The sequence below is a fragment of the Caloramator quimbayensis genome (assembly GCF_900167605.1).
GTDB classification, from domain to species: domain Bacteria; phylum Bacillota; class Clostridia; order Clostridiales; family Caloramatoraceae; genus Caloramator_B; species Caloramator_B quimbayensis.
In genome coordinates this window covers 1-57,671 of sequence record NZ_FUYH01000015.1, presented here as the reverse complement: position 1 = coordinate 57,671, position 57,671 = coordinate 1, and the positions used below count along the sequence as shown (strand labels likewise).

Annotated in this window: 54 protein-coding genes (1 of these 54 running past the window's edge); 11 read left to right on the top strand and 43 right to left on the bottom strand. The window is 31.5% G+C overall.

The window, feature by feature from the left end; translation table 11 throughout:
- The 24 genes from B5D15_RS10325 to B5D15_RS10210 form a co-directional block, all read right to left on the bottom strand.
- Positions 1-889, bottom strand: the 5' portion of a protein-coding gene (locus tag B5D15_RS10325; protein ID WP_078697049.1) for a PTS mannitol transporter subunit IIBC. 521 nt of this gene lie to the left of the window's left edge; 889 of the gene's 1,410 nt are visible here — the first part of the coding sequence; it begins with the start codon at positions 887-889; the stop codon falls past the left edge of the window.
- 433 nt (positions 890-1,322) lie between these two features.
- A complete protein-coding gene (locus tag B5D15_RS10320) occupies positions 1,323-2,270 on the bottom strand; it encodes a sugar kinase (protein WP_078697048.1) in 948 nt (315 codons plus the stop codon).
- Positions 2,271-2,343: 73 nt separating this feature from the next.
- Positions 2,344-3,585, bottom strand: a complete 1,242-nt coding sequence (locus tag B5D15_RS10315; protein WP_078697047.1) for a glucuronate isomerase — start codon at positions 3,583-3,585, stop codon at positions 2,344-2,346.
- Between the two features lie 12 nt (positions 3,586-3,597).
- Complete coding sequence (locus B5D15_RS10310) at positions 3,598-5,079, bottom strand: UxaA family hydrolase (protein WP_078697046.1); 1,482 nt, start codon at positions 5,077-5,079, stop codon at positions 3,598-3,600.
- A 4-nt stretch (positions 5,080-5,083) separates the two neighbouring features.
- Positions 5,084-6,535, bottom strand: coding sequence for a tagaturonate reductase (locus tag B5D15_RS10305; RefSeq protein WP_078697045.1), 1,452 nt, complete (start codon positions 6,533-6,535; stop codon positions 5,084-5,086).
- Between the two features lie 66 nt (positions 6,536-6,601).
- Complete coding sequence (locus tag B5D15_RS10300) at positions 6,602-7,894, bottom strand: TRAP transporter large permease (protein WP_078697044.1); 1,293 nt, start codon at positions 7,892-7,894, stop codon at positions 6,602-6,604.
- A 4-nt stretch (positions 7,895-7,898) separates the two neighbouring features.
- Positions 7,899-8,387, bottom strand: a complete 489-nt coding sequence (locus B5D15_RS10295) for a TRAP transporter small permease (protein ID WP_078697043.1) — start codon at positions 8,385-8,387, stop codon at positions 7,899-7,901.
- A gap of 30 nt (positions 8,388-8,417) precedes the next feature.
- Positions 8,418-9,437: a TRAP transporter substrate-binding protein gene (locus B5D15_RS10290; RefSeq protein ID WP_078697042.1), complete on the bottom strand. Its 1,020-nt coding sequence runs from the start codon at positions 9,435-9,437 to the stop codon at positions 8,418-8,420.
- A gap of 136 nt (positions 9,438-9,573) precedes the next feature.
- Positions 9,574-11,094: a response regulator transcription factor gene (locus B5D15_RS10285; RefSeq protein WP_078697041.1), complete on the bottom strand. Its 1,521-nt coding sequence runs from the start codon at positions 11,092-11,094 to the stop codon at positions 9,574-9,576.
- Complete coding sequence (locus B5D15_RS10280; RefSeq protein ID WP_078697040.1) at positions 11,072-12,577, bottom strand: sensor histidine kinase; 1,506 nt, start codon at positions 12,575-12,577, stop codon at positions 11,072-11,074. The genes B5D15_RS10285 and B5D15_RS10280 overlap by 23 nt, the downstream gene beginning before the upstream one ends.
- 139 nt (positions 12,578-12,716) lie before the next feature.
- Positions 12,717-13,913, bottom strand: a complete 1,197-nt coding sequence (locus B5D15_RS10275) for a MalY/PatB family protein (RefSeq protein ID WP_078697039.1) — start codon at positions 13,911-13,913, stop codon at positions 12,717-12,719.
- A 4-nt stretch (positions 13,914-13,917) separates the two neighbouring features.
- Complete coding sequence (locus B5D15_RS10270; RefSeq protein WP_078697038.1) at positions 13,918-14,988, bottom strand: M24 family metallopeptidase; 1,071 nt, start codon at positions 14,986-14,988, stop codon at positions 13,918-13,920.
- A gap of 62 nt (positions 14,989-15,050) precedes the next feature.
- Positions 15,051-16,235 (bottom strand): PTS fructose transporter subunit IIC, encoded by a 1,185-nt coding sequence (locus B5D15_RS10265; RefSeq protein ID WP_078697037.1) that lies wholly within the window; start codon positions 16,233-16,235, stop codon positions 15,051-15,053.
- Between the two features lie 116 nt (positions 16,236-16,351).
- Entirely contained in the window at positions 16,352-16,666 is a 315-nt protein-coding gene (locus B5D15_RS10260; protein WP_078697036.1) for a PTS fructose transporter subunit IIB, read from the bottom strand.
- 17 nt (positions 16,667-16,683) lie between these two features.
- Positions 16,684-17,157, bottom strand: coding sequence for a PTS sugar transporter subunit IIA (locus tag B5D15_RS10255; RefSeq protein WP_078697035.1), 474 nt, complete (start codon positions 17,155-17,157; stop codon positions 16,684-16,686).
- 2 nt (positions 17,158-17,159) lie between these two features.
- On the bottom strand, positions 17,160-19,067 hold the full coding sequence (locus B5D15_RS10250; protein WP_179122264.1) for a BglG family transcription antiterminator: 1,908 nt from the start codon (positions 19,065-19,067) through the stop codon (positions 17,160-17,162).
- 80 nt (positions 19,068-19,147) lie between these two features.
- Positions 19,148-20,527 carry a Sapep family Mn(2+)-dependent dipeptidase gene (locus B5D15_RS10245; RefSeq protein ID WP_078697033.1) on the bottom strand — a complete coding sequence of 460 codons (1,380 nt, stop codon included), beginning with the start codon at positions 20,525-20,527 and terminating at the stop codon, positions 19,148-19,150.
- A 166-nt stretch (positions 20,528-20,693) separates the two neighbouring features.
- Positions 20,694-21,494, bottom strand: a complete 801-nt coding sequence (locus tag B5D15_RS10240) for an HAD family hydrolase (RefSeq protein ID WP_078697032.1) — start codon at positions 21,492-21,494, stop codon at positions 20,694-20,696.
- A 184-nt stretch (positions 21,495-21,678) separates the two neighbouring features.
- Positions 21,679-25,866, bottom strand: coding sequence for a CehA/McbA family metallohydrolase (locus B5D15_RS10235; protein WP_078697031.1), 4,188 nt, complete (start codon positions 25,864-25,866; stop codon positions 21,679-21,681).
- 660 nt (positions 25,867-26,526) lie between these two features.
- Positions 26,527-27,045: a TlpA family protein disulfide reductase gene (locus tag B5D15_RS10230; protein ID WP_179122263.1), complete on the bottom strand. Its 519-nt coding sequence runs from the start codon at positions 27,043-27,045 to the stop codon at positions 26,527-26,529.
- 2 nt (positions 27,046-27,047) lie between these two features.
- On the bottom strand, positions 27,048-27,722 hold the full coding sequence (locus B5D15_RS10225; protein ID WP_078697029.1) for a cytochrome c biogenesis CcdA family protein: 675 nt from the start codon (positions 27,720-27,722) through the stop codon (positions 27,048-27,050).
- Between the two features lie 312 nt (positions 27,723-28,034).
- A complete protein-coding gene (locus B5D15_RS10220; RefSeq protein WP_078697028.1) occupies positions 28,035-29,093 on the bottom strand; it encodes a tetratricopeptide repeat protein in 1,059 nt (352 codons plus the stop codon).
- 323 nt (positions 29,094-29,416) lie between these two features.
- The gene (locus B5D15_RS10215; protein WP_179122262.1) at positions 29,417-30,520 is read right to left on the bottom strand and encodes a DUF4932 domain-containing protein; all 1,104 of its coding nucleotides are present in this window, start codon (positions 30,518-30,520) and stop codon (positions 29,417-29,419) included.
- A gap of 106 nt (positions 30,521-30,626) precedes the next feature.
- Positions 30,627-31,235, bottom strand: coding sequence for a 50S ribosomal protein L25 (locus tag B5D15_RS10210; RefSeq protein ID WP_078697026.1), 609 nt, complete (start codon positions 31,233-31,235; stop codon positions 30,627-30,629).
- A 177-nt stretch (positions 31,236-31,412) separates the two neighbouring features.
- Between B5D15_RS10210 and sigZ the strand changes: the two genes are divergently transcribed.
- Positions 31,413-31,961: an RNA polymerase sigma factor SigZ gene (gene sigZ / locus B5D15_RS10205; RefSeq protein ID WP_423236573.1), complete on the top strand. Its 549-nt coding sequence runs from the start codon at positions 31,413-31,415 to the stop codon at positions 31,959-31,961.
- 77 nt (positions 31,962-32,038) lie between these two features.
- Complete coding sequence (locus B5D15_RS10200) at positions 32,039-32,578, top strand: DUF2703 domain-containing protein (protein WP_078697025.1); 540 nt, start codon at positions 32,039-32,041, stop codon at positions 32,576-32,578.
- 129 nt (positions 32,579-32,707) lie between these two features.
- Here B5D15_RS10200 and B5D15_RS15455 read toward each other — a convergent pair whose 3' ends face one another.
- From B5D15_RS15455 to B5D15_RS10160, 8 genes are all read right to left on the bottom strand, one after another.
- Positions 32,708-32,920, bottom strand: a complete 213-nt coding sequence (locus B5D15_RS15455; RefSeq protein WP_078697024.1) for a hypothetical protein — start codon at positions 32,918-32,920, stop codon at positions 32,708-32,710.
- Between the two features lie 284 nt (positions 32,921-33,204).
- Positions 33,205-33,666: a hypothetical protein gene (locus B5D15_RS10190; protein WP_143287284.1), complete on the bottom strand. Its 462-nt coding sequence runs from the start codon at positions 33,664-33,666 to the stop codon at positions 33,205-33,207.
- Positions 33,667-33,809: 143 nt separating this feature from the next.
- Complete coding sequence (locus tag B5D15_RS10185) at positions 33,810-34,493, bottom strand: Crp/Fnr family transcriptional regulator (RefSeq protein WP_078697022.1); 684 nt, start codon at positions 34,491-34,493, stop codon at positions 33,810-33,812.
- A 177-nt stretch (positions 34,494-34,670) separates the two neighbouring features.
- Positions 34,671-35,102 (bottom strand): gamma-glutamylcyclotransferase family protein, encoded by a 432-nt coding sequence (locus tag B5D15_RS10180; protein ID WP_078697021.1) that lies wholly within the window; start codon positions 35,100-35,102, stop codon positions 34,671-34,673.
- Positions 35,103-35,113: 11 nt separating this feature from the next.
- The gene (gene pcp / locus B5D15_RS10175; RefSeq protein WP_078697020.1) at positions 35,114-35,755 is read right to left on the bottom strand and encodes a pyroglutamyl-peptidase I; all 642 of its coding nucleotides are present in this window, start codon (positions 35,753-35,755) and stop codon (positions 35,114-35,116) included.
- Between the two features lie 44 nt (positions 35,756-35,799).
- Positions 35,800-36,756 (bottom strand): DUF979 domain-containing protein, encoded by a 957-nt coding sequence (locus tag B5D15_RS10170; RefSeq protein WP_078697019.1) that lies wholly within the window; start codon positions 36,754-36,756, stop codon positions 35,800-35,802.
- Between the two features lie 11 nt (positions 36,757-36,767).
- A complete protein-coding gene (locus tag B5D15_RS10165; RefSeq protein WP_423236575.1) occupies positions 36,768-37,463 on the bottom strand; it encodes a DUF969 domain-containing protein in 696 nt (231 codons plus the stop codon).
- A gap of 455 nt (positions 37,464-37,918) precedes the next feature.
- The gene (locus B5D15_RS10160; protein WP_078697017.1) at positions 37,919-39,142 is read right to left on the bottom strand and encodes an ATP-binding protein; all 1,224 of its coding nucleotides are present in this window, start codon (positions 39,140-39,142) and stop codon (positions 37,919-37,921) included.
- A 367-nt stretch (positions 39,143-39,509) separates the two neighbouring features.
- Here B5D15_RS10160 and B5D15_RS10155 point away from each other — a divergent pair, with 367 nt between their 5' ends.
- The 3 genes from B5D15_RS10155 (at position 39,510) to lpdA (ending at position 42,130) form a co-directional block, all read left to right on the top strand.
- Positions 39,510-39,938 carry a MarR family winged helix-turn-helix transcriptional regulator gene (locus B5D15_RS10155; RefSeq protein ID WP_078697016.1) on the top strand — a complete coding sequence of 143 codons (429 nt, stop codon included), beginning with the start codon at positions 39,510-39,512 and terminating at the stop codon, positions 39,936-39,938.
- An 87-nt stretch (positions 39,939-40,025) separates the two neighbouring features.
- Positions 40,026-40,382, top strand: coding sequence for a carboxymuconolactone decarboxylase family protein (locus B5D15_RS10150; protein WP_078697015.1), 357 nt, complete (start codon positions 40,026-40,028; stop codon positions 40,380-40,382).
- Between the two features lie 38 nt (positions 40,383-40,420).
- Positions 40,421-42,130 (top strand): dihydrolipoyl dehydrogenase, encoded by a 1,710-nt coding sequence (gene lpdA / locus B5D15_RS10145; RefSeq protein WP_242948733.1) that lies wholly within the window; start codon positions 40,421-40,423, stop codon positions 42,128-42,130.
- A 537-nt stretch (positions 42,131-42,667) separates the two neighbouring features.
- On the opposite strand, the gene B5D15_RS10140 is transcribed toward lpdA, so the two are convergent.
- The 6 genes from B5D15_RS10140 to B5D15_RS10120 form a co-directional block, all read right to left on the bottom strand.
- Entirely contained in the window at positions 42,668-43,048 is a 381-nt protein-coding gene (locus tag B5D15_RS10140) for a hypothetical protein (RefSeq protein ID WP_078697013.1), read from the bottom strand.
- Complete coding sequence (locus B5D15_RS10135; RefSeq protein ID WP_078697012.1) at positions 43,035-43,601, bottom strand: DUF6036 family nucleotidyltransferase; 567 nt, start codon at positions 43,599-43,601, stop codon at positions 43,035-43,037. The genes B5D15_RS10140 and B5D15_RS10135 overlap by 14 nt, the downstream gene beginning before the upstream one ends.
- A gap of 180 nt (positions 43,602-43,781) precedes the next feature.
- Complete coding sequence (locus B5D15_RS15790) at positions 43,782-43,904, bottom strand: hypothetical protein (protein WP_278305806.1); 123 nt, start codon at positions 43,902-43,904, stop codon at positions 43,782-43,784.
- A 266-nt stretch (positions 43,905-44,170) separates the two neighbouring features.
- Positions 44,171-45,433 (bottom strand): PTS ascorbate transporter subunit IIC, encoded by a 1,263-nt coding sequence (locus B5D15_RS10130; protein WP_078697011.1) that lies wholly within the window; start codon positions 45,431-45,433, stop codon positions 44,171-44,173.
- Positions 45,434-45,457: 24 nt separating this feature from the next.
- Complete coding sequence (locus tag B5D15_RS10125) at positions 45,458-45,739, bottom strand: PTS sugar transporter subunit IIB (RefSeq protein WP_078697010.1); 282 nt, start codon at positions 45,737-45,739, stop codon at positions 45,458-45,460.
- 20 nt (positions 45,740-45,759) lie between these two features.
- Positions 45,760-47,895 (bottom strand): BglG family transcription antiterminator, encoded by a 2,136-nt coding sequence (locus B5D15_RS10120; RefSeq protein WP_078697009.1) that lies wholly within the window; start codon positions 47,893-47,895, stop codon positions 45,760-45,762.
- Between the two features lie 260 nt (positions 47,896-48,155).
- Here B5D15_RS10120 and B5D15_RS10115 point away from each other — a divergent pair, with 260 nt between their 5' ends.
- Genes B5D15_RS10115 through B5D15_RS10100 form a run of 4 tightly spaced genes read left to right on the top strand, consistent with a single transcriptional unit; the run spans position 48,156 to position 52,196 of the window.
- Positions 48,156-49,499: a Wzz/FepE/Etk N-terminal domain-containing protein gene (locus tag B5D15_RS10115; RefSeq protein ID WP_078697008.1), complete on the top strand. Its 1,344-nt coding sequence runs from the start codon at positions 48,156-48,158 to the stop codon at positions 49,497-49,499.
- Positions 49,492-50,961, top strand: a complete 1,470-nt coding sequence (locus B5D15_RS10110) for a hypothetical protein (protein ID WP_078697007.1) — start codon at positions 49,492-49,494, stop codon at positions 50,959-50,961. Before B5D15_RS10115 ends, B5D15_RS10110 begins: the two co-directional genes overlap by 8 nt.
- A gap of 19 nt (positions 50,962-50,980) precedes the next feature.
- Entirely contained in the window at positions 50,981-51,595 is a 615-nt protein-coding gene (locus B5D15_RS10105) for a hypothetical protein (protein ID WP_078697006.1), read from the top strand.
- Positions 51,596-51,641: 46 nt separating this feature from the next.
- Complete coding sequence (locus tag B5D15_RS10100; protein WP_179122261.1) at positions 51,642-52,196, top strand: GGDEF domain-containing protein; 555 nt, start codon at positions 51,642-51,644, stop codon at positions 52,194-52,196.
- 290 nt (positions 52,197-52,486) lie between these two features.
- Here B5D15_RS10100 and B5D15_RS10095 read toward each other — a convergent pair whose 3' ends face one another.
- Positions 52,487-53,029: a sigma-70 family RNA polymerase sigma factor gene (locus B5D15_RS10095; protein ID WP_179122260.1), complete on the bottom strand. Its 543-nt coding sequence runs from the start codon at positions 53,027-53,029 to the stop codon at positions 52,487-52,489.
- 396 nt (positions 53,030-53,425) lie between these two features.
- Here B5D15_RS10095 and B5D15_RS10090 point away from each other — a divergent pair, with 396 nt between their 5' ends.
- Positions 53,426-53,770 carry a helix-turn-helix domain-containing protein gene (locus tag B5D15_RS10090; protein WP_078697003.1) on the top strand — a complete coding sequence of 115 codons (345 nt, stop codon included), beginning with the start codon at positions 53,426-53,428 and terminating at the stop codon, positions 53,768-53,770.
- A 96-nt stretch (positions 53,771-53,866) separates the two neighbouring features.
- Positions 53,867-54,499 carry an ImmA/IrrE family metallo-endopeptidase gene (locus B5D15_RS10085; RefSeq protein WP_179122259.1) on the top strand — a complete coding sequence of 211 codons (633 nt, stop codon included), beginning with the start codon at positions 53,867-53,869 and terminating at the stop codon, positions 54,497-54,499.
- Between the two features lie 66 nt (positions 54,500-54,565).
- Here B5D15_RS10085 and B5D15_RS10080 read toward each other — a convergent pair whose 3' ends face one another.
- The 4 genes from B5D15_RS10080 to B5D15_RS15870 all read right to left on the bottom strand — a co-directional run bounded on the left by B5D15_RS10080 (position 54,566) and on the right by B5D15_RS15870 (position 57,323).
- Positions 54,566-54,958, bottom strand: a complete 393-nt coding sequence (locus tag B5D15_RS10080; RefSeq protein ID WP_078697001.1) for a hypothetical protein — start codon at positions 54,956-54,958, stop codon at positions 54,566-54,568.
- Positions 54,959-55,319: 361 nt separating this feature from the next.
- Entirely contained in the window at positions 55,320-55,772 is a 453-nt protein-coding gene (locus B5D15_RS10075) for a hypothetical protein (protein ID WP_078697000.1), read from the bottom strand.
- A complete protein-coding gene (locus B5D15_RS10070; RefSeq protein ID WP_078696999.1) occupies positions 55,714-56,079 on the bottom strand; it encodes a hypothetical protein in 366 nt (121 codons plus the stop codon). Before B5D15_RS10070 ends, B5D15_RS10075 begins: the two co-directional genes overlap by 59 nt.
- Before the next feature lie 719 nt (positions 56,080-56,798).
- Positions 56,799-57,323, bottom strand: coding sequence for an acyltransferase family protein (locus B5D15_RS15870; RefSeq protein ID WP_423236574.1), 525 nt, complete (start codon positions 57,321-57,323; stop codon positions 56,799-56,801).
- Positions 57,324-57,671: the final 348 nt, after the last annotated feature.

The following is a 57,671-nucleotide window of genomic DNA, read 5'->3' as shown; positions in this document are numbered from 1 at the left end:
TAAGAACAAAGGTTAAGTCAGCCGCCATTCCTCCGCCGATTGCTGCAAGAATTAAAATTGGCTTCATTAGTATATATGGAAAATAAATTTCATGGATTCCGCCTAAAAAGTGAATTATTATAGCACCTGGAGCTGACTGTTTTGCTGTTCCCTTGCCATAAAGCCAGTAAGCAAGAAGAATTCCAAGTCCTGGACCTGGGTTTGTTTCAAGAAGGAAAAATATAGATTTACCAACTTCCTTAACCTGCTGAACACCAAGAGGTGCTAATATTCCATGATTTATTGCATTATTTAAAAATAATACCTTTCCAGGTTCAATAACTATTGATATTAATGGAAGAAGTTTTGCATTCGTTACTGCTGTTGCAAAGCTTCCAAGTGCCATTGAAAAGCCTTGAACAACTGGTTCAACTACTGTGTAAGCAAGGAGTGATAAAAGAGCTCCAAGGATTCCCGCTGAAAAGTTGTTAATAAGCATTTCAAAACCAGTTGGAACCTTACCTTCTATAAGCTCATCAAACTTTTTAATAACCCATCCTCCTAATGGTCCCATAATCATTGCACCAAGGAACATAGGAATTGAAGCACCAACTACAACACCAAAGGTTGCAATCGCTCCTACTACTCCACCCCTTACATCATATACAAGCTTACCGCCGGTATACCCAATAAGTACTGGAAGAAGGTAAGTTATCATAGGCCCTACAAGTTTTCCAAGATATTCATTAGGAACCCATCCTGTTGGGATAAAGAATGCTGTGATTAATCCCCAAGCAATAAATGCTCCTATATTTGGGATTACCATTCCCGCCAAAAATCCACCAAATTTTTGGATTTTGGCTTTGCTTTTAGAAGTTTTGCTTAAAGTTGTTGCATTTTGTGTATTCATAAATCCCCCTCCTTATTTCTTCTATTTTAATCATAAATCATCATACCTATTCAATTCAATTTAAAGAAACCCAAAGTTGTCACCAATGTTCAGTGCCAATTTTAATGAGGGGGACGGTTAGTGTGAAAATGTTGCATTCCCATATTTGGTTATATATGACAATACGCAGTGTTAGATACCGGAGAAAGGAGGTATACCGCAAAAAAAGTGCCACCCAGTTGACAAGTGACAAACTTTTTCATTCCGTCGTTGTGGCTATATATTAGTCATGCACTGTTAGCAACTTTTATCACTTTTTAGATACTTGCTTCATATTTGTTATTCAATAATTAATTAGATTAAATTTCTCAAAACCCTTTATTTAATAAGATAAAAATAAAAACAGTTAACAACAATTAAGTGTGAATTGTTGTTAACTGTCCCTCATTTTATTTTACCTATCGATTAGGCTGCATTTCATAAATTCATCAAGCTGTCTTAACGTTGGGAAACCCTCCATATCCCCCTTTACAGCTATCGCCATAGCACCAACAGCATTTGCTATTCTTCCGCACTCACTTAGTAAAAGGTTATTCAAATATCCATGCAAAAATCCAGCAGCAAATCCATCTCCTGCACCTACGGTATCCTCTATCCTGTCAACCCTAAATCCCTCTACATAACACTCTTCATCCCTGCTCTTTATGTAGCATCCCTTTTCCCCTAATTTAACTGCAGCAACTTTAGCTCCCAAGCTTAAAATTTCTTCTGCTATATCTCTTTCATTATCTTTTTTAAAGATAATCTTTCCTTCATCAATGCCAGGGAAAACTATATCACAAAGAGTTAGAGCCTCCTTAATTACCGATGCTGCCTCTTCCTTTTTACATAGTTTTAACCTTATATTAGGATCAAAAGAAACTAAAACTCCATTCTTCTTTGCAATCCTCATCGCCTTAAAAACGGCTTCTCTTGCTGATTTTGAAATATCGAGGGTTATTCCCGTTATATGTATAATCCTTGCCTCTTTTATATAATTTTCATCAATATCATTTTCAGATAAAAAACTCGCAGCAGAATTCGATCTATAGTAATAAACATTCGGATTGCTTTTTAAAAATCTTTCTTTAAATAATATTCCAGTTGGGTTTGCTCCTCCATCCACTACAACCCTTGAGACATCTATACCTTCTCCTCTTATGGTATTAATTATAAATCGTCCAAATTCATCATCTCCAATTCTTGAAAACCATCCAACGCTTCTCCCAAGTCTTGAAAGAGCAATTGCAACATTTGATTCTGCTCCGGCTAATCCTTTCGTAAATGTATCTACAAACCTAAGCGGGCCATTGCAAGTAGGACTAAAAAGAACCATCGATTCTCCAAAAGTAATTACATCCATTTATACTGCGCCCCCTGATTTTTCCATCATTCTACGGTGCCAGGCACCGTAGAATAGAGAGTTGTACTTATACTTAAGCATTTAAAAATTTAAAGAAATTATTTCCAAAAATGTTTTCAACGTCCCTTCTTACATCCTCCTCTGATATTGCAAAACCTGTATCAAATATATCTGAATACTTATCAAAGAGAACCTTAGAAATGATTTTTCTTGAATGCTCCCATTTATAAATTAGCTGGTCTAACACTCTCGCATCTGAATGCTGTGGCATAAATGAAAGCCCTAAAAGTTCAAATCTCATTCTTGTCATCTCTTCTATTAAAACTGGATTGTTAAGGAACCACCAGCATCCAAATACAAATAAATTTTTAAACTTTCTTGCTGTAACTAAGACTTCATGCTGATTTTCTCTCGAAAGATATGTAATCATAAACTTATTTTCAGGATAATTTCTGCAAAGATATTCTAATGCACTGTTATTTGCTCTTCCTACAGAATCTCCTGCAAGCCCAAGTTCATAATTTACATTCTTATTCACACCAATCATCAAAGCAAAAGGCATATTTCTTTCCTTGCATACTTTAAGTATGCATCTGTCAAGTATCGTCCATCTTGCTGAATCCTCTGGCACATTAAATGAAGGAGGCAATGATGCTGCCATATAAAGAGCCCCCATTCTTTCTGCCCAATCATCTAAAAATCTTTTAATTTCACATATAGTTTTTTCATTCAAATTCAGAGAAACATCATAACCCATCTTTATCATTTTTTCCATAGCCTTTGGATAATTCATCAAAAGCGCATCTATTCTAAGGGCTGCTTTAAATCTTTCGTCCTTGTTGCCGTCTTTTTCCCAAACAGGTCTTTCATCATCATCAAAGGGGTCATTCGTCATAACAACGCACTTAACATTTGATACTTCAAATACTTTGTCTATATACTCTTCTAAAGAAATATTTTTAAAATAGTTTCTGTAATATTCTAAATCTTTGTTTGCTGTGTCAAGCCCAAGCTTATTTAATATCGTTAAAACTCCTCTTTGTGCCTCGCTTATAGGAGTATTTTCAATAAATAGAGTTTTCCATACAAGCTCTGCCTGTTCCTTTTTAGACATTTTAAAGAACTTATCATAATCCATATTAGAATATCTAAAAAATTCAGCTATAAGATAGTGGTAAGTTAAAAGCTCATCAATTCCCCATAATAAAAGTTTATTAAAATCTTTTGAATAAATATGTGTATGTATATCCGTTATCTTAACGTTATTAACTTCTCTCTCAACAACTTTTTTTAATTCTTCATGATTTCTAATCATAATAACAGCCTCCTATAAAGTAACTCCATTTTTAAATATTGCAATTTCGCTGAATCCATTCTTTTCGTTATTTGTCTTTTTGCCATTTGCAACATCAAGAATAAAATCTATAAGCTCTTTAGTTTTATCCTCTAAGGTTTTCCCTTCAAGCAAATCTCCCGCATTAAAGTCTATCCAGTTGCTTTTTTTATTAAAAAGCTGGCTATTGGTTGAAATCTTAACTGTAGGTACAAATGTACCATAGGGGGTTCCCCGTCCTGTAGTAAAAAGAACAATCTGACACCCAGCTGCTGCAAGAGCAGTTGAAGATACTAAGTCATTTCCAGGTGCAAACAAAAGATTTAATCCTCTTTCAACTGCACATTCTCCATATCTTAGTACATCAACAACCTCGCTGTTTCCTCCCTTTTGAACATTGCCGAGGGACTTTTCCTCAAGAGTTGTAATTCCCCCTTCCTTATTCCCAGGCGAAGGATTTTCATATACTGGCTGGTTATATGAAATAAAATACTCTTTAAACCCGTTAATCATTTCAACTATTTTTTCAAATACTTTTTCATCCTTTGCTCTTTGCATTAGTATATTTTCCGCTCCAAACATCTCAGGAACTTCACTTAAAATACTTGTCCCTCCCTGAGCTACGATAAAATCGCTTATCCTTCCAACAAGTGGGTTTGCAGTTATTCCAGAAAAGGCATCTGAGCCTCCGCATTTCATTCCAATTTTAAGTTTTTCAGCAGGTACTTCAACCCTTTCATCCTTTAAGGCTCTTTCATAGAGTTCCTTTAATATCTTTGCCCCTTCATCAACTTCATCTAAAACATCCTGACATACTAAAAACTTAACTCTTTCTTCATCAAATTCTCCTAAAACCTTTTTAAAAGAATCCATTGTGTTGTTTTCACAGCCAAGACCCAATACTAATACTCCTGCTGCATTAGGATGTTTAACTATACTTGATAGTATTTTCTGTGTATACATCAAGTCGTCTCCAAGCTGAGAACACCCATAGGGATGTTTTAAAATTTTAATATCGTCGAGTTTAAAATCTGATATTCTTAAAAATTTTTCTTTTATTCTGTCAGCAACACCGTTTACACATCCAACCAAAGGAACAATAAATAAATCCTGCCTTATTCCTGCGTTTCCACCTTTTCTAATATAACCTTTAAATTTTAAATCCCTAAATTCATATATGTTTCCGCAGCTTTTCTTTTTAAATTCATATTCTAAAGTACCGCAAAGTTTAGTTTTTAAATTATGACTGTGAATATGGCATCCTTTTTTTATGTCTTCTTTTAAGATCCCAATTGGATATCCATACTTAATTACATCCTCACCATTTTTAATTTCACATAATGCTATTTTATGGCCCCTTTTAACAGGTTCCTTAATTTCAATTTTTTCTCCTAAAAAATCTACTACATCTCCCTCTTTCAAATCACAAAGGGCAACTGCTGCATTGTCTTTATCGTTTATTCTAAAAATATTCATTAAATCACCTCAAATTTGAAAGCGCTTCTCTAATTCCAAGCTTTAAAATGTTTTTCATGTTTTCAGCAACGAATTTAGTTAATCCTTCTATTTTAGTCAAATCCATTTTCCAAAAATCTTTATTCATAAGAACCTTTTTAGCAACATCTTCTAAAGATTTTTCATCTCCGCTATAATCTTTCCATACATCATTAAAAAAGTCCAAAACAAAATCAGAATCATTAAGCTTAATTTCACTTCCATCAAGACCTTTGCCTTTATAGAATAAAATTAAAGAAGCTAATGAAAAAACTATATTTTTAGGAAGAAATCCTTTATTATTCCTATACTCAATTAAAGTCGGTAAAACTCTTGTTTCAAACTTTGATATACTGTTTAAAGCAATACTTGATAGATAATGCTTGATAAATGGATTTTTAAATCTTTCTAAAACCGCATAGGAAAATTCCTTTAGCTCATTTTCCGGCAAGTCTATAACAGGAACTATCTCATCAAAAATTGTTTCCTTTACATATCTTCCTATAAGCTCATCTTCAACTGATTCTCTAACAGTCTCAAGCTTCGAAAGCATTGCAACAGGAACCATTAAAGTATGGGCGCCATTTAAAATTCTTACCTTTCTTGTCCTATATGGTGTTAAATCATCAACCACCAATACATTTAAATTGCATTTTTCAAAGGGAAGAACTTCCTTAATCTTCTTTGGCCCTTCAATAACCCAAAGATGGAAAGGTTCACATTCAACTATTAAGTCATCCTCGTATCCTAAATAATCGCACACTTCCTTATGATTATCCTTTGGAAAACCTGGAACTATTCTATCAACAAGGCTGTTATAAAATATGTTTGCATTTAAAAGCCAATTAATAAATTCATCTCCAAGATTCCAGTGATGTGCATATTTTAAAATTGTTTCTCTTAATTTTTCTCCATTTTTTTCTATAAGCTCACAGGGGATAATATAAAATCCTCTTTCTAAATCTCCATTAAAATGCTTAAATCTCTTATATAAAAGTGCAGTTAATTTTCCAACATAACTTTTTTGAGGTTTATCCTCTAATTTTTCAGTTTCATCAAAGTAAATTCCTGCTTCGGTAGTATTTGAGATGATTATTTTTAAGTTTTCACTAAAGCTCAACTTTTCATATTCATCGAAGTTTTTATATGGATTTACTCCCCTTGAAATGCTGCTAACAACTTCGCTATTATATACTTCATTTCCATTTTCAATTCCCTTTAAAATAACGGTATAAAGCCCGTTTTGCTCATTTAGTTTTTCCACCATTCCGTTTTCAAGCGGCTGAACTACAACAACAGAGCCGTCAAAACTTCCAGTTTCATTTAACCTATTTATCATCCAATCAACAAAAGCTCTTAAAAAATTTCCCTCTCCAAATTGTAGTATTTTTTCAGCGTTGTTGTTTTTTGTTTTAATATTGCTTATATTCACTTTTATCCCACCTTATATTTTTTTGCTAAATTTTAGAGTGCACCATTTTTTAAGTGCACTCTATGTTTAATATCATTTTCCTATCAATCTTGGTAAAAACAGTGTTACCTGTGGTACATAGGTTAGAATCATTAACACAATAAACATCATTGCATAAAATGGCATCAATGATTTTGCTACCTTCTCCATTGGTATTTTAGCTATTGAACATCCAACAAAAAGAGTTGAACCTACTGGAGGAGTTAAAAGTCCAATTCCTAAGTTGAGCATAAGCACTATTCCAAATTGAATAGGATCCATTCCAACCTTTGTAACAACCGGAAGTAAAATAGGCGTACATATTAAAATCAACGGGGCCATATCCATTATCATACCTAAAATAAGGAGCACAATATTAACTATTAGCAGAATAACATATTTGTTATTTGAAATTGAAATTAATGCATTTGTTACTAAAAATGGAATCTTTAAATAAGCCATCATCCATGCAAAAGCACTCGAAGTTGCAATAAGCGCAAGAACCATAGACAATGTTCTTAATGAATTCTTTAATATAGGTATCATCCTTGAAATTTTTATATCTTTATATACAAAGAAAGTAATTATGAATGCATAGACTGTTGCAATTGCTGCTGATTCAGTTGCTGTAAACACTCCTGTACTAACTCCGACTATTATAATTACTGCAGTAAATAATCCTAATAAACCATCCTTTATTATTTTTACTGCTTCCTTAAATGGAACTTTTTCACCGCGTGGATAATTTCTCTTAACTGCAATAATATAACTTAAAACCATCAGCATAACCCCAAGTAAAATACCAGGAATTACACCTCCTAAAAACATATTTCCAACCGAGATTCCGCCAGCAGCAAGCGAGTATATAATCATGTTATGGCTCGGTGGAATCAATATTCCTTGCGTTGAACCTGTAATTGTTACATCAACAGCATAATCCTTATCATAACCCTGCTTTTCCATCATTGGAATCATTATAGAACCAATTGAAGATGTATCAGCAACTGAAGAACCTGATATACCGCCAAAGAACATGCTTGCCAATACATTTACCATTGCAAGTCCTCCGCGCATTCTTCCAACCAACACATTAGAAAAATCTATCAGCCTTTTAGATATTCCTCCTTCTCCCATTATTTCTCCAGCTACTATAAAGAACGGTATAGCAACTAAAGAGAAGGAATTTATACCTTTTACCATTTGCTGTACAACTACCATGGAAGGTATTTTTAAGTAAATCGCTGTAACAAACGTTGATATTGCAAGGGAAAATGATATCGGAACTCTAATTATTAATAATCCAAAAAACACTATAAGTAAAAGACATATCGCAGTTGTATTAACCATATTTTCACCTCTGATTTTCCTCATTAACTGCCTTAAATCCTGCTAATCTATTGATTGAGAATAGTATTATAAGCAAGCCTGACAATGGAACCATTAAATAAAGCATTGATGAAGGCCATTGAGTTGCGGGCAAAGTTGAACCCTTTGCCTCTACAACCAATCTAAAGCCGTAAAACGCTGTAAATATTCCAAATATCAAAGTGATAAGCTCATCTATCTTATAAATTATCTTTTTTGTGTTTTTAGAAAATAAATTTACTATGGCTTCTATTGATAGATGAATATCATTTTTAACTCCGAGGGCAATTCCTATAAACCCGAACCACACCATAAGGAGCATTGTAATTTCTTCAGACCATCTTAAGGTAAAACTGAAAAAGAATCTGGTAAAAACCTGAAAACTAACGATTATAATCATCAATCCTAAAAATATAGATGCTAAATATTCGAAAAAGGTACTAATTTTATTAAGTAAATTTGAAAAACTCTTCAATATATAACCTCCTCCTTTAGAAAAGGCTTGTTATTTTGTATTAATAATTTCATTAATTAAATCCTTATATTCCTTACCGTATTCATCGTATAATACTTTTACCTTATCTTGGAATTCAGAATTGCTTTCAAGAGTTGTAATTTTTACACCCTTATCCTTTAATTGATTTTTAGCTGCTTCTTCATCCTTTTGCCATTCCTGTCTTTGATATAATCCAGCCTTTACAGCTGCATCCTTTATTATCTTCTGATCATCAGCAGAAAGCTTGTCCCAAGTAATCTTACTCATAATAATAACTTCTGGAACTCTTGTGTGTTCATCAGTTGTTATATATTTTGCAACTTCAAAGTGGTTTGAAGAAAGGTAACTTGCCCAGTTGTTTTCAGCTCCATCTATTACTCCTGTTTGAAGAGCGCTGTATACTTCGCTGTAAGCCATAGGTGTTGGTGAAGCTCCTAAAGCCTTAACAAGATCCATCATCATCTTGCTCTCTTGAACCCTAATCTTTAATCCCTTTAAATCATCTGGCTTCTTTACTTCTTTCTTAGTGTTGTAGAAGTTTCTTGAGCCTGCATCAAACCAGCATAATCCTTCAAATTTATAATTTTCAAGGTTTTTAAATATCTTTTCTCCTATTGCACCATCGAGTACTCTAAACATATGTTCAGTATCCCTATAAAGATATGGAAGCATCAAAGCGCTTAATTCTTTATCAAATTCTGCCAAAGGAGAAATACTTGTTCTTACTAAATCAATAGCTCCAAATTGAACCTGTTCAATTACGCTCTTTTCATCTCCAAGCTGTCCTCCTGGATAAACTTCAACTTTTATTCTTCCATTTGAATTTTCTTCAACAAGTCTTGCAAATTCCTTATCAGCTCTTACAGTTACAAACCCGTCTGGGTGAGTATCTGAAAGTCTTAAAACGATTTGTTTTTGTTCTTGATTTGAATTGCTTGTAGAATTGTTTGTTGATTTGCTTGAACATCCTAAAAATGAACTTATTAATGCTAAAGACATAATAATTGTGATTAGTTTTTTAAGTTTCATGTTAATCCCCCTTTAATTTTTATACCTTAATTCTAAGATAGAAGTTAATTTTAATATATGTATTATGTTGTTGTGTTTCTTTCTTTTTTTGCTAATTTTCAAAAGTTAGCAAAAATTAAAAAGGCTCAAAAGCCTTTTAATTAATTATCTTCTTAAAATATTCTGTTGGAGATGAATTCGTATATTTCTTAAATGCCCTGCTGAAATAATTTTGATCTGGGTACCCAACCTCCTGTGCTATTTCTTTTATAGTTTTCTTTTCCTTTAAAAGCATATTTATTGCTTTTTCCATCCTTATCTTAATTAAATAATCCTTAAAATTTATTCCCTCAGCGTCATAAAAAATCCTGCTGAAATGAAAACTGCTCATTGAAACATAATTAGCTACCTTCTCAAGAGTAATATCTTTCATATAATTTTCTTCAATATAGTTTTTAGCTTTTTCAATTACACCTAAACTTTCGCCTTCTTTAATACGCTTAAATAAAATCATAAGGTTTTTTATCTTTTCTTTAAGTAAAAGTGTAACATCTTCAATTTTATTTATTTTATTTATTTCTTCATTAAAAATTAAAATTTCGTCTTTATTTATATTCTTTTTAAAATAATTTGGTATATTAGTTATCAGATATTCATAAATTTCTGAAATAAAAATTTTATATTGATTTATTTCATAGCAATCCTTAGAATTAAATCTCAATAGAATCAATTCCTCAAAAATTATATTGAATTGGTTAATATCATTATCAATAAAGCTTCTAAGCAGCTTATAATATGCATTATTATTTTTTTCAAATATATTTTCCTCTTCTTCATTTAAAGCTTGATTTTCATATAAATCTTTTTTTGCTTTTTTATATGATAAATAAAAATTTTTCAAATCATCTTCAATAATTCCAACTCCAAAGGACAAAATAATATCTTTCTTATCAAACACTTTTTTTAAAATGGTTTTATTAAGCTTTTTACCTATGTTATCATCGAATATTAAAAAAACTGCTTCCTTTTTATTAACTCCTCCAATAACTTCAGTAAAAAAACATTTTAATTCATCTTTTATAATTTCAACATTTTCATCCTTTAAATCATCCTTTAGTAAACATATAAGACAGCAATATTTATTACTGTGTATATTTAATATTTTTTTGTACTCTTCAATCTGCACTCTCTCAGGCTTATGAGAATAAATTAAATTTAAAATTATTTCATTTTCCGCAAGGGATAATAGTTCAGTATATTTCTTTTCCATCTGCTCATTTTTATTTTTAAGAAGTTTTTTAATATAAAATTTGTTAAGCAAAGAATCTATTATATTGGCAAATTCTTCATTAGAATATGGCTTTAATAAATAATCTGCAACTCCAATTTTTATAGATTCCTTTGCATATTCAAAATAATTAAAAGCCGTAAGTATTACAATCTCTGTTTCAGGCAATTCGCTTTTTATTATCTTACCTGCTTCAAGTCCATCAAGTACAGGCATTTTAATGTCCATCAAAATTATATCCGGCTTTAATTCAATTGCAAAATCAGCAGCTTCCCTTCCATTTGAAGCTTCTGCCACAATTTCAAGATTGTTTTTATAGTATTTTTCTAATAAATATCTTAATGCTTTTCTTTCAAGAATCTCATCTTCAGCTATCATAATTTTCAGCAAAATAATCACCTCGAGCAATAGGCAGATTTATAGATATTTTTGTACCTTTGTTTAGTTTAGATTCTATTTTAAAAGAAAATCTATCTCTATAATATAGTTCTAAACGCTCTAAAATATTGGATATTCCTAATCCTGAAGATTTTTTTGAAATACCCTTAAACTGTTTTTTTAGTATTTTCTGTATAGTGTCTTCATTCATTCCCATCCCATTATCAGATATCGTTATTTTTATGCATTCATTATCTTTTTGGGCATGTACAAATATATCCCCTCCTTCTTCTTTTTCATCAATTCCATGGGAAATAGCGTTTTCTACTAAAGGCTGCAAAATCATTCTTGGTATTTTTATATTTTCAGCATCCTTTTCGATTTCAAAGCTAAAACTCATTCTGTCTTTAAATCTCGTTTCCTGAATCAGTGCATATGCTTTTAAAATATTTATCTCTTCCTTTAATTCAGCAAAATCATCAATACTGTTTAGGTTATATCTTAATATCTTTGATATAGCTTCAATTAGTTTAACCGTATTTTCACTTGGTTCAAAAAGGGCAGATCTTGATACTGTATTTAATGCATTAAATAGGAAGTGTGGATTAATCTGCGTTTTTAAAGCTCTTAATTGAGTATCTCTTAAAATTTTATCTTTTTCAATATTTTTGATTTTTTCTTGGTTATATTTGTTTTCAATTTCAGCTTTCTCATTTATTTCATTTATATATTTTTTTATGCTATGCTTCATTTTGTTAAAGGCCTCTGCTAATATATTTAATTCTTCATACTTTTGCTCCTTCATGTCCTCAATTTCCCAATCTGCATTTGAAAGCCTTTCAATATTTTTTAGTATTTGCCACATAGTGTTTTTTATATTTAAGCTGACTGCAATAACTATCATAATAGAAATGATTATAATTAAAAAAATAATCTTTTGTATCTGCTGCTCTACTTTTTTGTTATTTACAAGTATTTCGTTATATGTATTGTTGCTGTAAAACAAAAACGAAACTGCTGTTTTTTGAAGATGGTTATTTATATGAATGTACATGCTCTTTACTTCCATTATTTTGTTGTAATCAGATTTTTCGAGTATATCTTTTTTAGTCAGCAGTTTTATCTGCTCGTCATACCATTCAAGCATATTTTTTATGTTCCTAATATAAATTCCACACTCAGTATTTATATTGGGATTAGTTTCTATAGAATTTACATTATTCTTAACCTTTTCAATTGACATATTGTATTTATTAAGATAATCCTTATCCCTTGTTTTTATATATTTATCAAAATAGTTAAAGCTGTTATTAAGCTCTAATGAGGAGCTGCCTATAGTTATATTAATCCTCATTAGATTATCATAACGTTCTTTTGCCTTTTCCTTTAAATTTCCTAAAAATATATATCCGCTGCTCATTATTATAATAACAAGTAGAAAAGTAAAAATTATTGTTGAAACAATTGTCTTTTTGAATACTTTAGTTTTTCCCATAATCTACCCCTTAAATAAATTCATAACTTCATTCACAGATTTATTATAAATACTTATCAGTTGGTAAGCAAATATGAATTATTCATTATAATAATTTACCATAAAAAAGGACGGAATTATCCGGCCATCAAAATTTAATTTATGAAAAAATCTTATCTAAATTTTGAACACATTTTTCTATCCTTTCCATAGCCTTTTTAATATTTTCTCTTTGGGTTCCAAGGTTAATTCTTATCCAGCCTTCACCATCACAAACAAAATTATTCCCGTCCTCAACCAAAACACCATATTCTGATGATAAAAATTTAGTAAATTCAGTAGATGTAATTCCTGTTTTACTAATGTTTACCCATAAAAGATATGAAGACTCCATTTTCATATAGGAGAGTTTAGAAATTTTATTATCAATAAAATCTGCAGCGTATATATAATTATCATAAATATATTTTGTAACTTCCTTAAGATAGTCTTTGCAATCATTATAGGCTGATATTATTCCTATTATTCCAAATACGTTTGGTGAAGTTATCGAATTTTTAGAAAGCCTTTCTCTAAACCTTTCTCTTATATTTTTATTTGGAATAATTGAATATGAAGTTTTAAGCCCTCCCAAATTAAAAGCCTTATTTGGGGAAGAGAGCAATATTATATTATCCGTTAATTCCTCTTCCAAGGAAAGAATAGAATAAAATCTTCCAAAATGTATCTGCTCTCCATGTACTTCATCGACAACAAGAATAGTTTTATATTGTTTGCAAAGCATTGCAATTTTTCTTAATTCATCGATGCTCCATATCCTCCCTGAAGGATTGTGAGGTGAGCAAAGCAAATATAACTTTGGTTTAAATTCTCTAAGCTGAGATTCTATTTCTTCAAAATCTATGTAATATCTGTTATTAATAATATTTAATTTATTATAAATACATCTTACTCCCTGTTTTATTGCTGCACCATTAAAGGGTTCATATACAGGAGTATTCATTAATATAGAATCATTTTCATTGCAAAATGCCTGAACAATATAATGCAGAGTAGATACCGTTCCATAGCTTAAAGTTATCCAGTCTTTATAAATATCTACTCCATGCATATCCTTCTGCCAGCTTATTACTGCATCATAAAATTCATCGTAAACATAAGTATATCCAAACACTCCTATGTCGATTGCTCTTTTAAAAGAATTTAGTATATTGTCAGGGGCTTTAAAATCCATATCCGCAATCCACAAAGGAATAAAGTCATCTGATACATCTTCAAAATGTTCTTTTATTATTTTTTTGTCCCATTTTCTACATCTCTCATTTATTCTATCTGTTTTTATATCAAAATCATACATAACATCACCCCTTTACAGAAATAAGTTCTCTATCGCTGTTAGTTAAAACTTCAAAACCTTCCTCAGTTACAAGTACATCATCTTCTATTCTAACTCCTCCAAGCCCCTCTATGTAAATTCCAGGTTCGATGGTAATAATCATTCCTGCCTCCAAAAATATGTCATTTCCCTTTCCAATTATAGGATATTCATGAACCAAAATGCCTACTCCATGGCCAAGATTATGGCCAAAATTCTTTCCGTATCCTTCTTTTTCGATAATATTCCTTGCTATACTATCAAGATACGAAGCAGTTATACCTTCTTTAACGCTCTTTACAGCTTCCCACTGAGCTTTTTTTACAATCTCATAAATTTTTATCATTTCTTTATTATAAGCTTCTCCAAGCAAAAAGGTTCGAGTCATATCCGAACAATAGTTATTATAATTTACGCCAAAATCAATAGTTACAAATTCTCCTCTTTTTATAATTTTCTCCGATGCTTTTCCATGGGGAAGAGCACCCCTTTCTCCTGAAGCTACAATTATGTCAAAAGATTCCTTATCTCCATTGCATTCTTTAATATATCTTACAAGTTCTCTTTCAACCTGCTTTTCAGTCATTCCTTCTTTTACAAAAGACAGTATGTGTTTATACGCTTTATCAGCTATCTGAGCAGCTGTTCTAATTTTTTCAATTTCTTCCGAAGTTTTTATCGCTCTTAGGCTATCTAAAGAAATGCTTAAAAATACTACTTTAACATTCTCAGCCAACTTCATATAATTATCATAAGTAAGATTATCTCCTTCAATTCCTATTTTCTTTATACTCTCTTTTTTAATAACCTCATTTAAGAAATCAAAAATCGTTCTTTCCTTTGAAATTTCGATAACATTAAATTCCTTTGCATTTTCTTTTACCTGAACATAATATCGCGAATCTACGAGAGCATATTGATTGTTTCTTGTTATAAGAAGATATCCTGAGTTGCTATATAGATTTGCCAAATAGAATTTATTATAGGGAGAATTTATTAAAAACGCATCTAAAAAATTTTCTTTCATTATTTCCCTTATTTTATTTAATCTTTTCATAATATTACCTTCCTTATTAATATTAATGCAGGATTGATATTCAATCCTGCATTAACACTATATTATTCATCTCCATCAACAACAAGTTTTCCTTCATTTATAAGTTTATTTCTGTATAATACGTTTATAACTGCAATAAATACAGCACCTACTATTAAACCAAGTATATATATTCCAAGCTTAGATACCAATGGCCAAGCCCATATTGCAGATTCTGGGAACCACTGAACTGCTCCAAGAACAACTGCTACGAGGGCACCAAATACTGAACCTACTACATATAAAGGAATTACAAAGGCTGGTCTTTCAAGGGCAAAAGGTATAGAACCTTCAGAAATACCCATGAATGCAAGGAATATTGCTGTTTTTCCTGCTTCATAAAATTGTTTATCATAAACTCTTCTTCTCACAAGCTTTCTGTCTATTAAAGTTGATAAACCAAGTCCAAAGGATGGAGTAACTATCGCAATACATCTTGCTGTTATTGGAAGAATCTTTTCAGTAGTAAATCCAAGGGCCACAAATCCAGCTGCTTTATTAACTGGTCCTCCGAGGTCAAAGGCTGTTGCTGCTGCAAGAACTATCGAATAAACTATTTGTCCAGCCTTACCCGCCGCCTGAAGTCCTGATTTTATTAATGTATTTACCCATCCTCCAAATGGAGTTACAACAAATACCATTGCTACCATTGTAAATAATGCTGCAAGAAGAGGAATTAAAAATGTTGCCTTAAATGCAAGCCAGTTGTGTGGAAGCTGTATCTTTTTATTCAGCCATTTTACAAAATAACCAACCATAAAAGCTATAAGTATTGCTCCAAGGAACCCTGATGCAACTGGAGCCTTTGGAGCCCATTTCCCTTCAGTTAATGAAAGAAGAGCAATTGGCTTATTAGCAACATAACCTCCTATAAATCCTGCCGCAAGTGCAGTCTTTCCTCCAATAGAGTTTGCTGTAAAAGCTGCAAACATTGGTATAGCAAAGCTGAACAGCGTAAATCCAAAACTTTCCATTATATGTGAAAGCTTTAAGAAGGCAAGGCTTGCCCCTGAAAAATTCCCTGAATTAACCGCATCTACAATAGAAGTAGATGGATCAATCTTTAAAAATACATAAGGTATCATCTGAGAAAATGCCCCTATAAGTCCTCCCATGATAAGTACTGGAATCATATATGAAATGCCAGTCATTACATGCTTATTAAATTCTTTCCAAGCCTTTGAACCTTTTGATGTCTGCTTCTCCATATAATTTCCCCCTTTTTTTATTTAAATATTGTTAATTATTTAAAAATAAGTTATTATACTTAATGTGGTTATTTATTTTAGTACCTTCCAATAATTTTTTTGCGGAGGGTACTTTTTTATTTTATGCTCTCTTCTATTTCCTGAATTATGCTCTTTGCATTTTTAATTGCCTGCTGAAGTGTAATTTCATGAACGTCATACCCTTCAAATCTGTCAGGATCAAGGGGAGTTACAGCTACTGCATGGATAATAATATCTGCCTCCTTTATGTCCTTTAAAGTCAATTCGTTTTGGATTCCATCTGCCCCCTGAGTTTCAACCTTTACTTCATAGCCAAGCTCCTTTGCTGCCTTTTCTAATGACTGCGCAGCCATGAAAGTATGAGCTAACCCCATGGGGCATGCACATAATGCTACTAATTTTTTACTCATCTTAACACCTCCATTTATTAATTATTAAAAGCTGTTAAAGCTTCTTTAACCAAATCAAAAATTTCCTCTTTTTCATTTGTTTCTATTATTTTTTTCTTAAAGCTCTCATCAATTAGACTTCTTGAAAGGCTGGCAAGAAGTTTAAGATGAACATTACCGCTGTTATCATAAGGAGTTAATAATGCTATTATTATTGAAACTGGTTGTCCATCTAATGCATTCCATTCTATAGGAATCTTTGGTTTGATTATGATTACTCCTGCTTGCTTTATGCTTTCCCATTTCGCATGGGGTATTGCTATTCTATCCCCAAGGCCTGTAGAAAATTCGTTTTCTCTTTGTAAAAGTCCTTTTAAAGTTTCTTCTTCATCATCAGTAAGCTTAACCTCTTTTGCAACTTTTGAAACATACTTTAAAGCTTCAAGCTTATCTTTTATATCAGCATCCAATCTGATATTATCGATTTTAAATATTAAATCAGAATTTATCATAACTATCTCCCTTCACTTAAAAGCTGAATGAATTCATCAAAATCCTTTGATTTAATCATGGATTTAATAAAGTCAATATCGTCTATTAAACTGTATATATTTTTAAATATGTGAAGGTTCTTCCTATCTGCAAGATTAAAACATATCATAAAAATTATTTGAACCTCGTCCACATCCCATAGAATTGGTTTATCAAGAATTGCAACTCCAATTACCGATTTGTGAACCCCGTTTATTGCAGTATGTGGAATAGCAACTAAATTGCCAATATCAGTAGATGACATATTTTCCCTCTCTAATATTGATTTAACAACATTAGAATCAATTAAACCTTCCTTCTCCATCATACTTCCCATTAAATTAATAACTTCTTCTTTGGTTGAAGCTTTTAATCTATAAAAGGCTTTTCTGTTAAACATTTCAAACAAAAGTTTCTTTTTGCTAATGTCCAACGTTATGATGTCTCCAATTTTTTTAATAGAAGAATCTGATAGAACGTTATCAACGCTGATAATAGGTATGTTTGATTTGTAATCTTCAATCTCAACTGTTGAAACTATATAATCAACGTTTTGTTTTAATGCAACATCTAAATATCTTGCTGGATACACCCCTATTACTTCTACATATTTAATATGGTTTTTTATTTTTTCAGATAGAAGCTGCGCAGTACCGATTCCATATTGACATACTATGCATATCTTTTTTGTCATGTTTGTTTTAATTCTTTCCTGAGCAGCTCCAAAGTGCATCGCTATAAATCCTACTTCATCTTCATCAAGCTCTATGCCGTAATAATCATATATTTTCTTTGCTGCAAACATTGCAAAATTCATCTCAACTGGATAATTAGATTTTATCTGCTGCAGCAGAGGATTTTTAACCTGAGCTCCTGCCCTTGCTCTGTTAATTGCTATTTTAATATGTATTGTCATCGCTTTTATAAGTTTTGTATCCTGATCAAATTCATTGCCAGTTATTATTTTTATCTCTTCAAGGAGGGCTTTTACAAAGCTGAATATTTCTTCATCTAGCAAATCAGTATCCTGAAGATTTCTCATGCTGTAATTATATATCATAAAGCCTGAGTAAAAAGAAACATAATAATATTCAGTTTCACTAAACGCTACATCCAAAGCCTTTTCAACTTGACTCATAATACTGTGAATGGCTGAGTAATTGTGATGCCTGTAATTATTAATAAGTGATAAATTTTCAACAGTTTTATTCTTTCTCATCCTCGATAAAGATACAATAATCCTCGACAACAAATTATTAAAGTCTTTGTCAGCAACAACTATATTGTTTTCCTTAAGATAAATGGATATTATTTTTTCTATAGTTTCAATGTCTTCTTTATTTACATTAGAGAGATAAACCTTAAGGTTATTATTATTGTCTGCTTTTATACAATAATCGAGTATAAGAGCTCTAATATTTAACTCCTCTCCATCAATATAAGTTCCATAATGAGGCTTTGAGGCAATTGTAAGATTATATTTTTTTATACACTCTTTTATTTTAGAAGTCATTTTATTAAAACTTGAAGTACTTAAATTAAGTTTTTCTGCCATCTCATCAGCATTTAAAGTATCATTATTAATTAAAAGATTTATTGCATTTTCTACTCTGCCCTCAATTGAATCATCGATTTCAAATCCATCAATTACTCTTAATGCCTCTTTTAAAACCCCCTGTAAAACTTTAGGTGTACCGGTCAGCTTGTAACCTATACCCTTTAAGGCTATAATTTCAACCCCCATTTTTTTAAGTTCATAGTTAATATCATTTATATATCTTTTTACTGTTCTTGTTGACATTCCTATCTTTTGCGCCATCTCTGCCGAAGTTAGACAGGCATCCTTATCGCTGAGGTATTTTATTATTAGATAATGCTTTTTTGTTAACACCTCACTCACCATCCTATATATAGTATAATATTTATTTTCTGAAAATTGATTATAAACAATGTCATACTAAGTGACATCATCTACATATTGACCATTTCATAAAGTGCATGTGCATAAATTGCAGCAGACTGAAAAAGTCTTTTAACTTCCATATATTCATTAGCAGAATGCACATTTCCAGAGCTGCCATCCCCAAATTCTGCGCCAAAGGCTACAGAGTTTTTCATTTCACTTGCATAAGTGCCTGCACTTGTAACTCTTACTTTGCTTTTTAAATCTTCAGAATGATTTATATATATTTCATGAAGTTTTTTTACTAATATAAAGTCTGGCTCAATATAACATGGATTTTTTATATTTTTTAGTTTAATCTCATATTCTCCCTTTAAATTTTTACAAATATATTTAGTAATTTTATCTTTAATAGAATTCAAATCAGCATTTTCTGGATATCTTATGCTAAATATCAAACTTATCTTGTCCGTATTTATATTAAACATAGTTGGGACAATAGTGAGTTCTCCACATTTACCTGATGTATAAATACCAAATCCCACCCCTTTGTAATCATTATCAAATAAAATCTTGCCTAAATCCCAAAACAATGGAGTATTGATATTTGTACTTAGAAAGCTCACAAGTTTTGTTATTGGGTTAACAGTTTTTTCAGGCTTTGATGAGTGTCCCCCTACTCCTTGAACCTTTATTGAAATATAATAATTATTTACCTTAAAATCTCCATTTAAATTATTTTCATATAAATAACTCATAAATTTCTCTTTTAGATAAGCATAATTTGTATTAAGCTTTATTTGTATCGTTGAGGGTATTATATTATTAGCTGTTCCTGCTTTTATTTCTATTCTCTCTTTAATAGTTCCGCTAACTTCTAAAATCGCTACTCCCTTCTCTCCATGAATAACAGGGAACTTAGCATCAGGAGTAAATCCAAATTTAGGCTGAGGCTCTTTAGAAAAGTAATGTCTAATACATCTAAATCCGTTTTCTTCATTTCCTCCAACTATAATCCTAATAGAATTTTTTACAGGAAGATTCAATTCTTTTATTATTTTAAGCCCCATATAACATCCAAGTATCGGCCCTTTATCATCGACCACTCCTCTGCCATATGCTTTCCCATCGTTAACAGTAAGTTTAAAAGGATCTGTCCTCCAGTTATCATCTACTGGAACTACATCAGCATGTCCAAATGCACACACATAATCATTGCCCTGCCCATATTCTGCATGAACAGCATATCCATCATCATTTTTAACTCTAAATCCATCCTTTAAAGCTAAGTTTTCAAACCATTTTAAACTTCTACCGATTTCTTTGCCAAAGGGCATATATTTATTTGCTGTGTCTTCATCATAAATAGAGGGAATCTCTATCCATTCACCAAGATATTTAATATATTCATCCCCTCTTTTTAATACTTCTTTATAAAAATCAATCATGATTTAATCTCCTTTCTTTATTTAAAAATAAAAAAGCATAAGATGACCAATATGATAGATTATCAATAGAACATAAAAAATCATATTGGGGGTCATTCTTATGCCTGAGTTAATAATATAGCAATATTTGAGAATAGTCAAATGTAAGATTAAATTTAGGATCTTTTTAATCTTCTCCTGCAACCTTTTCTATAACTTTAATAACACCATTGTTATTATTATCAAGAGCTACAAATCTTGCCTTTGCTTTAACATCGTGGGGTGCATTTCCCATCGCATAGCTGTAATACGCTCTTTTAAACATTGAAATGTCGTTATAATAATCTCCAAAAACTAAGGTTTCTTCTTTTTTAATATCGAATATGTTTTGAAGAATTTTTATTGCATTTCCTTTGTTAACATCTTTGTTTGTTATATCAAGCCATACATTCCCTGATACTTCATATTCAAATCTATTGCCTGTTGCAATTTTAATTCTATCAACTTCTTCTTTTGTAAAGCCTGAAGTTTTAAATATTCCAATTTTAAATATATCCTCATTGATTTCATAATAGTTTTCTATAAAAGACATATCCGCATCCGAAATTGCAAATTTATGAATAAGCTCTTTATTCTCCCTTAAGAGATAGTTCATATTCTTACAAGTTATATATATTTCAAAATCCATATTTAAATCAATCAAAGCTTTTACGCTTTCAAAGCATATTTCTCTATCAATAGGATTTTCATAAATCACTTTTCCGTTATTGTTATATTGAACTACAGCTCCGTTAATTGCAACTATTATTAAATCAGAACCATAATCTTTAAAATTCCTGCAAAGAGTGCTGTAGAGCCTGCCGCTGGTTGGAACGAATTTAATATTTTTTGATTTTAAAACATTTAAAAGGCTTTTTAGTTTTTTATCTATTTCACCTTTATCATTTAAAAGAGTACCGTCAAGATCTGTTGCAATAAGTTTAATCATAACACTACCACTTCCATTTCATATAAATTTCAATGAACTTATCCTCCACCTTAATTTATATTACAAGCAATCAGTTAACATTGCAATATTAAAACTTTATTATATTAAATTTAAATATTGTAAATAATAATTAACCGTCCCTCTCTTTTCTCACTTTTAAAAAAGCAGGTATTTAACCTGCTTTTTATTTTATCTCATATACTTTTGATAATGGATTCATGCCGTCTAAAGAATCCCAGATAAAATATTTAATCTTTAAATTCTCTGAAGAATTGGGTATTCTCATCATAACAGTTAATACAGCATTGTCATTAGCTTTAATCTTTTGCTGAGATGCTCCATAAAGAATCATCTTGTCATTTTCATCAAATAATGCAACAATCAGCGCTACATTTTGTTCAGTATTTGTGTTATTTATTCCTTTTATGCTTATCTTTGCATCCTGCCCCTTTATTATCTTTTCTGGTGCTTCAACAGTTACTATTTCAAAATTATCCTTTTGTACAGGCTCCTCTATAAGAACAATTTCAGATGTATTTCTAACCCTAAGTCTTGGACCATTCGGATCAACTGAGGCTAATCCAATAGCGCTTATCTTGCTTCCAACATTAATTCTTTCATCCCACTTTCCTGCTTTAGATGAATCGCCACTTCCATCACCTATATATCCATCGACGAATATTCGTGCTTCTCCGCTTCCATCATCAACATAAATATTCTGGCTGTCCATCCTCGTTACATTTCCAATTACTTTTACCAAAAGTCCTCCATATTTGCTGTCCATAGAATCCTTTGTTGACAATAAAGTAGGTTCTACAGGATTTATAGAAGTATCTGTTACTGAATATTCGATAACTCTAAGTTCCAAATCTCCTTGATACTCATCTAATGTTCCTATTGCTTTTACTCTTTGCCCAACCATTATGTTAGTATCTGAAATTGGGAAAAGGTTTATACCTCCAGTTTCGTCCTGAACATATAAAGTATCAAAGAAAGCATTATCTGAAGGTGTCTTTCCTGCTGTTACTGTTCCTTCTACACAGAAAACATCTCCCTTTTGTCCTGCACGAACAGTCGAAATTTGAGATACCGGTATTACTTTCTTAATTGAGTTTAGAATATTCATAGTTATATTATAGTTACTGTTTTGAAGCTGCGTTGAATTATCAAGCTGAACCTTCACTTCAAAGTCTGAAATAAATACCGTTCCTCCAATAAACATCTTTCCTCCGTTAGGAATCTCTTCTACTGCAAGGGCATAAACGCTTCCCTCAGGAAGTGATACCCCTGTAAGGTTTTTATTAGAATCTATTGATCTTGTTGTATCATAGCCTTTTACAAGCCATGTAACTTTACCTGTATTAAGGGCATTTTCATCGATATTTAAAGAACATCCGCTATAAAAACTATAGTTTTGTTCTGGAAGAACGCCACTTAAATAAGGCGAATTAAAATTATAGTTCCTAAAGGCAAGTCTGAAGTTTTGATTGTTTAATTTATTAACATCATCAACAACCTCATCGTTGTTAAATCTTGTTGTTGCCCCTATTCCTTCTAAAAGTCTATTCATCTGAGTTGATGTCTGATATTCTCCTGTGCCGTCCTGATAGTCAGCAATTCCGCATATTATAAGGTTTCCTCCCTTGTCTACAAATCTTTTAACCACAGCAATATCCTCTTCGCTAAAGCTTTGGGGCTGATATGGAACACCATTTACAGTTCCCGATTTTTTTGCTGGGGCCGTTATAATCAATAGCTGTGCATCCTTTAAAACATCATCAGTCAGCTTATTCTTCTCGATATTTACAGCAATCTTTTGGCTGTTTGCTATCGTTGTAAAGTTATTTAAATTATTTGCATAATATCCATAAACATAATCATTAAAATGTGTTGCATCTACAACAACTTTAGTCGTTATTGCAGGGTCAACAACTTCTATCTTTAAAACATCTGTATAAATTTTTTCAACGCCATTAATTTTTGCTGTCATTCTTACATCTATATTGTATTTCCCTGCAGAAGGCGCAACATAATCAAAGGAGTATGAGCCTGTTCCTAAAGAAGGCACAAAAGTTAATTCAGATGCAGAATTTATTACCTCACCATTTATTGAATAAACTAAGCTTGTTATTTCCATAGGATAGTTTTCATTGTTAAAATAATTTGTAGTTATTTTAAAGCTCTCACCCTTTATTGGAAGTGTTGTGCTTGGTGTTGTCTTTGAAATACCAGCCTTATCAACTTCACCTATCCAAACTGGTGCTGTAACTGCAATATCCTTATCAGCCTCATCTACTCTTATATAGTAATATGAATAATTAGCAGAAAGATTAAATTCTATTAAATCCTTATTAGTTGAAACTGTTTTTGAATCAACTACCTTCCCGCCGTTTGCAATTACTGAAATTTTCCCAAGAGCTTCATTATCAGCATCTTCAATATCAACCTTTATGTTTACACTAAAGGGTTTATTCTCTAATATGCTTCCCATTACTTCTCCATTTAAAGTATATTTAATTCTTAAGTTACTATCCTCAGTGGCATAAACCCTCATATTTCTCATAGCATCATAAACATTGTCCCTTGTTAAACTGTCAGCTAAAATAACGGTTCTTCCTGTATTTGCTGTTCCCCAGTTTCCAAGATGGTTGTCCTGATTATTTGTTGGTGCAAGGTGCCACCCCTTATCAAGAGCCCTCTGATAATATTCATAAGATGGGAAATACCCGCTGCTTCCAATCGCTCCTTCTCCATTACCTACTTCAATTAAAGTAATCAGCTTATCTATTTGAGGGTCATAATATGCAAAATCATTAAAATCTCCAAAGGTAGGTCCTGGATGGTTCATCTGTGATATTGAATCAGGAAATTGTTTTAATACATCATAATACTGCTTTAGTCCATCTAAAAGCTTATACTTTGCAGTATCACGGGTTTCAAATCCAGGAGTATTAAAAGTATTCATATGTCCTGTACCGTTTGACCAAGTCATTTCAAAGCCGTATATTCCAACAAAGCTGCTGTCTGTATATTTATCCGCTGCTGCTCTTCCATTCAGCCATTTTGTACTCTTTGAACCATCAGCCATACTTGAAGTTGAAGCATTGTCAAAGGAATTTGAATGGTCAGTTACTGCGAAAAAGTCGAGCTTTGCAGTTCCCTTTGCATAACTGTAGGCATCATCAAGTGTTCCTAAACCATCAGAATTAGTTGTATGGGAGTGAAGTTGGCCAAAGTATATATTATATTCTTCACTAACTTTTTCAGTAAAGGTGAAAGTCGTTACGGGGCTGTCAAGCAGTCCTTCTGCTGTTGCATAGGCCTTTATTGTTGCAGGAAGATTATTTAAAACTATGGGTGCTGAATAATCATTCCACGTTGTACCATCATCAAGGGAATATTTAATCGTAGAATTTGGAGTTTCACAGGAAAGAGCAACCTCTTTATTAAGAGGAACAGCTCCCCCATTAGGATTTGCTGTAACTGCAGCTGTTTTGCCTTGAATGTAGCTAAACGTAGATATAACGCTGTTATTTAATCCATCTTTAATTCCATAGGCCTTTATAGTTGCTGGTAATGTTTTAAGAGTTATTTGTTCCTCTTGATTATATGGGATAAATTCACTGTCATTAATCGAATACATTATGGTTGCACCTTCAGTTTCACAGTAAAGAGAAACCTTTGAGCCTAATGCAACTTCTGCGCCGCTTTCAGGTACTGCAGTAATACCTGCTACTGTCTGAGCATTAGATACAGGAGTGCCAGTAATTATTATATTGTTAATGTTGCTTGTACCACCTGATTGCACTTCTGTGGTAGTCGTAGAAGTACTTGATGTATTACTTGTCATTATAAATCTTACATATACTTTATCCTTATCTGCTAAATCGCTTGGCAAATTAATTTCAGGCATATAATTGCTAAGGTCAGTTCCTGTTATTGCATAAGTGCTGTTTGGAACATCAAGCCATGTATTCCCTTCATCGATGCTGTAAATAAGCTTAAAATCCCTCGGTCCTGTTGATGATGAACGAGTCTTTGCAGATAAGCTTAAATTGTCATAACCTTTTGTTGAAAACTCAATCTGCCAGTACTTACTATTCTCTCCATTGTCCCAGCCATTAATAGATAAGCTTCCTTTACTATAAGATGGTATTGCATCCTTAAAATTCTTTAAAACTGCCCCATCTTTATATTCTCCATCTGTGGCAGGAACAGGATAAGTTGTTGGAGCTGCTGTGTAATCCCATGCTGCTATCCTCTGAGGCTGTGCTGCTAAAGCAGGAATGCTTGTACTAAAAAAGTTTAAAACAATAACCATTACGACAAACAACGAAGTCACTTTCTTAGAAAGTTTTGATTTAAAAAACACAAATACTCCCCCCTAATTTATATTTATAAAAGCTGCTCATATAGCAACTTTATAAATTCAAAATAAAACCTTATAATATTTTATTCTTACATCAAAATAATGATTTTATTTTTTCATCGATAATATAATCTTTTAATCAAGAATTAACAATGTTTTTGTTTGATATATATCACAAATCATAGTTTGTACTTCTATTTTAGTTTAATACTATTTTATACTTTTTTTCCTTTATATGTCAAATGTATCTGCAAATTTATTATCTTTTATAATCGAGCCTATAAACACTTAAAAATGCTATTTCTTCATTATCCACGAACATAAAAAACGAATATTTAACCTGTTTTATGCTCTATGTTAGAATGTAAATCTTTTTTTAAAGCTACAAAAAAACACCCAGCTGACTTAACCTCGTCAACTGGGTGGTACTTTTTTCCTCCTTTCTCCGGTATCTAACACCGGAGATTCCTAACATCGGAGATTGAGAAAACTTTTTTACACTAACCGTCCCAAAATATCCCATCTAAGTATGGCTTCCCTCTATCTCTCTTCATATTCCACACCACACTACCGAGCCAATAGCCAACTCTAATAACCAAGCTATAGCCCATGCCGGGCACACCTAAAAAACGGTTAATGATAATAATCATTAACCGTCCCACATTATTTTAACGCCTCATCTACTAAATCCTTTAAAGTTCCTTCATCCATAAATCCTACATGCTGATTTGTAATTTTAAAATCCCTATTTATTATAAATGTTGTTGGAATTCCTCTAACTCCATACATATCCGATACTTTACCATCATAGTCCATTAAAGGAGTAAAATTATAATTATTAGCTTTTAAGAAACTCTTAACAGTTCCGTCATCTTCTCCAACGTCAACAAATGCAAATACCACATCTTTCCCATTATATTCATCTGCCATCTTAGCAAATCCGGGAAGCTCAGCTTTGCATGGGGGACACCAAGTCGCAAAGAAATTAAGGACAACCACCTTCCCCTTATAATCAGAAAGTTTAACATTATCCCCATTTAAATTTTTAAGCGTAAAATCCATCACCGCTTGAAGATTATCAGTATTTTGCTTGTTTTCATTCTGTCTGCTTTTAAAAAAGGTATAACCTATAATAGAAAATAATAATACAATTACTATTATTAAAATCGATTTTTTACTCATATTTATAACCTCCATAATATACTTGAAAGTTTTCCTATATATCCGGTAAATAATAGTATGCCGGTTATAATCATAATAATACCTGTAATCAGTTTAATTGTTTTTGCTCTCTTCATAAGAATATTATTTTTTATATTAAATCTTTGAATTAGAATTGCAATTATAATAAATGGAACAGCTATTCCCATTGAATACACAAATAATAGCAGGATTCCATATGTCATGGAGCTTTTGCTTGCAGCTATTGCAAGCACTGATGCAAGTATCGGGCCTACGCAGGGAGTCCATCCAAAAGCAAGTCCAACCCCAAGCAAAAACCCGTTAAAAAAGCCATCATTTTGCACTTCAATATCAAGTTTTCTTTCCATCATCAAGAAATTAGATTTAATAACGTCAATATAAAATAACCCCATAAATATAATTAGAATTCCAAGTATCTTATCAAAAAAATCCCTATATGCAATTAGAAACTTTCCAATTCCGCTTGCAGCCGCTCCAAGTAAAACGAAAATAATCGTAAATCCAAATATAAATGAGGCTGAATTTTTTATGAGTCTTTTATTTCTTGCTTCACCAGACAAATAAGCAATATATATAGGTATAAGCGGTAATAAACAGGGTGATAAAAAAGATGCAACGCCCTCTAAAAAAACTATACCTAAGGTTATGTCCTTCACACAATCACCTCCTACCCCTTAGGGGTATATGTATATTTTATTATATATTATTCATATAATCAATATATATGGGGACAGTTAGTATGAAAAGTTTTCTCTATTCTCCGGATTTTTTAACATTCATGCTCACAATGCACACCCTATTCATTGGCTAATAGTTCCCACTTCAAGCCCATAGGGACATTAACTGCCAAGCTGCCGCCCATGCCGGGCACACAAAAAAAGCGAAAAAGCTTATATCTGCTTTTTCGCTTTTCTCTATCTTTATTTTAATCTTACAAAAAATTTAACTAACACCATTTCTTATAAATATTATCTGCATTTTTCAATCCAAAGCTTTGCAACATCGTCCTTTGGATTTAATCTTAATGCGAGGTTAAAAGCTTTCTGTGCTTCTTCTAAATTATTAAGATAATAGTGACAAACTCCCATATTGCATATAATATCAGAGTTGTCAGGCTTTATCTTTAAAGAGCTTTTGAAGCTCTCAAGGGCCCTGTCAAATTGATTAATACAGGCATAATTCAGTCCAATCTCATTATATATCTCCGGAAGCTCCCCATTTTCCAAAAGCTCATATAAAGTAAACAGAGCATTTTCATAATCTCCCCTCTGCCTTAGAGCCATAGCTAAATAATATTTGCAGTTCATATCGTTAGGATAAAATTCTAAATACCTGTTTAAAACATCTATAACTCTGCTTCCTTCTCCTACTTTTATTTTCTCAACTGCCTTATCGTATTCCTCAGTAATATCTATTTTATTTATATATTCCTCAGCTTTTCTTTTAAATTTTTCATCATTTAAGCATTTTGAAAGATACATTTTAGATAGAGCCCTATCCTTATCAAGATAATATTCTCCAAGGAAAAAGTGAGGAGCTGAATAATCAGGGTAATCCTTTGATAAATTTTTAAGCTCATAGACAATCTCTTCCTCTAAAAATTTATACCCTGTTTTTTCGTTAAGACTCATCAGCAAATAAATCTGATTCATTATGTATTCCTTCTGATTATATATTGTACAAAGAGCTCTTGCATAAATTAAAGCTTCCTTTAAATTAGTGTTTTTATTGTTTTCAATCTGCATAATCAAATAGCTTTTTGCTTCTTTTATATTTTTTAAGCAATCTATATAAAAATCCCTATACTTAAAGGACAAATCGCAGCTTAACACATAGGCCATACCATTAATAAAAAAGCTTATAGGTATATTTTCCTTTTCTCCCTTTGCTAAAGATACCATATCCCTTGAATATACAGGATATTCCCCCCTTTGAAGAATCACCCTGTCTTTAACTTTAATATCTTTTGCTATTTCCAAAAACAATATATTATCAAGTTCTTTTTTTAAGTAACTAACAAAATCCATAAAACCAACCTCTTAATCATAATATTTTACTTTACTTATACTACCATATAAATGCTTCATATAAAAGCCTCAAATAAAAACTTATTTCAAAGCATGGGAAGCAGGGGGACGGTTACTTATTATATCAAATAATAGACATGATATTTTATAAACTTGGGGGACAGTTAACAATTATTTTTCATTTAAAAATATGAATAATCATTAACCGTCCCACTAATACCACTGATATCTTTACTTAAATGTGAAAAATAATTAACCGTCCCTCAAATCTCAAAAACATTTCTAAAAAAGTTATAAATAATTGTTAACTGTCCCTTGAAAATTTAGTTATTTTTACTACTATTTTTAATAAATTCGAAAATAACTGGAACGAAAGTATTAAAGGTTTTGTAATTTTGTCTATTGGTCAGGTATTCACTCTTTATCAACTCATATATGTTATTAAGATTCTTATAGCCCTGTTTCTCAAAAGTTATAATGTCCTTCTTTGCATCAATATCAGGATGATACTTTTCTAACACTATTGCAGTAACTGCCCTTATTATAGTTTCGTTAATCTGCCTTTCAAAATTATTCTCATTTTTCCCAACAATATCGCTGTATATCAAATACTTAGCTATTAAGTCTTTATTTTTTAAACTTACATCATAGAAATTATGAGCAGTTTCATGATAAAGAGTAAGGAGGTTATTGTGCTTATCTTGACTTGGATTCATAATATTATAATAAACAACGCTTCCATCATCTAACTCTATATGCGTTGCTTGTCCTCCATCCATAACCGTTGATAAAACCACAACAAACTTAGAATTTTTAGGCTTTTCCCCAAAAAAGTCTTCAAGCCTCTTAATATAATCAAAGTTTATTTCGTCTGTAAAATCATTTATCATTTTTATATATAACTCGTTGTTGCTTTTAAAAAATTCTTCAGCCTTTGAATCTTGCGAGAACTTTTCTAAACAGCTCAAAACTTCAGAAGCTTCATTTGACTTGTTAAATAAAATATTTTCATCATATTTTAATATATCATGCAAAATCGGCCCTACAAATTTTTTAGGAGGATTATCCATTGACTTTGCAGCTTCATAAATTTTTTCAGCACTTTCATTATATTTATATCCAGAAAAATATTTTTTGAATTTATTATTAAGTTCGTATTTATCATTTGTTACTAAATAGCTTGGATGGTTTTTAAATTCTGCACCGGCAGAAGCTGCTACAAATAATAAATCGCTGTTTACTCCACTTCGAATAGTAAGGTTATCTGAAATTTTTTTATAAATATTAAGACTCTGTGGAATAAGTTTCATACTAATTGGAGTTTTAGTTACATAAGTATTTTCTATCGAAGTTTTGTTAAATTTTATCATAAACACTCCTATACAAACCAAAAGTGCAAAAGCTAAAATAAAAATAATTTTTTTCAACTCTCCCACCCCTTTAAAAATCATATAAATATATTACCATATTATTCTAATTCTATAAAAGATATTTAAAAAATAATGCCGCCAAGTAGTAACTTGACGGCATTTGTTATACAGTTATATCTTCTTGATAAACAACTTCGATTTCCTTTGGAGTTTCTGTATCGCTCTCTCTATCCTTTACAGCGCTTATTAAAACAACAACAGAGTTCAAATCATCAAGAATCTGAATTTCATCAGATATCTCCATATCACATACTCTAACTTTGTCGTGGGGTATAAGATCCGAAACATCCACAGTAAAATTCTTTGGGAGGTTCTTAGGCGAGCAGTAAACCATTATGCCATCCATCTTAAGCTCTGCAATTGCATCGTGCAGTTTAAGACTGCTCTCTCCCTTCAAAGTAACAGGAACCTTAGTCTTTACCTTTTCATTTTCATTAACCCTTTGTAAATCCATATGAATTATCTTTCTCGTTACAGGATCCCTTTGTACCTCTTTTATTATCGTTTTTTCGTTTTTCCCATCTATTTCAATATCCACTAATCCATGCTCTCCTGCTTTTTTTATAACATCATAAACATCAAGCTCAGCGAACTCAACAAGAGTGCTTTCAATATCCCTCCCATACATTACAGCAGGTATCATACCCTCTTTTCTTAATCTGTTGTTGTCTCCCTTAGTTATATGAAGTCTTTTACTTCCATGAAGCTGCATCAAAAAACCTCCTTAAAAATATTTTCTTTAGAAGTTTTTCCAAGTTTTATGCTTTTTAAACATAAAACTTGGTGCCTGTCACCGGATAAGGAGAAAACATATATGGTACTCTTTTTATTCAATTGCATAAAATAATTGATATAATGTAAAATATAAAAAAGTATTGCTGAAAAAGAGGTGATTTTTTTGGATTCTAATATTTTCGAAGATTTTAGCACACTTCTAAGCAAATATATAAAAAGACATGTTTCCTGTAAAGAAGATGCAGAGGATATACTTCAGGATGTGCTTTTAAAAATATATAATAATATAGAAAATTTAAATGATAACGAAAAAATATATGCCTATATTTACAAAATCGCAAGAAATTCAATCTATGATTACTATAGGAAGCAAAATAAATCTAATGAAAATTATACTCCTGAATTAGAATATTTTTTAGATGATGAAACAGCTAATAGGGAAATTTCTCGATGTGTAAAATCTATGGTTGATTATCTTCCGGAAAAATATAGGCAAGCAATAATTTTGACAGAATTTCAAGGCTTAACCCAAAAGGAAGTTAGTGAAATTTTAAAAATCTCACTATCTGGCGTAAAATCAAGGGTTCAAAGGGCAAGAAAGCTTTTAAAAAAAATGCTTTATGAGTGCTGTAATCTTGAATTTGACAGCTTAGGTAATGTAATAGATTTTGAACATAAAACAAAAGACTGCAAATTCTGCTAAAGAAAAGGACAAAAATGCGTCCTTTTTTCTTTTTTTGCGTCTTTATTTATAGATAAATTTATTAAGGAGGTCTTTTTATGGTAAATAAAAAAACAGGGTGCTGCACCAATAGTTCAAGCTGCTGCGGGTGCAATGATACAAATATTACAAACAGGAGAAAGCTTATTATTGATTTTTTATATCTTGACTTGAGCGTATGTGAGCGCTGCCAAGGAACAGATAAAAGTCTTGATGAAGCTATTAATGAAGTATCAAAGGTATTAGAATCAGCAGGGATTGATGTTATTGTAAATAAAATTAACGTAAACAGCGAGGAGTTGGCAAGAAAATATAAATTCCTAAGTTCCCCAACAATTAGAGTAAACGGAAGAGATATTCAGATGGATGTTAAAGAGAGCTTATGTGAATCCTGCGGAGATTTATGCGGAGATGAAGTTGACTGCAGAGTTTGGGTTTATCAGGGGAAAGAATACAGCTCCCCTCCTAAGGCTATGATAATAGAATCAATTTTAAAGGAAGTTTACGGTGGAAATAACAGCATTGATAGCGAAGAAAAAGAATATGTAATGCCGGATAATTTAAAAAAATTTTACGCCGCAATGAAAGCAAAAAGTTGAACATTAGAGAGTAAATAAACTCTTATATTCCAAATCCCCTAAAAGAGATTAAGCGCCCCAAATAATTTGGTGCGCTTAAATCTTAACCTTTATGCAAATGCTTTGCAAATTATAAGCAATAAAGAAATATCAACTAACATTTTTTAATTCTTCAGCAAGATTTAATGTCCTAAATATATAACTCTTTGCCGCATTATTTATATAATTTTTGTTATTTCTATACTTAATTAACAAATTTATAGCCTTATCGTATTCACCTAATACTATATAAAGCCTGCTAAGCCTCTCTTCTATATAATCTCTGCTAATGCTTTTGTTTTTTTCTTTCCAGTTTAATTTCAATGCTAAATTAAAACAGCTGAAGGACAAATCAATATATTTATTTTGTTTTAGTGAATCATTATATTTTATAAGTATTATATATATATATATATGTAAAAATATAATAGCCCCAGCCTATAAAATACATCAACTGCTTCCTCACTCCAGTTTTCATAGGATTTTTCTATCATATCCTTCCTAAAACCATTTTGTTTAACATAACCTATTTCTTGTCCTAACTGTATTTTTAAACATTTTTATAAATACTCCTGTGATTTTTTTAGATTTTATTTTAAAAGTCCCTGCTAATCATTTTTTCTTTTTAATTCCTCAGCTGTACAGCAAGTCTTGTTACTTAGACTGTTTACTCTTGCTAAAACATCATTATATCCATCTTCATCAATCAAAACAAAAGTTGGAATAAATTTACCCTTTGATATTTTCCCTTTATTAATTAAATATCCATATAACGCCCTGTCAAAATCTTTATCTAATATATTAGAATTCACTGAACTATCTTCACTGTATTCAACCGTAATAGAATTATTATCAACTACTAAATTATTAAGCCTATAAAATACAATATTATCGCTCATCATAAAACTACTTGAAATAACGTACATTATCATTTTTTTAATATCCCATACTTTACAATTTTTTATTTCTGGGAATCTTTTAATTATATCATCATAACAGCTCCTATAAAGTTTTAATGAATTATTAAAAAGACTTGAAAAATCAAAAACCCTTAAAATTAAATACATCATTTTTCTCCCCTTTATCAAAAATTAAATTTTAGTAATTTTATACCCAATTATAAATATTTAACAAATAAGAAAATATTCCCAAAAACCAGTGTAAAAATCAAAGAGGAGAATATTTATAATCTATTAATAATTCTAAATAAATATTATTCATCTATTACAGCATCTATATACTTTTTTAAAGCATCAGGATTATTTATTATTATTTTCTTATTTTCATAACTAATAATTTTCTCTTCAAGGAATTTATTGAGACATCTTGTTACAGTAATTCTTGAGCACCCTATGTTATTAGCAAGTTCTTGATGTGTAAAAAACATATTTATTGACTTTTTGCTGCAGTTATCATCCTCCGAACATGATGCAAGCCTTAAAAGAGCATCTGCAATTCTCCCAGTGGAATCGTTAAAAACGCTGTTAGTAAGTTGAAGCATCACTATTCTAAACTTTCTTGTTATGCTATGAATAAAATATCTATAAGCCTGAGGATTTTTTATTAATTCTTCTTCTATAATACTTTTTGAAATTAATGAAACCTCTGCATTTTCTTTTACTCTTGAAATTATGCTGTCATTTCCTCCGCAAAAATAATCCATTTCATTAAATATTTCTCCAGGTCTTAATACGTAAAGAAGTTTTTCATTTCCCTTAAAACTTATTATGCTCTGAGATACCACTCCTTTAACTACTATTCCAATGTATTGTTCTGCATCCAAATCAATTAATTCATTCTTTTTATATTTTTTTATAATTCCTTTAGGGCTCAAATTATTTAAAAAGTATTGTCGCATAATCTTTTGTCTTTTATTATCAAAAAGACTTTCATACATTATTACCAACTCCTATTGTATTTTCATTTAAATGTATCAAATTTTAAAATAAAATTCTATACTTTTAATACAATTTTTAAGGTTTAAGGTATAAAACAAAAAATTAATTTAAATCTTTATAATGCCAGACTTCCCGCAAACTAAAAAAAAGAGTGCCCCAATGGAAAGCTTTTTAGCTTACCAATTGGATAGCACCTTTTTTTCCATGAACTCTTTCCAGTTCCCGCTTTTTATATATATATTTTTTTCAATAAATTTATCTTCATCTTTTAAATTAACTTTATAAACAAAGGCTTTAACAACACATCCTTCCTCAAGGATTTCAACATCAACTATAACTCTATTATATTCATTCTGAGGATTTTCTTCTCCATAATAGTTTTCTAATCTATCAAGAGATTTTATCACATTATCCCAATCATTAAATTTTAAAAGTTCTCCATATATATAATCCTCTCCGTCTATCATAGCAGGATATCCTTTATCTACTTGATGGAAAAGCTTACCCTTAGTTCTTGCATATTTCCTTTCAAGTACTTTATTTTTAATATATTTATAATTAAAAAAGTCTTTCATCAAGCTTCCATATACAAATAAATAATTTTCCATATAACCACCAATTAACAAATTTTCCCTTGGGTTATTTTAATATCCTCTTCATAATTAACGGAAGCTTTAACTGCAATTATTAAGGCCTGTGTGATTTGTTCAAGGCTCATATATGGAGTATTGAATTTATTTATTACCTGCTGAGGTATAAAGGGAACATGTATAAAGCCTCCCTTTATATTAGCATATTTTTTATCTATTAAATATAAAAGTCCATACATTACATGATTGCATACAAAAGTTCCAGCAGTATTTGACACTGCTGCAGGTATTCCAAATTTTTTTATCTCCTCAGCTATAGCTTTAATAGGAAGTTTAGAAAAGTATGCCGCATCGCCGTCAGAAAAAATTTTCTCATCTATAGGCTGATTCCCTTCATTATCAGGAATTCTCGCATCATCAGCATTTATTGCAATTCTCTCTATGGATATTTCAAAACGCCCTCCTGCCTGCCCAACACATATTACAATATCTGGATTGTGTTCAATTATTTTTTCTTCTAAAACTTGTATTGACTTTTTGAATACAGTAGGAATCTCTGCTTTAACAATCTGTATATTTTCAATAATATCAGGCATGTTTTTTATTGCTTCATAGGATGGATTAACTCTTTCTCCTCCGAAAGGTTCAAAACCTGTTAATAATACTTTCATTAAATACACCTCCTAAATATAAGGTATAGGAAAAAACCTATACCTTAAAAAGCCCAAACATACATTAAAATTATGTGAATTAATAACATAATAAGCGCTATTGGAAGCTGATATTTTATTAACCCATACTTTTTATCATCGATTTCAAGTATTGCTGTAGGTACTATATTAAAGTTTGCAGCCATTGGAGTCATTAGTGTTCCACAATATCCTGCTGTGAGTGCAAGTGCTGAAGCTATAACTGGATTTGCTCCTTGAGAAAATACAAAGGGAACACCTATCCCAGCCGTAATTACAGCAAATGCTGCAAAGGCATTTCCCATTATCATAGTAAACAGAGCCATGCCTATACAATAAGCAATAACACCGAGTAAAATATTTCCTTGAGGTATTACAGTCTTAATTCCATTAGCAATAACATTTCCAACACCAGCAGCAGCAAAAACTGAACCTAATGCTGCAAGAAGCTGTGGAAGTATACTAAGCGGTCCAACAAGCTCTAAAAGCCTTCTGCCATCTTCAGCAACTTCACAGCCTTTACCTTTAGTTATTATAATTGCAAGTATTAAAGCAATAACCGTTGAAATTCCAAGTGCAACGAGTGAACCAAGCTGTTTTGTCCAAAATTGTGCTACTAAAAAAGCAACAATCGCCAAGGATAAGGCTGGGATAAATATCTTATTGCCAATACTTTGAGCCATTTTTTCTTTAAATTCATTAGTTGATTCATTAAATTTATTGAATTTAACAAGTTTAAAAGCAGATAACAGTGCCATTACTAATATTAAATATCCTATAAATGTATCATTTATCATTATTTTTTCATTTCCCCAAAGCAAACCTATCCTGCTAAATGTAAATGTAAACCCAAGAATCCCCCAGAAAAGAGCTGTTGTATATTTTGCAGGGTGACTTTTATCTTTTAAAGTAACAAAAACAGAGTAAAAGCAAACAAGACCACAAAGAACATATAAAAGTTCTGTTAACGAATTTTTAAGCATATAACCACCTCCTATGCTTTTTTATTAAGGCTACTCTGTGCCTTAATTGTATTATATTTCTTATCGAATTTTTTATCATAATATAAGAATTGAAGTGTACCAATAACCATAATAATTAAAGCTATAGGTAATGATGCCTTGGCTATATCAACTGCTTCAACAACATATCCCTGTTCCTTCATAACTCCAACAATTAATAATACTCCTCCTGATGCAACAAAGAAATTCTGTCCAAAGAAATTTCCGTAGTTTTCAACCGCACCTTCAAGTCCCTTTATTCTCTGTCTATCCCTTTCATCCATGTCTTTATATCTATTATCTGCCGCCCCCTGTGCCATCGGAAGAATAAGAGGTCTTATAAATTGTACATGCCCTCCGATTCTAAGTCCAAACATAGCCGCAAGAGTTCTTATAATAAGATAAAGAGACGTCAATCTTCCAACTGTTGCAGATTTTATTTTACCAATTAAATAAGCAGCCCTCTCACGAAGTCCATACCTCTCTAAAAGTCCAATAACAGGAAGGGAAATAATAAATATTGACATATACCTGTTAGTAACAAAAGCCTTACCAAGGGTTGTCATAATTTCATTAAATGACATTCCTGAAACAAGTCCAGTAATAATTCCTGCAAAAACAACGACAGCTATAGTGTCAAGCTTTAATATGAAGCCAATTACAATAATTAAAATACCAATTAGTTTAATCATTTTTTTCCTCCTCCCATAAATTTTAAATATAATTTAGCAATTTTTTTCATATATATTTGTAGCCTCCACTACAAAACAGAAAAAATTTTAAGGGCATTTTTTCAGAGCCTTCCTATGCACTGGATATGGAGAATGAGGGGAACTTATTCTAATAAAGTCGGGGAAAGTCGGGGGACGGTTAACAATTATTTTACTTTTAAAAATATAAATAATAAATAACAGTGCATGACTAAAAAATAGCCACAACGACGGAATGAAAAATTTTGTGGTTTGTCAAAGGTAACAGGAGGTAACAGGAGGGACGGTTAATTATTATATTAAATAATAGACATAATATTTTATGCATGTCCCCCTAATTTAGCAGATATTGTGTATGAAATAAGTAACCGTCCCTCAAAGCACCCCAAAAAAACACCCGCCTCAAAACTTTTGAAACGGGTGAAAGAAAATTACTATAAAAAATACTCATCCATTAAAAGGAAATCGGCTATATTCTTATGCTTAACACCCTCTATATTATCCTGCCAAAATTCCTCCATAGTTACAACATATTTAGGATAATGGTCTTTAATGGATAGAAGAGGTTTAAATTCTCTCTCTACAGTTTCCTGCGATGACAACCTAAAAGCTACTTGTACATATATTTTCTGTTCCCTCTTCTCTCCAATAAAATCTACCTCTTTATCTTCCATCTTTCCAACATAAACCTTATATCCCTTACGCTTTAATTCGAGCAATACTATATTTTCAAGTATACCTGAAATATCTCTGTCTCTATATCCCATAACTGCATACTTTAAGCCTATATCTGCTATATAATATTTTTCATTGGTTTGTAATACCTCCTTACCTTTTAAATCATATCTTGGAATTCTTTCAATAATAAAAGCACTTTCAAGAGCATTTAAATAATTATATACTGTTTCTATATCCACTTTTCTCTGCTGGCTTTTAAAATAATCAGCAACTTTTTTAGCAGAAAAATTATTTCCAATATTCTCAAACACAAATTTAATGATTCTTTCTAACACTTCAACATTACGTATGCGGTTTCTCTCAATTACATCCCTTAAAATAACTGAAGCATAAATATCATTTATTATTTTATACGCATCTTCATAAGCATAGTCAAAGGTATGTATTACAGGAAAGCCTCCCTTTCTTACGTAATTTAAAAATCCCCTGTGTATATCTATTTTTTCATCCTTATAAAAATAATTTTTAAATTGAATAGCTTCCAAAAAAGATAATGTACTTACATTAATTTCAACATATCTTCCTGCAATATAAGTTGCAAGCTCTGAAGAAAGCAATTTAGAATTTGAACCTGTGATATATATATCAACGTTAAAATCTATAAGAAAAGAATTAACAGCTATCTCCCAGCCTTTCACTTCTTGAATCTCATCTAAAAAAATATAGTATTTTTCCTGATTTTTAATTTTCATCTTTATATAATTATACAATTCCTTTTCATCGGTAATATCCATATATTCCATTGACTCAAAATTAATATAAATAATATTATCAATTTTTATTCCCCTATTTAAAAGCTCCTCTTTAATCATTAAAAGAACCGTAGACTTACCACATCTTCTAATTCCTGTTATAACTTTAATAAATGGCTTATCGATAAAAGCCCTGATTTTTTCAAGATACAACTCTCTTTTAATCATTTTTCTCACCTCATTTAAAATTATAACCATATTTATAGTACTTATTCAATTACTTTTTAAGGTTATAACCCTAATATTTTATTTTAGTCAATTGCCTCCCCAAAATAGCACCTGAAATTTGCTGCAATAATATATAATAAAGCAGATTAGCATTAAAATACTAAATATTTTATGTTTTTGAATGCAATTTTATTATAGAACTTTATTAAAAAGATTTTATACTTCTTTATTTCTCGCTTCATATAAAAAATGGTAGGAAAAAAGGAAGTATGGTTTATAATGCCTATAAGGTAAGTGAGGAGTTGACAAAGTACAAAATAAAAGAGATTATTAATATAATAAGGCATTTTTTATGGAGGTAATTTTAATGTTCGATTTAGATACTTGTCTTTGTTTTACAACAAATAAAGCTGCAAAAAAGATAGCTGAAGCATTTAACGAAAGACTTTTAAAATTTGGAGTGACGCGTGTTCAATGGACTGCAATGTATTATTTACTTAAATATAATAGGATGAGTCAAAGGGAACTTTCTGAAAAGATGGATATAAAAGAGTCAAGTATGGTAAGACTGATTGATAGGCTGGAAAAAGATAATTATGTAAGCCGAAGCAGAGATGCAAAGGACAAAAGAGTAGTTTATATTGAGCTTACTGAAAAGGGAAAAGATAAAATAACAGAGCTTTTACCAGAGGGTGAAAGGATGAGCAGAATTGCCCGTGCAGGTATAGAGGATAAAGATCTTGAGGTTTTTGAAAGAGTTTTGCGTAAATTTATAGAAAATGCAGAAAATAATTAATAAAATATTTATTTTCTGTTGTTTTTTTATAAAATACTTGCTATACTAATTATTAGTATAGCAAGTATTTTATAAGGAGGGTTATTTATGAAAAAAAATCCAAGAGAAATGTTAAATGAATTTATGGGAGGACTTCAATCCGTTAAGGATTACAGCGGTGAGCAGGTTGGTGCATTTATGAATCTTCTTGGTGCATGCTATAAACCTTCAAAGCTTGATGTTAAAACTAAGGAATTAATAAGCGTCGGCATTGCGGCTTACAACAGATGTGAATATTGCATAGTTTTTCATGTTTATAAAGCCCTTGAAGCTGGGGCGACTCCTGAGGAAATAATGGAAGCTGCCATGGTTGCGGTTGCATTTGGTGGCGGTCCATCTATGGCTTACAGTGTTACACTACTTAAAGACAGCGTTGAGGAATTTAGAAAGGATTTTAATAAATAATAAAAGGCAGCTGAATGCTGCCTTATTTAATAGAGAGGGTGATTTGGTTGGAAATCAGAATAGGAAATATATTACCTCATGGTTCTGAAGCTGTTATAACAAAAATTTATAAAAATGAGGGAGATTATATAGGAGCTGATGAAATCTTTCTTGAAGCTGAAGGAAACAAAACGAATATTTCGTTTAAGACTAATGTAGATGGGAAAATAGAAAAAATATTTGTCAGCGAAGGAAGTAATATAAATTCAGATACTATTCTTGCAGTTATAGCAGAGGATAACAAGAGTATATCAAGTATGGAAAGTACAACCTTTGATTATTTTTCAAATTTTTTTACTCAAGTTACTAAGAAGGAATATGAATGCGATATTGCAATAGTAGGGGCAGGTCCTGGAGGATATGTTTCAGCTATATATGCAGCTAAAAGAGGAGCAAAAGTAGTTTTGATTGAAAAGGACAGCCTCGGAGGAACGTGTCTTAATAAGGGCTGCATACCGACTAAAGCGCTGATTCGCTCAGCAAATGTATATAATACGATAAAAAAGGCTGAAAAATATGGCTGCTATTGTAATGATTTTGGAATTGATATGAATAAAATCATTGAAAGAAAAAATAATATAGTAAATCAGCTTGTGGATGGTATTAAATATCTTCTTAATAAAAATAATGTTGAAACAATTTATGGTGAGGGAAAAATATTTGATACCAATAAGATAATAGTAAAGAGCAATAATACTGAAATAACTGTTAATACAAAAAATATTATAATAGCAACTGGCTCAAAATCATCAGTTCCTAATATACAGGGTATAAATAATAAAAATATTATTTACAGCGATGAAGCACTAAATCTTACAAATCTTCCTAAAAAATTAGCCATTATTGGCGGTGGCGTTATAGGAATGGAATTTGCTCATATGCTCTCATCCTTTGGCGTAGAAGTTTATATAATTGAGTACTTTGATAAATGCTTATCTTCTTTGGATGATGATTTAATAGAGGAAATAGAAAAGCATACTAAAGAAAAGAATATAAAAATTTATACATCATCCCTTGTTAAAGAATTTATAGAATCAGAGGATGGGAATATAATAGTCAGATTCGAACAAAATTCAAAGGAACATTATTTGGCTTGTGATAAGGTGCTTTTGTCAACTGGGAGAGCCCCATATTTACCAGATATATCGAATGAAGGAATAAATCTTGAAATTAATGAAAAAGGGAGAGGTATAAAGGTAAATTCAAAAATGCAAACCAACATACCTAATATATATGCAATTGGAGATGTAACTGGCAAATCCCTTTTAGCTCATGTAGCTTCACATCAGGGAATTGTTGCAGTTGAAAATATATTGGGGACAGATAAGGAAATTAATTATGACGACATTCCATCAGCTATTTTTACAGATCCAGAAATTGCAATTGTAGGGATAACAGAGAAGGAAGCGATAAATAGAGGTATTAAGTACAAAGTATCTAAGATTCCTTACAGTGCGATAGGCAAGGCTTTGTGCTATGGAGATATAAGGGGGTTTGCAAAACTTATTGAAGATGTTGATACTAATAGGATAATTGGAGCAGCTATTATTGGTCTTGGAGCTACTGACCTATTAGGAGAACTTTCTTTAAGTGTCAGCATGAAAGTTAAAGCAGAAGATTTAATTGAAACAATTCATGCCCATCCAACAACTCCAGAAATTATTCATGAAGCTGCCCTTGGATTAAATTTAGGGGCAATACATTTTTAGCTCAAATAATATAAATTTAAGGCACTTTTAAAAGTACATGCTTTTGGAAGTGCTTTTTTGTCAATTGGGGGGAACCTACGAAACTTGATAAAATGTTTGATATTGGAATAAGTTTCCTTCATTCTCCGGTGCCTAAGAAAGTTCCGAAAAAATGCCCCACGAATTTTTTTGCCACAGCATATAGTATATATAGGCTTAGCATCTATACAATAAATAATATGTTTTTTGTGAACAATATAATTTTTCGGAGGCCTCCCTAACACCGGAGAATGAAGTTTACAAAAATATTTGAAATGCGCAAAAATAATTAACAGTGCATGACTAAAAAATAGCCACAACGACGGAATGAAAAAGTTTGTCACTTGTCAACTGGGTGGCACTTTTTTTTGCGGTATACCTCCTTTCTCCGGTATCTAACACTACATATTGTCATATATATCCAAATATGGGAATGCAACATTTTCACACTAACCGCCCCTCAAAGCACCCCAAAAAAACACCCGCCTCAAAGCTTTTGAAACGGGTGAAAGAGGATTATTATACTCTTTTTATTCCTTCTAAATCAAAATAAACATTTCTTAATCTAAATGGAGCTGGACTTGAATATATAAGTTTTAACTTTTCAAAATCACTAATTCTTTTAGAATGATAATATGGAGCTTTAAAAGATAATTTTTCGCTTCTTAGCCAATTTGGCACATCCAATTCAAGCATTTGTAAATAATAATCAATAATAGCTGATACTTTTGTTAAATAATCTAACTCCTTTAAGCTGCATTGAGATAAATCCGGCACTTCACTTTTTAAACTATTAATAAATTCAATATCTTTACTCTTTAATATTTCTATTAATTGATTAATACTTGTATCTTCGTCAGAATAATTAAAAAGTGCCTGCAAATATTTATTTCCAATCATATCCCAAATCCTCTCCTAAATATCGAATAAAATTTCTTTGTCTTTCGCCTAAAAGTTTTATAGGAACAAATTCAGTAACAACATTTAAAAGCTCCTGCTTTGTAGTTATATTCAAATCTTTACATAATAAATAAGCATCTACAAAATCTTTAGCTGGTTCCGGTCTTGCAGCTAAAACCTTCATTGCAAGCAGCTGCTGTGCTTTAGGTTTTAGTATTTTTAAATTAGAATAACATTTAAAAATTTCTTTATCTTCCTTAATAATATGTTGTAAAGGTTCTTTTATTTCATCATTTATCCAATTTTCTGATAAATCAAAAGTAGACCTTGTTAGCTCCAAAATATTACTCAATAATTTATAGTTAGTTTCACTAAATACACAGTCAATATCCTTTGTTGCTGGTCTGTTATCATAGACCATTGTCATAACTGAGCCCCCATAGATAGTAATCTCAAGCTGCAAGTGGTTTTCTTTAAGCCTCTCATTAAGATACTCAAATATCTGTAAAAGTTTGTTTTTGTCTAATAATCCTACGTTGTTAAACGATTCCATATTTTATCACCCACTGTAAAAACGTTATATCTAAAAATATACTTATTCTTATTATAAAACAAAAATGAATCTCTTATCTACTTAAAAAATAAATTTAATAGCTTTCTTAAAAGGAATGTACTTATATTAATATCAACATCTTCCGGAATTACAACTTGAAAGCTTCCTAACTAAAAACTCCTATATAATAATCATAAGAGCAGTACCACATCTTCTAATCCCCATTATAACTTTAATAAACATCTTATCGATAAAAGCCCTGATTTTTTCAAGATACAATTCTCTTTTAATAATTTTTCTCACCACTTTTTTTAATTATAGCCATACTAATAACACTTATTCAATTTCTTTTTAAAGTTATCATCCTATCATTTTATTTTAGTCAATTACCTGCAAAAATAGCACCTGAAATTTGCTGCAATTATATATAATAAAGCAGATTCGCATTAAAATACTAAATATATTATGTTTTTGAATGCAATTTTATTATAGAACCTTGTTAAAAAGATTTTATACTTTTTTTGTTTCTCGCTTCATATAGTAAAAAGGGTAGCAAGCTACCCTTTTTACTATCTTATAAACAATTTCAACACATTACCAAGCACAATACCAACTACACCAAAGTCTGCATCGCTGAATGTAGTATTTGCATATCCGAGGTTTCCAAGAACAGGAAGTAAAAGTACAGGAAGGAATGTTATTAAAAGACCATGTACAAATGCACCGAAGAACGCACCCCTTCTTCCTCCTGTTGCATTACCATATACACCTGCGGTTGCTCCACAGAAGAAGTGAGGAACTACGCCTGGAAGAATTACAGGAGCCTTTAGAGCAATAAGTATAAACATACCAACTATTCCACCTAAGAAGCTTGAAAGGAAACCTATCAAAACTGCATTTGGAGCATAAGGATAAACAACTGGGCAGTCGAGGGCAGGCTTTGCATCGGGAACTATCTTAAGCGCAATACCAGTAAATGCTGGAACGATTTCAGCAAGTATAAGTCTAACACCAGCTAATATTACATAAACTCCGCCTGCAAAGGTTATTGCCTGAATAAGTGAGAATAAAATAAAGTTTTGTCCATCGCTTAATTTGCTTTCAACAAATTCTCTGCCGCAAGCAAGTGCAACAATTATATAAAGTATTGCCATAACAAGAGCTATTGCAACTGAAGTATCTCTAAGGAAAGTAAGCCCCTGTGGGAATTCCATCTCCTCAGTTGATTTTGAATTTTTACCTACAAGTTTTCCAACATAGGCTGATAAAACATAACCAACAGTACCAAAATGACCAAAGGCCACATTATCTTCTCCAGTAATTTTTCTCATAGTAGGCTGGGCTATTGCTGGGAAAAATGCCATTACAAAACCTAAGAGAATTGAACCTACAATAACAAGGGAAGTTCCCTTCATTCCACCTGCAACAAGGATTGCAGCTATCATACATGCCATATAAAGAGTATGATGACCTGTTAAGAATATATACTTTAGCTTAGTGAACCTTGCAATTAAAATATTAGCAAGCATACCAAAGACCATGATAAGAGCTGTCTGAGTACCATAGGTTTTAAGTGCAAGGGCAACTATAGCCTCATTGTTTGGAACTATACCCTGAACACCAAAACCCTGCTGAAACATAGTTCCAAAATGTCCCAAAGAGCCGACAACTATTCCAGCACCGCCTGATAGTACTAAAAATCCCATTATAGTCTTTATAGTACCCTTAATAGTATCTGTTGCTGACTTTTTTTGTGCAATAAGACCAACAAGCGCTACAAGCCCTACAAGTATCGCCGGAACGCTCAAAATGTCAAGAATGACCTTTAACATTTAAATTCCCCCTTAATATTAAATTTAAATAATTCCCATTTCCTTAAAAGTTTCACTCAACTTTTCTTTTAGCTCCTTAAGATCAATCATGCTGTTTAGTGATACAACATGTCCTCCTAATCCCTTTAATTGTCCTGCTATATCCCTTGTACCAACAAATACATCTGCTTTAATCCCCTTTGCTGAGGATAAATCTGAATGATCAACATCAGCCTTTACATTAAGCTCCTTTAAAACCTTTTTTATATTCATTTCAATCATAAAGCTGCTTCCAAGACCGCTTCCACAACAAACTAAAATCTTCATGTTTTCACCTCCTCCTTTTTCTATTTTGAATATTTAGTTACTATATTAATAATCTCTTCCTTAGTCTTAGCCTTGTATATTTCATTCATGTCATTGCTGTTCATAAACAGCTCCATAAGCTGAGACAAAGCCTTTAAGTGAGATTCATTATCTATTGCTGCAATAGTAATAATAAGTTTTACAGGGTCATTTAGTTCGCTCCCAAAATTCACTGGATTTTTCAAAGTTACAAGACTCATCGAGAGCTTTTTAACTCCATCCTCAGGCCTTGCATGGGATAAAACGATTCCTGGGGCAACTACCATATAGGGCCCAATATTTTTGAAATTTTCCATAATAGCATCATAATATCTATCATCTACATAATTATTTTCACTTAATATATCAGTTCCAAGCTTTATAGCCTCCTGCCATGTGCTGCACTCTGCATTTAACAATATAGTTTTCCATGTTATAAGATCCTTTAGCATATAAATGTACCTCCACGTTTTAGAAAATTCCTTATAATTTTTTAGTTCATGCAAAAATTCATACTGCAAAAGTTCCCTGTTGGGTATATCAGCATACTTTTCAACAATATATATAAGTCTGTTTACAAGTTTCAAATCATTATTATCATTTAATCTTTTTGATTTGTAATTAAAATATTCCTCAAGCTTTTCATAATCCTTTGATGTTAAAAGGGGGCTTACCTTTATATTTTTTTTACCATCTTTCTTACCAATATCAATAGTGCTTATAATATAATCATAATCAGTCTCAATATTTTCAACTTCTCTGCTTGATATAGTATCAACTATTTCAACATTAAACTCGCTTTCTATTTTTGAAGCTATCATTTTTGCTGTTCCAAGGCCGCTTCCACACACAATAACAACTCTTGGTTTATGATTCAAATTCATATTTACCCTTTCAAGAGCTGCCCCAAAATGAAGGGTTATATATGAAATTTCATGCTCATCGATAGGACTATTTATAAATTCTTCAATATATCTTGATACTTTTTTTACATTTAAAAACAACTCATTATACTTGCTTCTTACATCTTCATAAACTGGATTTAAAAGCTTAAAATTATACTTAATCCTATAAAGGCTTGGCCTTAAATGAAGCACAAGTCCTTCAACAATGCTGCTCTTTAAATCTTTAAAATCAATGCCATAAATTTTTTCAATTTCTTCTGTCATTTTAAGAGCAACATCATATAATCCCTTATTTATATCTTCATTTTCTGCTCCTTTATTTTTAATAACTTTTGCCCCAAGCAGGTGAAGGGCTATATATTCGATTTCTTCCTGAGGAACAGAGATATTAAACTTTTCTTCAATCCTTTTTATCATTTTTGTTGAAACTTCATATTCCTTAGTATCTTTTAAATCCTCATTTACAAACCCTAAGGCATAAACATCCTTTTTAAGCTGTATCCTTTTAATCATAATAGCAAGATGAGTTAAAAGTCCTCCGTAGGCCTCATCGCTGAACTTTCTTAAAAGCTCAGATTCAGCCATTTTAATAAGGCTGTCAATAAAATCTATATCTATATCCGAAAATAAGATATCAAACTGAAAGTTGCTGTATCTATTTGAGTCCATTTTTGTACTCATATAATTCAAAATATCCTCATAGGATAAGGTATCAAACACTAATTCTTTAGCAAGCTTTCTTCTTTGACTTTCACTGCCTTCAATATAGATTCCGTATTTTTGTTTCCTTACAAGTTTTAAGCCGCTTTTTTTAAGATATTCCTCAAGCTCGTCAAGTTCCTTTAGCATAGTATTTTTAGAGATAAAAAACAGCTCTTGAAAATAGGAAACCTTAAGGGGCTGACTGCTCTGTAGAAGTTTTATAGCAGTATATTTAATTCTCTCATCCTTAGAAAAAGTGTACTGAAATCTCGACTCAATATTCTTATCGCTAAGCAGATTCCTTATAAATTCCTCAAGACCGTCATCCTTTTTTATCCTTATACCTCTGTTATATTCCCTTTCAAAATAAGAAAACCCATTTTCAACCAAAAATTCTTCTATCTTATCGATATTATATCTAACAGCTCTGTCTGTTAACTTATAGTGTTTTGCAATATCTTCAATCTTTACAAATCCATCTGCATTAAACAAATAGTTTAAAATTTCAACAGATCTTTTATTAAGCTGCATTAAATCATCCTCTTTTTCAAAAATAATGTTGAAAAAATGAACTTTTGAACTTTTTATGTTTTAATCTATATCTTAATTATATGTTTTTTATAAGGATTTACAACCATTTAGAAGGCACTTTTCTTTTCTAATCAAAAAGGAAAAAATAAACTTTTAAATTATTCAATATTCTCCGGTATCTATCACCTAAAAGAATCATATTTTCCTCCTTCAAATAATAAATATAATATAAGTTCACGATAGATAAAGGGGGAAGGAACATGAGCGAGGAAGATGTACTCGATTTAAGAGATATAATAAAAATTTTAAAAAAAGGAAAGTGGATAATAGTTTATATCACTGCCCTAACTGTTACTATAGCTTCAATAATAAGCCTTTTTTTTATTAAACCAAAGTATGAGAGCAAGGTTAGCGTGGTTATCGTTAAGGAAGCTGCGAGAATGTTCTATGAGGACAGGTACACTCAAAGCGACATTTTGATGTATCAAAAGCTTCTAAAGACCTACTGCGAAATAGCAAAATCAAGCGCAGTAGTAGATAAGACTGCACAGGAATATCCGCAATACAAAAGCGAAGATATTAAAAAAATGGTAAGCGCTGTTCCTTTAGTTGATACTCAGATAATAGAGCTTAAAGTAAAATGCGACAACCCCTATCATGCACAAAACATTGTAAATTCCTACGCTGAAAATTTTATAGAAGAATCCATGAGAGTTCTTCCTGCGGGGGATATTCAGATACTGGATAGAGGCAAATATGTGGACAGCCCCATCTCCCCAAACTATAAGCTAAACCTGTCCATAGCTTTTGTTTTAGGAATAATGCTGTCCATAGGGCTTATATTCCTTCTCGAATATATAGATACAAAAATAAGAACAAAGGAGCAGATAGAAAAAAACATAAACCTTCCTGTATTGTCAGAGATTACACCTTCAAAAGGATTGTCTCTTTTAAGCCAAAGTAATTGCGGAAATTTTAAAGACAGCTTCTTTGAATTAGAATGTTTTAAGCTTTTAAAAAACAGCCTGCTATTATCAAAGGATACAAAAGAAAAAAAGAGCTTTCTAATAACCAGCATTAATGAGGGGGAAGGTAAAACCACTGTTGCAGCAAATCTTGCTATAAATTTATCTCGAGACAGCAAAAAAACTCTTTTGATGGACTTAAACCCTATTACAAATAATCTAATTAAAATAATTGAAGGTGAAGATATATTCAAAGAAACAGAATTCAAAAACCTTTATGTTTTCTCACCCCATTTTCTAAAATCAGACAACTATGAAAACATTAATTTAGAAGAAATTTTTAAATCAGCACATAAAAACTTTGACTATATAATAGCAGATATGCCCTCATGTGAGCATCTTAGCTTTATACAGGATGTCTCCCGCTTTACAGACGGGTGCATATTCGTTATTAAAGTGGGCCTTGTAGACATTAAGGAATTTATAAACACAAAAGAAATATTAGAAAGAACAGATGTGAAGATAATAGGAACTATAATAAACAAAGATATAAACATTGAAAATACAAAGGATAGCAAAGTCAAAAGTAAAAAGATAAAGTTATTCACAAGAATTGAAAGGAGGAATGCAGATGCATAAAAAAATTGCGTTAACCTTAATCTTTATTATTATACTTACCTTAGCCAACAAGCAGATAATAATGTCAAACGCCCTACTAAAGAATGATAGCAAAGAAGAAACAAAAATCAGCAGCGAAAGTTTTTTAAATAAAAGCAGTGTACAAATAACTACGGATATGGACAAAACACTATCAAATTATCTTACCTATTCAAGCATTTTAAATTTTCCAGTAACCGTACTTAATCCAAAAGAAGCAAATATTTATGTAACGCCAGCGGATAAAAACTACACCGTTAAAATAATAGGAGATAATGGATATGAAAGAACTGCCATTAAATCTTCAGATAAAGATGGAGAGAGGTACTGTTGGCTTCCCGATAAGGTTGGAATTTTTAAAATTGTTGTTATGAAGGGAAATGATGTATTATCCCAAAGAAAGGTATATGTAAACAATGTGAATAATAAATACCTTCAGCTTGAATATATTCAAGTCGATACACAAAACCCCAGCAACATAGCAATAAAAACAAAAGTTAGCGATTTACCAAATATTGAAGATAAACTATATAAAAATAAAATATTTAAATTTGTAGTCGGTGAAAAGGATATGTGGTATAAAACCATAAAAAACTATGGAGATATAGTTCAAGAAGAAAAGAGCAGATGCAACAATAAGAGCATATATAAAGTAGATGAGAATGAAGGGAATTTTAAATTTAACAGCGGAATATACCATGTAGGAGTTTTTGCAAAATCCCCAAGTTCAATTGAATATGAGGATACAAAGTTTACATTCTATAAAAAGCAAGGGCTTAATAATATCTCCCTTAAAATAGAAGCAACCCCCGTTGAAGGAGAGTTAAACAAATATAAATTTAAAATATTAGTGACTTCCCCTGAAACCCTTGATACATCAAACCTTGAATACGCATTTTTACTTTGGGATGAACATGGAATGACAAAGCTTCGGGATTATAGTGAAAACAACGAATTAGAGGCTCCCTTTAAAGCCTATGGTGCCGGAAGATATGTAATATATGGAAGAGTAAGGCAAAAGCCCTCCTCCCCTGAGCAAAACCTTCCTAACTCCTATGAGGCTGAAGCTTCCTATGTTTTAGACATAAAGTCCCAAAACAACGTAGAAATAAAAGATGCTAAAATCACAGTATGTGAAGCAAAAAACGGATTAGGAAATAATGGATATATTTATCATGAGCTTAAAAATGGAAAAGTTAAATCCCACGAAATGAACTATATAATAATAACTGCACAATCAAACAACAACGCAACCCTTTACTATAAGGCCTATGTAAGCCACGACAACTACTTTTATTCCCTTTGTGACTACACTACAAACAACATAATACCCTTCTATCCTAAAAAAGACTCTGGAGAGTACAAAATAACGGTACTTGTAAAGGATGCATACTCTAATTCAGATAACGACAGAAAGGTACTGAGTGTTAGCGTTGAAAAATAAATTTAAAGAGGGTCAAAGGATGAAAAAGTATGGTTCCAATAAAATAATTACTCTTCTTTTAATAATATCCCTTATGTTTAACATAGGGCTTTCCAATGCTATTTTTGTATATTCCAAGGCATTAAAAGGGCAAAGGAAAGTCCTTTCCCCCTTAAAGCCTAACAGCGATAATAAAAATTTAAGCTTTGAAAAATATTATTCTGAAAAACTTAGTAAGCTCTTTTCGCAGGAAGAGCTTATAATCCTCTCTCAAAGGCAGTGGGGATTAAAACTTACCGCAAACGGCTGTGAGATAAATAACGAAACAATTTATTTAAAGGATAGAAACTTAAAAATTGTCCTTGCAGAATACTTAAAAGATAAGGAAAAACTTCTCCCCGATGAAATTCTAAAAACAGGAACCATAACAGGCGGGGATAAAAATGATAGCCTAAGTTCCCATTTAGAGGTAATTTCCCCTATACCCTGTAATATATACACAGAAAAAAAGGACTTAGACAGCCGTCTTTGCATAGAAGTTAAGGACATACCAAGGGGAACCCTTATAACTTTAAGGCTTAGCGAAATTCTAAAATACAGATTAGGACTTAAAGATAAGCTAAAGGAAGATATTATTAAAATAGTAGTAAATTAAATAATGAAAAATAAAATTATGTATCTAAATGAGTTTCTTAATAATTATGATGAAAACCTTAGTAAACGAATTGGCTGTAACTCAAAGTCTTCTAAAGCAGTCAGCATCCCATGATTTTTTAACTTCAATACTTAATCGTCGAGGATTTTATGAAAAATTCAATGCTCTTTTATCGAATCAAAGGGAAAATGCTCCAATATCAATTATTGCTGCGGACATAGACTTTTTTAAAAAAATAAATGATAAATATGGACATGATATCGGAGACTATGTTCTTACGGAAATAGCAAACACGATTATAAATCTTATAGGCATTAATGATATTTTTTCAAGATGGGGAGGAGAGGAATTTTTAATCGTACTGCCTAATACTCCCTACGAAGACGCGCTTAAAATAGCCGAAATTATAAGAAAGGAAATAGAAAATAAAGTTATAAAATATAAAGGTACAAAAATTAAAATCACTATGACCTTTGGCGTTAGCAGCTTTAATCCAATGTATGAAATAGACCAATGTATATCAAATGCCGATAAAGCCCTTTACTATGGCAAAAATAACGGCAGAAACTGCGTAGTAGGTTTTGAAGACATAATTGCCTAAATATCAGTTATAAATGCTTTAGAGGAGATTGCTGATTTTATTGAAGCTATTCTTCAAAAGAAAGCAGACTTGCAGCATAGTTTATAATGTTTGCATTTCTTAAAGTAATATCTTAATAATATAAAAAAATCTTTAAGGAGCGGTATTTTTATATTCAATTTCTTTCATTATATTTTGGATGAATTTTGGAGGATGGTTATCCATTGCGCCTGCACTAACCTCCAAATTCTTTGGAAACAAATATTACAGCGAAAACAAGGTAAATTAGGGCTGCACTTACATATACAAAATCAGCCCATCTCCTCCCTCAGCTTTTTAAGAGCCCTATCCTTCATCTTGGTAACCGCCATATAATGGCACCTCCTGCTTTTGCAAATCTCCACCATGCTCTTATTTTTAAAATAAACCTCTTCTATAACCTTTCTCTGCTTATCAGAGAGCTTATCCATTGCATCCTTAAGCCTTCTTATATCATCCTTATGCCCATATTCCTCCTCAACATTTATATCCGACTCTAAAAAATCATAAAGGCATCCTCCCTCATCACTCATCTGTTCATCAAGGCTTACATTATACTTTATTTTCTTTGCAAAATTTCTAATGCCGAAAATAAGAGATGATTTAACATAACCCTCAAAGGGATATTCTTTGTCAAAATCATAATTATAAATGCACTTTAAAATTATGTAATACCCCTCCTGCATAGCATCGCTATAATATTCCCTGTCATGAACATAGTACTTTATGCACTTTTTAATAAGCGGCTCAAAACTTTTTAAAATCTCAAGCCTTGCATTCACATCTTCCCTCGCAAGAATAACCTTTTCCCTCATAATCCCCCTCCCACTTCTCCAACATTGGTGCCTATGGGAGTTCCGTAAAAATGCTCCTACGAATTTTTTTTGCCACAGCATATAGTATATATGGCCTTGGTGTTTATACAATAAATAGTATGTTTTTGGTGAATATTATAATTTTTCGGAGGCATCCCTATCACCGGATGTGGAGAAGTTTGTTCACATTTCTTTTTTCTTCTATATAAATTTTACTACCTATGCGAACCTAATATCAACATTTATCCATATCTTTACGAACCAATTTAGTTCGTTTATAGGAACATATCTTCTATTTTTTCCCTTTTACTAATTTTTTCTTCGATTTCTATTTACACATATGAACACTTTGGTATAATATAAATAGATATTAGCGAACCAAAAGGCGGTGAGTTTATGGAAATAGGTGAAAGGATTCGAAAAATAAGAAAGGAAAAAAACCTGTCAATAATCGATTTGGCAAACCTTACAGAATTATCAAAGTCCACCATTTCAGAAATTGAAAACGGGAAAAAGAAGCCGGCCTTCGATACACTTAAAAAGCTTTCCTTTGCCCTTAATATCCCTGTTTCAAAGTTGCTCGATGAAAATACCGATGATGAAACAATACTTGGAATATCTAAATCTGAAAAGCTTGTAAAATCCCTTCAAAGAGCTAAGCATCAGCCAAAAGAGGTTTTAGACGAGCTTGCTGATTTTATTGAAATTATTCTTGAAAAGGAAGAGAAAAAAAATAAATAGCTTAAATTTCTCTCTCTTTTTTTGCTTGCATATCGAACATTAGTTCGATATAATATTTATATATTCTTACAGAGGTGATAAATTATGGGGGTTTGTTTGCCACAACATGTTAGAAGGGAGCGCTCAATACAGACAGCTCAAAGAATACTTCTTGAAAATAACATAAGTTCACTTCCAGTTGATATTAAATCTCTTTTTAAAAAATACGGTTACTTCTTAGTAGATTATTCAACCGCTGAAAAATACTGTAGCAAAAATGACCCTTTAAAATTTAAAAACGCAGAAGACTGCTTAGCTGCTACATATCTTATGAATAATAAATATCTTACGGTTTATAAAGAGAACATAAGGCCCTACGGAAGGCTTGTTTGGACTTTGTCCCATGAATTTGGCCATATAGTCCTCGGTCATCTTGAGGATTTCGATGAAACCGATGTTAGAAGGACTCTAACTGATAACCAGTACGAAATACTCGAAAAAGAAGCAGACGCATTTGCTGCGGAGCTTTTAGCCCCAATCGCACTTTTAAAAAACATAAAGGGTTTAAACAAAGAAATGATACAATCTATGTGCAGCGTTTCCGAAGAAGCTTCAATCTATATTTTAGAAAACATAAAAAAATTCGGGAATATGGAAGTTTACACCCGTGTAGAATACGCATTTTTAGAAAGTTTTTTTGATTTTATAATGCAGACATGCTTTAAAATAAATACAGATTATAACTTTTAAAGAAAAGGTCACAGCAGCTTAGCTGTGACCTTTTGTCAACTATGTGGCACTTGACAAAGTCAAATATCAAACTGGTCTTCTTCTTAAATTTCTAATCGCAACATCATGTTCCCCAAGAATTTCAAAAATTGATTTTTGATTTTCGCTTATTTCATTCAATTTATTTGTAACATATGTTTTAAACTCTGTAAGATTTGCAGTTTGTTCTTCAATTGCATCTAATCTCTGCTTCATTATACTTTGCTCCTGCTTTATAGATGAAATGTCTTCTTTCATTGAAACAATGTCTTCTTTCATTGAGGTCATTTCTTCTTTCATTGAAGCAATATCTTTTTTCATTGAAACCATGTCGTCTTTCATTGAAAGCATTTCATCTTTCATTGAAAGCATTTCATCTTTTAAAGGTTGAATCTCTTCCTTAATTATACTTCTAATGGCACTTAAAAGTTCCTTATCCATGAATCAGCACCTCCTATGTTGCTTTAAAAATATTTTATCATAAATATGCTGCAATGTCATTGTGCTATTATAGCTGTTAAAAGATTTTAATAAGTTTACTTTGTCAACTATGTGGCACTTGACAAACTGTACAAAAGTGCACACCATACAAAACCCGTGAACAAGATTTTTTTCTTGTTCTCAGCCCCATAGCCCTTCAAAGCCTTTATGACACTGCATTTGCAGCCTCATAAAAAATATATATGAACAAGAAAACAAGTTTTTCTATATAGATTTAAACATAATATAAAAAAATAATATTTAAATTTAAATCTATATAGAATTCTTGTTCACTTGTTCACAAAAGCCAATTTCTTAGCAACTACCTATTCACCCTCATATAAACCCTTTGCCTTCCGTATATAGGTATTTTTATCATCCTATCGCTCCTCTCCCACCCTTCAATCTTCCTAAGAATTGCGTTTATCTCGTAGGAATCAGCCTTTCGCATAGAACTTGGCTCCCTCTCAAAAAGCTCGCACCAAATCTCCATAGTACTAACCATGCTCCTCTTAACATTAACATTCCTTCCATACCCATCCCCTCTTAAAAAGTTCCTCCTCTCACTCAAACCCATACTATCCCAATCCTCAGGGAGCAGCCTCTCAAGATATTCACAAACCATACCCTCCCTGTCATCGCTCTCAATATCATCATTCTGCATAGCCTTGGCAATTTCCTCCGCCTCACCCTCTAAAATAAGGCTCTCCCCAGCATTATAATAACAAAGAGCCTCTGCCAAAATGAATATTATAGGCCCTGCAAAAAGCCCCAATAACCCCTTCCTTTTCAACGGGATTTCCCTGCCTTACGCACTCTTTTTTTATAGCCTTCTCCTCCTTTTCTCCTTTAGGCCAAAGGGAAGTATCCCTCCAATTTTCATATCTTTTCAAAACATCATCAGGATTTAGCCAAATATCATCATTAAACTTAAAAAAATACTCCCCATCAATAGAAGTTGAAGGATAATACATAAGCCTTGCAGCCTCAAAAGTTGTACTGTCAAAATTATCAATGCCCAAATCCTGCACTATCATCCTCGATACAGCCTCATATTCATCAGGAAGAACGCTTCTTTTCATTCGTCCAAATCTTCTCTTTCCTGCTTCTCCCAAGGGCAATATTTATAATCCCATCGTTTTTTAAAGCCACCGCCTTTTTAAAATCCTCACACTGCATAGCTTACCTCCCAAATAACTTTATAAACTGCCATTGTTTTCTCCTCTCCAGTGCCTGACACCGGAAACTGAGAAAACAACTCAACAAATTCGTCTTTACGATGTAAATATTACCATTTAAGAGAACATTTATCAAGGCTTATGTGAACCAACTTTGTTCACACAAGCGAAACATTCTTTGATTTTTAAATATTTCTAATTTTTTCTTCGATTTTTATCTGTGAACTTTTCATACAACTTATGCATATTATGCGAACCCAAAGGCTAAAAAAATCACCGAGATTTACTCCCAGCGCTGTGGAAACTTACAAAAATTTAAAATACTTGCTACATCTTCGCTGACTTTCCAAGACTCCCAATACATCTATCTATACCCTTATCTCACCCCATAATACTCCACATACCAATCGGCGAACATTTGCAATCCTTCCTCAATGCTTGTTGAAGGTTTAAAGCCAACAGCCCTGTTTAATGCCTTCTCCAAAGCCCATATAAAATTCATAAGCTTTTCAGGTGAGTATAGGCCATAAGCTCATTCGATTTTTTAGTTGCAGCATACAAAATAACAGTATTATCAACAAAATCCCTTTGTTCAAAATAAATAATATGATTTTAAAAATTACCTATTTAAAATTATAAGTATTTTTTTCTGTTTTTGAATTATAATATATCCTCATTTGTTTTATTCTTAAAATAACCATTGAGAATATTATAGAAATAACCGTTACATTAATAAATAAAAATAAATTATTCATATAACTTTGCCCATTAAAAACAATTTTATATATTTTAGAAACTATATAAATGAACAATGGATGCGAACAATAAACTAATAAGCTAATATCTCTTAGAGACTTATAAATGGTATTTTCTTTTAAATCAACTTTAATTAAAATTAACATGAGGAAAAAATCTACAAAAATTAATGATATATACATATTGTTATCCTTTGATACGTTCAAAAATCTAAGTATATTTGCTTCAAAAAATAGCATTAAGAATGAAAACAATAAAAATATCTTTTCTTTCTTTATATTTATATTATATCTTGAAATCAAGGCACCAAGCATAACAAACATAAAACCAAATGGCAGTCCATTTTTAGCACTTACAAACACTTTAAAATAATAAGAAAATAGTTTACTAATAAAAAATGAATTTTTAATAAAGCCATAATAAGAATCGCCTGTTTAGTGTAAAATATAAATACAAAGAGTTGCAGAAATAAAATACAAATAAAAAAATGGAAAAAAGTCATTGCCAACATCCTCAAAATAAACTACCCTTTAGTTGATGAGGCTAAAGGGGGTAGAAAGGAATGTTAACAATGACTCAAGTTAAGAATATCAAAAAGCTGTACTATAGTAAAGGGAAAAAAGTAAATGAAATTGTTAAAGTTACTGGGCATAATTACAGAACAGTAATAAAATATCTTGAAAAAGCTGATTTTAATCAAAGTTTAGGTAAACAAGAAGGAGATAAAAGAGGACGGCCTA

What these genes read in the sequence shown, in the direction of transcription:
- B5D15_RS10240 (WP_078697032.1), bottom strand. Translation starts at nt 21,494, where the DNA reads ATGATTAAACTTATTGCAACAGATCTTGACGGTACTCTTTTAAATGAT.
- B5D15_RS10130 (WP_078697011.1), bottom strand. Translation starts at nt 45,433, where the DNA reads ATGTTAAAGGTCATTCTTGACATTTTGAGCGTTCCGGCGATACTTGTA.
- B5D15_RS10155 (WP_078697016.1), top strand. Translation starts at nt 39,510, where the DNA reads ATGTTCGATTTAGATACTTGTCTTTGTTTTACAACAAATAAAGCTGCA.
- B5D15_RS10265 (WP_078697037.1), bottom strand. Translation starts at nt 16,235, where the DNA reads ATGGAGAAGCAGACATCAAAAGGTTCAAAGGCTTGGAAAGAATTTAAT.
- B5D15_RS10300 (WP_078697044.1), bottom strand. Translation starts at nt 7,894, where the DNA reads ATGGTTAATACAACTGCGATATGTCTTTTACTTATAGTGTTTTTTGGA.
- B5D15_RS10070 (WP_078696999.1), bottom strand. Translation starts at nt 56,079, where the DNA reads ATGAAAAGAAGCGTTCTTCCTGATGAATATGAGGCTGTATCGAGGATG.
- B5D15_RS10100 (WP_179122261.1), top strand. Translation starts at nt 51,642, where the DNA reads ATGATGAAAACCTTAGTAAACGAATTGGCTGTAACTCAAAGTCTTCTA.
- B5D15_RS10185 (WP_078697022.1), bottom strand. Translation starts at nt 34,493, where the DNA reads ATGTATGAAAGTCTTTTTGATAATAAAAGACAAAAGATTATGCGACAA.
- B5D15_RS10140 (WP_078697013.1), bottom strand. Translation starts at nt 43,048, where the DNA reads ATGATTGGAAATAAATATTTGCAGGCACTTTTTAATTATTCTGACGAA.
- B5D15_RS10200 (WP_078697025.1), top strand. Translation starts at nt 32,039, where the DNA reads ATGGTAAATAAAAAAACAGGGTGCTGCACCAATAGTTCAAGCTGCTGC.
- B5D15_RS10280 (WP_078697040.1), bottom strand. Translation starts at nt 12,577, where the DNA reads ATGGGAAAAACTAAAGTATTCAAAAAGACAATTGTTTCAACAATAATT.
- B5D15_RS10290 (WP_078697042.1), bottom strand. Translation starts at nt 9,437, where the DNA reads ATGAAACTTAAAAAACTAATCACAATTATTATGTCTTTAGCATTAATA.
- B5D15_RS10190 (WP_143287284.1), bottom strand. Translation starts at nt 33,666, where the DNA reads ATGATGTATTTAATTTTAAGGGTTTTTGATTTTTCAAGTCTTTTTAAT.
- B5D15_RS10105 (WP_078697006.1), top strand. Translation starts at nt 50,981, where the DNA reads ATGAAAAAGTATGGTTCCAATAAAATAATTACTCTTCTTTTAATAATA.
- B5D15_RS10180 (WP_078697021.1), bottom strand. Translation starts at nt 35,102, where the DNA reads ATGGAAAATTATTTATTTGTATATGGAAGCTTGATGAAAGACTTTTTT.
- B5D15_RS10110 (WP_078697007.1), top strand. Translation starts at nt 49,492, where the DNA reads ATGCATAAAAAAATTGCGTTAACCTTAATCTTTATTATTATACTTACC.
- B5D15_RS10135 (WP_078697012.1), bottom strand. Translation starts at nt 43,601, where the DNA reads ATGGAATCGTTTAACAACGTAGGATTATTAGACAAAAACAAACTTTTA.
- B5D15_RS10260 (WP_078697036.1), bottom strand. Translation starts at nt 16,666, where the DNA reads ATGAGTAAAAAATTAGTAGCATTATGTGCATGCCCCATGGGGTTAGCT.
- B5D15_RS10270 (WP_078697038.1), bottom strand. Translation starts at nt 14,988, where the DNA reads ATGAAAAGATTAAATAAAATAAGGGAAATAATGAAAGAAAATTTTTTA.
- B5D15_RS10320 (WP_078697048.1), bottom strand. Translation starts at nt 2,270, where the DNA reads ATGGATGTAATTACTTTTGGAGAATCGATGGTTCTTTTTAGTCCTACT.
- B5D15_RS10120 (WP_078697009.1), bottom strand. Translation starts at nt 47,895, where the DNA reads ATGCAGCTTAATAAAAGATCTGTTGAAATTTTAAACTATTTGTTTAAT.
- B5D15_RS10230 (WP_179122263.1), bottom strand. Translation starts at nt 27,045, where the DNA reads ATGAGTAAAAAATCGATTTTAATAATAGTAATTGTATTATTATTTTCT.
- B5D15_RS10095 (WP_179122260.1), bottom strand. Translation starts at nt 53,029, where the DNA reads ATGAGGGAAAAGGTTATTCTTGCGAGGGAAGATGTGAATGCAAGGCTT.
- B5D15_RS10310 (WP_078697046.1), bottom strand. Translation starts at nt 5,079, where the DNA reads ATGAATATTTTTAGAATAAACGATAAAGACAATGCAGCAGTTGCCCTT.
- B5D15_RS10125 (WP_078697010.1), bottom strand. Translation starts at nt 45,739, where the DNA reads ATGAAGATTTTAGTTTGTTGTGGAAGCGGTCTTGGAAGCAGCTTTATG.
- B5D15_RS10275 (WP_078697039.1), bottom strand. Translation starts at nt 13,913, where the DNA reads ATGTATGATTTTGATATAAAAACAGATAGAATAAATGAGAGATGTAGA.
- pcp (WP_078697020.1), bottom strand. Translation starts at nt 35,755, where the DNA reads ATGAAAGTATTATTAACAGGTTTTGAACCTTTCGGAGGAGAAAGAGTT.
- B5D15_RS10160 (WP_078697017.1), bottom strand. Translation starts at nt 39,142, where the DNA reads ATGATTAAAAGAGAGTTGTATCTTGAAAAAATCAGGGCTTTTATCGAT.
- B5D15_RS10255 (WP_078697035.1), bottom strand. Translation starts at nt 17,157, where the DNA reads ATGATAAATTCTGATTTAATATTTAAAATCGATAATATCAGATTGGAT.
- B5D15_RS10090 (WP_078697003.1), top strand. Translation starts at nt 53,426, where the DNA reads ATGGAAATAGGTGAAAGGATTCGAAAAATAAGAAAGGAAAAAAACCTG.
- B5D15_RS10115 (WP_078697008.1), top strand. Translation starts at nt 48,156, where the DNA reads ATGAGCGAGGAAGATGTACTCGATTTAAGAGATATAATAAAAATTTTA.
- B5D15_RS10315 (WP_078697047.1), bottom strand. Translation starts at nt 3,585, where the DNA reads ATGATTAGAAATCATGAAGAATTAAAAAAAGTTGTTGAGAGAGAAGTT.
- B5D15_RS10170 (WP_078697019.1), bottom strand. Translation starts at nt 36,756, where the DNA reads ATGCTTAAAAATTCGTTAACAGAACTTTTATATGTTCTTTGTGGTCTT.
- B5D15_RS10220 (WP_078697028.1), bottom strand. Translation starts at nt 29,093, where the DNA reads ATGGATTTTGTTAGTTACTTAAAAAAAGAACTTGATAATATATTGTTT.
- B5D15_RS10210 (WP_078697026.1), bottom strand. Translation starts at nt 31,235, where the DNA reads ATGCAGCTTCATGGAAGTAAAAGACTTCATATAACTAAGGGAGACAAC.
- B5D15_RS10245 (WP_078697033.1), bottom strand. Translation starts at nt 20,527, where the DNA reads ATGATTGATTTTTATAAAGAAGTATTAAAAAGAGGGGATGAATATATT.
- B5D15_RS10080 (WP_078697001.1), bottom strand. Translation starts at nt 54,958, where the DNA reads ATGGATAAGGAACTTTTAAGTGCCATTAGAAGTATAATTAAGGAAGAG.
- B5D15_RS10150 (WP_078697015.1), top strand. Translation starts at nt 40,026, where the DNA reads ATGAAAAAAAATCCAAGAGAAATGTTAAATGAATTTATGGGAGGACTT.